The organism is Flavobacterium covae, from assembly GCF_001534645.1.
In the GTDB taxonomy this organism is placed as follows: Bacteria; Bacteroidota; Bacteroidia; order Flavobacteriales; family Flavobacteriaceae; genus Flavobacterium; species Flavobacterium covae.
Genome location: NZ_CP013992.1, coordinates 288,358 through 346,028 on the forward strand (window position 1 = coordinate 288,358; position 57,671 = coordinate 346,028).

Here is a 57,671-nt window from a genome sequence, read left to right on the forward strand (position 1 = left end):
ACAGATACATCTTTTCAGTAGTTACCTTTCCAATACCGTAAAATTTTTTAATATCTAAACTCTCCAAAAAATGAATTACATCATCAGGATGAATCGTTTTTTGACCATTTGGTTTATTATAATCAGATGCTATTTTGGCTACAAATTTATTGATAGAAATTCCCGCTGAAGCAGTCAAACCAACTTCTTCAAATATACGTTGTCTGATTTCAGAAGCTATAAGAGTTGCGCTAGGATTGTTTTTTTTGTTTTGGGTTACATCTAAATAGGCCTCGTCTAAAGATAGAGGTTCTACTAGATCAGTATACTCATAAAATATTTTTCTAATTTTCAGAGAAATCTCTCTATATCGTTCAAAACGAGGTTTTACAAAAAATAACTCAGGACATAAACGTTTAGCCTGTATACCAGTCATAGCACTTCGTACACCAAATTTTCTAGCTTCATAACTAGCAGCAGATATAACACCTCTAATTTCACTGCCTCCCACAGCTATAGGAAGACCTATTAGTTCAGGATGATCCTTTTGTTCAACGGACGCATAAAAGGCATCCATATCTATATGAATTATTTTACGAATAAGGCTTTCCATATTGCAAAATTACTAATGTTTCTGCAAAAGTTAATAGCTTTAAAAAACTTAGAGTATCTTCGCTTGGTTATTTAAAAAAGATCGTATGATTGAGATAGAACGTAAATTTTTAGTTACAAATAATCAATTTTTGGAAGAAAGCAAGTCTAATAATAGAATTGTACAAGGTTATTTGAGTTCGGTTGCTGAACGAACAGTTAGAGTACGAATAAAAGATGAAAAAGGATATATTACTGTAAAAGGAGCTAGTAGCACTACTGGAGCTTCTAGACTAGAATGGGAAAAAGAGATTTATTTGAACGAAGCTGAACTGCTTTTGCCTCTTTGTGAAAAGGGAATTATAGAAAAAATACGTTATGAAGTTCCTTTTGGAAAACACCTCTTTGAAGTAGATGTTTTTTTAGGCTTAAATCAAGGTCTTGTTTTAGCAGAAATAGAGCTGCAGACAGAAAATGAGTTTTTTGATAGACCTTCATGGCTAGGTTTAGAAGTTACCTCAGATATGCGTTTTTACAATGCCTATTTAAGTAGACATCCTTATAGCGAATGGGATATAAAAATTTAATTTTTTTCTTTTTTTAGAGCTATTTCAATTTTTACAGGCATTTCTCCTCCTCCTTTTCCTTTAGCCAAATGATGAAAGGCTTTGTGAGATAAGTCTATTTCACGATTGCGAATATGAGGACCACGGTCATTTATCTTTACGATTATTTTGCGACCATTTTTTAAATTGGTTACCCTAACTCTTGTTCCAAATGGTAGTTTTCGGTGGGCAGCAGTTAATTTATGATTATAAAAACGCTCGCCACTAGCTGTTCTCCTCCCGTTAAAACGATTGGCATAATAAGAGGCGTGTCCTTTGCTTTTGTAAAGTTTGAAGTTGTAAAGACCTTCCTCTACGGATAAACTGTCTAAAATAAGGGGTAAAGAATCTTTTTTGATCGTGTCAGGGACGATTTTAATAGGCTCAAAACTGGTTGAATCAAATTTTTTAAATGAAAATTTTGATGTTAGAAGTATAGCTAGTAGTGTAGAAACACCCATTAAAATACGGTTGATCATAGTTTTTTCTTTTAATCATTTTGTATAATAGGATAAAAAATAAGCCCATTAAAAGGGCTTACTGTTTTTTATGATAACCAAGATGACCATGGTATACGAGATAGAATTAGGATAAGTCCAATACTGTATAAAATAGCTATTTTTTTGAATTTATCATGACTTGTTTCCATTTTTTTATGTTTTGACCATCCAATGGTTACACATACTATAGCAATTAGATTTATTAAAGGATGCTCCATAGAAGTAAGTCTTAAAGCGGCTTCTTTCATATTAAAACCTGATAAGCCCATTGGAGAAACAAAGTATAAAATAATTCCTACTAAAAATTGAATATGGGTACCAATTAAACCAAATAAAGCAATTTTTCTGTCTTTAGCTGTAAATTCTCTATTAGAGGAATTACCTAAAAAACTATTAATAATAGCAAAAACTAATAAAGCTAAGGCTACATAAGCCCATCCTGAGTGAAATTTTTGTATGAAATTGTGCATTTTAAATGTTTTGGTTTAAACAAATATAAATAAAAAATGATAAATAGAAAAATATAGTGAATGTTTGTGTTTGTATGAAAAGAACTACAATCTTATTTAGATTGTAGTTCTTCATTCAATTTTCTTTCTAATTCTGCTTGAAATTCTTCCATTACTGGTTTTACAGTACTTTCTGGTAAATCAGCAATTCGGATGTACATGAGTCCATCAATGGCATTGTTGAACAAAGGATCTACATTAAAGGCAACTACTCGAGCATTTTGTTTGATGTATTTTTTGATTAGAACAGGTAAACGTAAATTACCAGGTTCTACTTCGTCTATGATCTTATCAAATTTATTCAAATCAGACTCTGCTTCGTTAAATACAAAATCCTTATCAGCATCTTTTAATTTTACCTTGTATTCTTTTTTAGGATGAATATATTGAGCAATATAAGGATCGTAAAAATTAGATTTCATAAATTCAATCATCAATGATTTTGAAAACTCTGAAAATTGATTACTAATACTTACTCCACCTATTAAAAATTTATGTTCAGGGTGTCTTAGTGTAGTGTGTACAATACCTTTCCATAATAAGAATAAAGGCATTGGTTTTTGCTGATATTCACTACATATAAAGGCACGTCCCATTTCGATGGATTTACTCATCATATCGTACAGTTCGGGTTCAAAACGGAAAAGATTTTGTAAGTAGAAACCGTTTATTCCGTATTTAGCAAATATTCTAGATCCTAAACCCATACGGTAAGCGCCTGCAATTTGTTTGGTATCATCATCCCATAAAAACATGTGGTGGTAGTAGTTGTCAAACTCGTCTAAGTCAATAGATTCATTAGTACCTTCACCAACGGCTCTAAAGGTAATTTCTCGTAAACGACCTATTTCATGTAAGATATTAGGAATTTCACTAGCTTCTGTTAAGAATACTTCATAATTTTTACTTTGGAGCAATCGAGCCTCTTTTTTTCTAAGTTTGGCTACTTCTTCAATCATTTTTTCTTGATTAGCTCCTGTTACAATTGCTTTTGCGGGTTTTGAAGTAGGTTTTAGAATAGGTGCTTCAAAAAGTTTTTTTTCTTCGGCAAAAGCATTTGCTAACATATATGTTTTTTTGCGTAAAAAATCTGTATAATCTTCTAAGGTTGTATACTCATTTTGTTCCGCTACTGAAATTGGTTTTCCTATACGAACTTTTATTACACGATCTTTTTGAGTAAGTAATTCAGAAGGAAGTTTTGCAGTTCGCAAAGTACTACTTAGTTTTGATAAGAAGTAAAATAATTTACTGTTTTTGGCATGAAAATAAATAGGTACCACAGGAACTTGTGCTTTTCTAATAACTTTAATAGCTCCTTCTTCCCATTCTTTGTCCACTATGAGTTTTCCGTCTTTGTAAGTAGAAACTTCACCAGCTGGAAACATACCTAAAGGTTTTCCATCGCTTAAATGGCGAAAAGTTTCTTTTAAACCAATTACACTCGACTTAGCATCCTTATGGTTTTCAAAAGGATTTACGGGCATGATATATGGCTTTAATGGCTCTATACGATGTAATAAGAAATTAGCGATAATCTTAAAATTAGGCTCGCGTTCAAGCATTAATTTTAAAAGTAATATTCCATCTATGCCTCCTAGCGGGTGGTTAGAAATGGTAATATAAGGACCTTCTTTAGGTAATCTTTTTAGATCTTCTTCGGGAATCTCAAATTTAATTTGGAATTCGTCCAAAATTGCATTCAAGAACTCAACATCTGATAGATGTTTATTCCTGTCATAAATTTTATTTAATGTTGATATTTGAAGTGCTTTCATTAACAACCAACCCGAAAAGGTCCCAATAGGGCCATAATTATCAGTTTTAATTGCTTTGGCTACTTCTTTGGCAGTGACTAAACCCATTTATATTTACGATTAATGCAAGTTGCAAATATAGCAAAAGTCGTATAATATGTAATGGTTTAACAATGAATCATTTATTTTTTTATTAAATATATTCTGATTTGTTTGATATTCAAATGTTTGTTAATTGTTTAAAAAAAATAGTCGAGACTCTTAAAATATTCTATACTTTTGAAAAAATCAATTATACCATCAGTAATACAATAATGGTATTCATAATTAGTGATTTAGTTTTAATTTTTAATTTGGTTTGATGAAAATTATATCATATAACGTAAATGGTATTCGTGCTGCCATTACAAAAGGTTTTTTAGAATGGTTACAAGCAGCAAATCCCGATGTAATATGTTTACAAGAGATCAAAGCTACTCAAGATCAAATTCCTGTAATGGATATTGAATTAGCGGGTTATCCTTACCAGTATTATTTTCCTGCAGAAAAAAAAGGATATAGCGGAGTAGCTATTCTCTCCAAAATAGAACCTAAAAAAGTTGTGTACGGAACGGGTATAGAACACATGGATAAGGAAGGACGAAATCTAAGATTAGATTTTGATGATTGTTCTGTTATGAGTTTATATTTGCCTTCTGGTACGAATATAGATAGATTAGAACACAAGTTTATGTATATGGATGATTTTTATAATTACATAAATCAACTAAAAAAAGAAGTACCTAATCTTGTAATTTGTGGTGATTATAATATTTGTCATGAAGCCATTGACATACATGATCCCATAAAAAATGCAAAGGTTTCTGGTTTTTTACCAGAAGAACGAGCATGGTTGGATAAATTTATAAAATCAGGATTTATAGATAGTTTCCGTTTTTTTAATACGGATCCGCATCATTACAGCTGGTGGAGTTATCGTGCTAATGCACGTGCTAATAATAAGGGTTGGAGAATTGATTATTGCTTGGTGCATGAACCTTTGCAAAATAAAATGAAAAGAGCCTATATTTTGCCAGAAGCAAAACATTCTGATCATTGTCCAGTGTGTGTAGAATTTTAATAATCCCAAATGTTTTGAATTATGATAAAAAGAACTTCTATAGGCTTACTTTTACTCGCCTTAAGTACTTCCTCTTGTGTTTCCAAGAAAATATATACTGATTTAGAAAATAAGTTTGCTGAACTAAAAAAAGAACGCAATGCTTTAGCTGATGAAAATGAGTTACTTAAATCTGGTAAAAGCCAGGCCAATCTAGATTTAGCAAAAGTAAAATCTGAATTAGAAAAAATAAAAGCAGAACGTGATAAGTTAGCAGCCGATTATAGTGCTACTTCTAATAATCTGACTACGTTACAAAATTCGTATAATGCTTTAGAAAAAAATAGCGACGATGCTTTAAAAGCAAATATGGACAAAAACAGAGAATTATTAGCACAATTAGAAGCAAAAGAAAAAGCTCTGGCTGCTGAAAAAGCTCGTTTGGATAAATTAAGTAAAGAATTTAAGGATCGTTCAGATCGTGTAACAGAACTTGAAAATTTAGTAGAAGCTAAAGAAGCTTCTATGAAAAAATTAAGAGAAACATTAGCTAAATCTTTAAAAGCTTTTGAAGGAAAAGGACTTGTGATCCACCAGAAAGATGGGAAAGTTTATGTTTCTATGGAAAATAAATTACTATTTGAATCAGGAAGCTGGACAGTAGGAACAGAAGGAAAAAAAGCAGTTGATTTAGTCTCAAAAGTTTTAGCTGATAATCCAGATATTTCAATCTTAATAGAAGGACATACTGATAATGATAAAATAACAGGAACATTAGGAGGAGGAGTTGAAAACAACTGGGATTTATCTACCAAACGCGCCACAGCCATCGTAAATTTGTTGTCAGCTAATCCGAAGATTAAAAAAGAAAACTTAACAGCTGCTGGACGTAGCGAATATAGCCCATTGGTATCAAATGAATCGACAGACGGTAAAGCTAAAAATCGCCGTATTGAAATCATTTTGACACCTAAGCTAGATGAGTTGACAAAAGCATTAAATGAGTTGTAACTAAAATTTTGAATAAAGAGACTGTCCAAAAAGTTCGCAATTTTGTTCATTTCGACCAAAGGAGAAATTATATAATATTGATTATGAGACTCCTCCTTATGTAGTGACAAACTGGATGTTGATTTATTACTTTTTGGACAGCCTTTTTTAAATTTTATAACACACCTTTTAGGTTAAATAAATTAAAAATTTCATAGATGAAATATATCAAATTGCCTCACACTGAATTAGAAGTAAGTGATATTTGTTTAGGAACGATGACTTTTGGTAATCAAAATTCAGAATCAGAGGCACATATTCAAATGGATTATGCTTTTGAAAGAGGAATTAATTTTTTTGATACTGCCGAAATGTACCCAATAGGAGGAAATGCACAGCTATTTGGTAATACAGAACGTTATATTGGGAGTTGGTTCAAAAAAAAAGGGAAGCGCGATCAAGTTATTTTAGCAACCAAAATTGCAGGACCTAACAGAGGGTTAGATTATATTCGTCAACCATTAGATTTTTCAAAAAAAAGTTTGCATGAAGCAGTTGATTTAAGCTTGAAAAATTTGCAAACAGATTATATAGACCTTTACCAAATGCACTGGCCAGAAAGAGTTATGAATATGTTTGGTAAAAGAGGTATGACCGAAATTGATAACCAATGGAAAGACTCTATTTTTGAAATATTAACCATTTTTGATGGCTTGATAAAAGAAGGAAAAATTAGAAACATAGGTGTTTCTAATGAAAATCCTTGGGGCGTTATGCGTTATCTTATAGAAGCAGAAAAACATAATTTGCCTAGAATAGCCAGTATACAAAATCCTTATTCCTTATTAAATAGACTTTTTGAAGTAGGACTTTCAGAAATTTGTATGCGTGAAAATTTAGCTTTACTAGCTTATTCACCATTAGCCTTTGGATTCCTTACTGGTAAGTATTTACAAGGGACTCCTGTTGATTCGCGAATGGGAAAATTTCCTAACTTTATTCGTTATACTAACGAAAACTGTTATAAGGTAACTCCTAAATACCAAGAATTGGCGCATAGTTTAGGACTTACTTTAACAGAGTTATCTATAGCCTTTGTGCATCATCAACCTTTTGTAACTTCTACCATAATAGGAGCAACTTCATTAGATCAATTAGAAGAAAACATCAATGCTTTTGAGGTTCGACTTACTGATGAGGTAATAAAAGAGGTTAATAAAATACAAGAATTACATCCTAATCCAGCACCATAAAAAGGGTGTGTAAATCATTAAGGCTATCCCAAAAAAGTATTTAAAGTATCAATTAAAAAAGATTTATTCTAATTTTTTTTGACTCAATAAAAGTGTTATAGTATTTGGGATAGCCTTTTTACAAAATTACAAATTACTGATTATTTTATCTTTAGGATATTTAACAATATAACGTATTCGTATTTTTTGAATTTCGTTAGGTTTTAATTGAAGATCCCATGTTAAAATCCCCGTTTCTGGGTTTACTTTTGCTCCATTTCTTTCTGTAAGTTCAATTTCTATTTCTTTGTCAGTTGAAAGAGGGTATTGATCTTTTAGAAGCATATAAATAGTCTCTTTTTTATTGTTTTTAATGACGATGTCATAGGTAAATGTTTGTTCTTTTTTAGAAGATAAAAAACGTATACCTGATTGCTCCATTACTTTTTCTCTTTTAATAGATACCTTTTTGTCTCGTCCCATACTTAGGTTAAGTGTATCTGATGTTTGATTCGGATTAATAAAAGTTTTTCCGACATATAAACCTTCAAAAATAATATTTGCCTCGCCTGCTAACAGGTTGTATTTTGTATAATCTTTTATTTCGGCCATTAAAAAAGCTTCTTTTTCTATTTTTGGTGCAGCATAGTATTTAAACGAAGCAGGTATTTTAAAATCTTTTAGCGAAACACTATGAGCTTTACCATTAGATAAAATGTCATATGGAATGTCTATTTCAAAAGAAGTTTGTAATTGATTTTCTACAATATTTGTGTAATTGCTTATAGAAGAAGGAGCGGCTTGAGCTGATTCCGCGTCTATTGTATTTATTTGTACATCTGCTATTCTACTTTGTAATTGATTCATGACTCCTTTTTTTTGTTGGGATCCATAATTAGGATATCCATAGGTAAGAAACCAGCTATTTAAGATTGGTGCCTGATTATTTTGATTGGGATTTCCAGAAGATAATGTAAGTTTTATTTTTTTCCAATCAAGTCCAGTATTTTGATAAACTTGTGCTTTGTAAATCAAGTTAATATTATCTTTTATGTTTTCTGTACGAAGATCATAAAAAGGAATCCAACTAGCATTGGGTGTTATATATGAAATTTCTAGAGGAATATTTCCGGCAGAAGTATTCATAAGTTGTAAAACCAATTTACCTGTTGTGGTTTTTTCGTTTTTTAAATTGTTGGTTTCAAGTTTAGTATTCAAATGATTTAATCGTTCGAGTAACTTTTTTTCTCTTTCTTCAAGAACATTGATGGTGTTACTAGTTTCGGTTCGTTTTAATTTGTAATACTCAACCATTTTGGAAAGTTCTAGAACACTTAAACCTGAATTTTGACCAAAAACTTGTTGGTTTTTATCTAAAAGCTCAATTGTTTTTTGTTCTGAAATTCGAATGTTTGTTACTTTATTTAGTTCTTTTTTTAGTAAAGAGATACTATCTTTTACTCTTTTTATTTCAGGAGAATTTTCATTTGTATCGTACTCGGAAATATAATCATTAGTAAATTGTATAGATAGAATAGTAACGTGAGATGGGGTGCTTATTTGAATTGAATTTTCATTTAAATAATTCGCTACGTTTTTAACCACGACCTCATGAGTACCATTGGTTAAAGGAATATTAGCTTGTTGTATTATTTCAGCTGAATTAAAATAAACTGTTGCTTCTTTTATTTTTGCTTGGGTAAAAATAGGATTTTGTGCCCAAGCAAAAGCAGAAGTCAATAAAATGAATTTTATAAGAATCTTTTGCATAATATGAAAGTTTATACTTTATAAGAGTACAATTTAGTGCAAAAGCTTTGAAATTAAATAAAAAACTATTGAAAAATCTTTTTTTCAATAATTGTCAAACTATCTAAACGAGTTGTGTCTTTTGGTGTTTTAATACGTAACAAATTTCTTGCTTTTCCTGATATATATATAGGAACGGATTGACCAATGGTATCTTCAGAGGTTATTAAACCTCTTTTTAACATTAGATTTTTTATGAATTTTTGATGCCTTTCAGCACCTGATTTTTGTTTTCCAATTTCGTTAAATTGATACATAAACTTTTTAGGTTTAGGAACTATAGAAGCTAGAAATAAACACTCATTTAAGCTCATTTGTTGCGGTTTTTTCTGAAAATAAAATTCAGCAGCTTCACTTATACCATAAATATTAGGTCCCCATTCTATGATATTAAAATAGACTTCTAGCATTCTTTGTTTAGAAGTAATCTGGTTATTCTCTAAAATATAAACTAATAATATTTCTTCTAATTTTCGAGATAATGTTTTTTCGCGAGTTAAAAAAACATTTTTCACTAATTGCATACTTATCGTACTGGCACCTCTTGCAAAACGTTTAGTACGTATATTTTTCGTGATAGATTGTTTAAAAGCTTCAGTAATAAATCCTCGATGTCTAAAAAAAGAGGGATCTTCACTTGTTAAGACAGCATTTTTTAGATAAGAAGGAATAGAGTCAAAAGGAGTGTAGTGAGGATTCGTATTCCCTATCCAAATAGGACGTTGAGGAACTCCATTTTCAATAGCTCTGTATTCAAATTCAGAATTTAACTTTTCTAAATTAGCCTGTCCATACTTTAAAATTTGCAGGTTGTTTTTATTTAATTTACTATCAAAAATTAATTGATGTGGTTTGTTACTATTTATTTGAAAGTTTAAATGATAATCAAAGTCACCATTTGCTTGCATTCCTTCAAAATGGCTAAATAGACCAGTAGGTAGTGAGGTGATAAAATCTTGCGCTTTAATTTTTTCTAAATCTAATTTGATTTTATAAAGTGTATCTTGGGCTGTATTATATTCTAAATAAGGTTTTACCTTTATTTTATTAAGTCTGGCTAATGAGTTCTGACTGAGCGAAATAAAATTACTTCCTAATACAAATTGATAATCAAACTCAGCTTCTTTAACAACTACATCTTTAGAGGCTATTTTAGGATGATTAATGGTAAGATTGTTTATAGAGGCTAATCCATTAATGGTTAATTCTCCAAAATTCATATCAATTTGATCTACTTTTAATCGAATTTTGTCAAAACCTGTTTTGAGTCCCCATTTTTCCTGTAAATAAGGAAGTGTTATTTGAGTTGTATCGGCTGATTGAATTAATAAATCCGTTTGTTTTTTGCGAGCATTAGCATATCCTTGTAGATTCCATTTTTGAGAAAAATGATCTGTTGTAATTTGTATTTGAGTGTTTAATTTTTCACCTTCTAAAGAAAGATTCTGCATTTGAAAAGTTAGTTTTTTATCCATATCTTGTATGCGAAGGGCTAAATTTTGTAAACGCATTTGAGTAGGTATAAGATTGAGTATTTTGGTTAAAATACGATTAACAAGTTGTGCATAATTTCGCTTTCCAGTATTTATTTCTTCCGATTTGTCTTTTTTTAGAAAGGCACTAAAATTGGTTCCTTTTTCGTTTTTTACTAGCTGAATAAAACCTTTTTCAATTTTTAAATTTTGAAGTTGTAAATCTCCTGTGATGATTTTTAAAAGACTGATTTCCGTTTCAATCTTTTTAACAGATACTAAAGTGTCTTTATTCAAAGGAAGTATTTGAATATCTTCTAAGACAATACTAGAAGTACCTGTAAAAGAAGCTTTACCTATTTGAAAAGTTGTTTCATAATCCGTTTCAAATTTATTTTGAGTTTTTAAAATAGCTTGTTCTAATAAGGTATCACGGAAAAAATATACAATTCCTATGAATAAGATTAGTAGAATAGGTAATATTTTAATAAATAAAAATAGCCATTGCTTTTTTGTTTTCATAAATCAGGTTATTGGGGTAATGAAGCTATAAAATTTTCTATTTCTTTTTTTGTGCTGCATATTTTTTTTGAAGAGGGCCTTCCTGTTCCATGCGGTTATAGTATTCTATTGCTTTGTTGTCAAAAAAAAGTTGTTGATTATGGGCAGGATTAGGTATTTGAGGATAGGTTTTATGAAAAATCATTTCATGTGTTATAAGATTGAAGATGAGTTTGAACCCAAAAGTATTATCAGGAATCCGTATTTTTTGAGGTTTTCCAAATACACCTTCTGTAGTCATTAGTATAGATTTAGGGACTGCTTTCTCTCTGAGTTCAAATCCTTCAAAATTAGGGTGTATAATGTCAAATGTTTTACTAACGTATTTGGCAGCAGCTATAGTTTTGCCTAATTCATGATAAGTTTGTACAGTTTGGAGGATTTCATTCAATGATTTCATAGGTTTTTTGTTTATCCAAATAATTCACTGATTACATCTTCAATTTTGGCAACTAGCTTTATTGCTATTTGATGATTTTTCAATGATATTTTACTATATTTAGATACAAATATGGTTGAAAAACCAAGTTTTTCCGCTTCTTGTATTCGTTGATCAATTCTATTAACGGGGCGTATTTCTCCTGACAAGCCTACTTCTCCTGCAAAACACATATCTTTTCCTACTGAAATATCTTCGTTGGAAGAAAGTATAGCAGCCACAACAGCTAGATCAATGGCTGGATCATCTACTGTAATTCCGCCTGTAATATTTAAAAAAACGTCTTTAGACCCTAATCGGAAGCCTGCTCTTTTTTCTAAAACAGCAAGTATCATATTGAGTCTTTTGGCATTATAACCCGTAGTACTTCTTTGGGGTGTACCATATACGGCTGTAGAAACGAGTGCTTGTATTTCAATCATTAGAGGGCGCATACCTTCCATGGTTGTGGCTATAGCGGTGCCTGATAATTCTTCATTTTTATGAGATATTAATATTTCAGAAGGATTACTGACTTCTCTAAGCCCTGATCCAAGCATTTCATAAATGCCTAGTTCTGATGTAGAGCCAAAACGGTTTTTGAGTGATCGTAAAATGCGATAAATATGATTTCGATCTCCTTCAAATTGTAATACGGTGTCTACCATGTGCTCTAAGATCTTAGGTCCTGCAATGGTGCCGTCTTTTGTTATATGACCAATTAGAATAACAGGTGTATTGGTTTCTTTAGCAAATTTAATAAGCTCTGCGGTACATTCTTTAATTTGAGAAATACTGCCTGCTGAAGATTCTATATAATCCGTTTGTAAAGTTTGTATGGAGTCTATTATAACCACATCGGGTTCAATCGTTTCAATTTGCCTAAAAATGTTTTGAGTTTTGGTTTCTGTTAATATATAACAATTATCATTTTCGGTGGTAATTCGTTCTGCTCGCATTTTTATCTGTTTCTGGCTTTCTTCACCTGAAACATATAGCGTTTTATAAGGTAATTTAAGAGATATTTGAAGTAATAAAGTACTCTTACCAATACCAGGTTCACCTCCTAATAAGGTTAGCGAACCTGGAACTAATCCACCACCTAAAACGCGGTTTAATTCCCCATCAGTTGTATTCATTCTAATTTCTTCCGTAGAATCAATTTCATGAACTAAAAGAGGCTTTGGTACTCTTTTATGAGTAGGAGACTCGGTTTTCCAAGTAATTTTTTCTTCTTTTTGAACAATTTCTTCAACTAAAGTATTCCATTCTTTACAAGATGTACATTGTCCTTGCCATTTAGCAAATTGACTGCCGCAACTTTGACAAAAAAAAGAGGTTTTTATTTTGGCCATTGGGTATTAATTCTCTTTTTTACTTTCTTCTTTTAGTGGTTCGGTTGATGTTTCAGAAGGTGTTTCTAAAATATTTTCTTCTGTTTTTTGATCTTTTGCTTTACCACCTTTCATTTTATTCTTTTTAGGAAGTTTGGTTTTAAGTTCTTCCGCTTTATTCATCATGAAATCCTTCGTAATGTCTCCAATTTCTGTTTTATTAAAAGAATCTTGATAAAATTTTAAGGCTTTTTTTATTTCACCTCTTTTTTCCCAATACATTCCCATGTGATACTCATACAACATTGTTTTTTCATATTGTTGACCTGAAATCTGAGCTAAAAGTTCATATTCATACCAAGCTTCATTTTTTTTAATAGCTGTTTCAATGGCTTTCATATCACTAAAACGGATCTTGGTTTTTAATCCTAATGATTTTTCTATTGCGTCATATTTTTTGTTAAGATAATCTACATAGCCTTCTTTTAAAGGACTAATGTTATCTTGATATTCCATAGCGGTAATAGGTTGATATATTTCAAAAAACTGATAAAGAGCACTAGGGATAGCGTTGGGGGCTATTCCGTAATGAGCTAATCTTTTGAAGTCATCAAACTTGTAATTTAGAAAATCATTTTTGATGGTTTGTATGTTTTTATCTAATGTTTTAATGTTTTTTTGAAATTTTTTTAAGTCACCATCAGAGGTTGCTTGGTAGTAAAAAATAGGTTTTTTTGTTTCTGAAAGTCTTTGTGCTACCATTCCCTCCATTCCATTTGCTAGTTCTGGACTAATAGAGATGTAACCATCAAACAAAGGGTTTTCTTTGTATAAAAAAGCATTTAAAAAACCAGCTGTTACATCCATACCCGCTATTATACGAAAAGGAGCTAATCGGTATTTTTTTTCTAGATGAGGTAAAAGTTCAGCACCTATAAATTCAAAAAAATCAGCACCTTTCTTTGTTGGTAAACCTTCTGCTGGATCAAATTGTGAATCATCATAACGTTCGTTGTTTTTATTTTGATTAATACCAACTAATATTACTTCTGGTAGATCATCCCAATAATTACCATAACGTAAAGTACTTTCAAATGATGGGAATAAAAATTCTCCATCAAGTACCAATATCATAGGATAACTACGTTCTGGATTAGTGCTATAAGAGGTAGGTAACTTAACTGTAATATCTCTTTTTGTATTAAGTTTTGCAGAGAAAAAGTGGTCTACTGTTGTCTGAGAAAATAGATTCAATGAACAAAAGAAGGCAAACGCCCATATAAAATTTTTCATATCTGTGTATTTTATTTATAATGTCTTCATATTATAAAATTGCCTTTAATTGTGTAAATAGTTTGTTATAGGCTAAAATTTATAAAAAAATCATCTGTTTAGTTGGTGAAGCAAGTTACTAAATTATTTTTTTTTAGTAACAATTGGTAAAACGGAAAATGAAAAGATGCCTAGAAGAATTGTAATTAAAAGTTGAGATGTCCAAACAATCCATCCAAAAGCATTTCCTGCTTCTATAGGGATTTTATATAAGACTAAAATTTTTGCTATCAAAACAGGGAAAAAGCCAAATCCACCGTTAGTAAATGACATGGTTAGTCCTCCTATTACGAAAGCGACAAGTATTGTTCCAAAATTAATTGTGCTGGTAGCTTCTAATGCAAATACGGTAATATAGAACATTAGTACATAGGAAAACCAGATTAGAAAAGTAAAAAATAAAAAACGCCATTTATTAGGCATGTATAATAAACTAAAAATACCTTCTTTTAAACCTGCAATTTTTGACTTAAAAAGGAGGATGTACTTCCAATTAGAATAGCTGTACAATAATAAAAAACTAACGCCTAATATAAATCCTATGATTAAAAGTATAATTAGTTTTTCGATAGGGATATAGGTAAGTAAAAAACTTTTTAACGTATTTATTTCTAATATTAAGGCGCTGAATACAAATAATAAGAGAAAAATTAGATCAACAATTCGCTCAGCTATGATCGTTCCAAAAGCTTTATCAAAAGGGACATCTTGGTATTTTTTTAGGAGTAATGCTCTAGAAAATTCACCTGATCTAGGAATTGTTAAATTTACGAAATAGCCTATACAAACTGCCAAGAAATTAAGTTTGAAATTGGGTTTTACCCCTATTTCTTGTAGTGCATATTTCCAACGATAAGCTCTAAAAATACAACCCAAAATAGCTATAAATAAAGAAATTGTAACGAAACTATAATTAGCCGTTGTAAAGTACAATTTCATTTGAGCAATTTGCTTTTCGGTAAATGAATTATATGTATAGTAAGTCAATCCAGCACCTAATAGTAATGGAATGATCAAACTAGCATAAGAGCGTATTTTGCTACTCACGTTATTCTAATGAATTGTTTTCTTCATTAGGAAATACAATAGAAGGTTTGAAGTTTTTGGCTTCACTAATCTCTATGCTTCCGTACGAAATAATAATAATAATATCTCCTTGATGTACTTTACGCGCAGCAGGTCCATTTAACGTAATTTCACCACTGTTTTTAGGTCCCTTGATAGCATAGGTTTCTAAGCGTTCTCCATTGTTGACATTAACAATAGATACCTTTTCGCCTTCAAAAATATTGGCGGCTTCCATTAAAACTTCGTCAATAGTTATACTTCCGATATAATTTAAATCGGCACCTGTTACTTTAACTCGGTGAATTTTTGATTTTACAACTTCAATTCGCATGGCACAAAGTTATATTATTTTAGTGAAATGTTGTCAATTAAACGTATATTGTTTACAAAAACAGCTATAAAAGCACGGTAAACTTTGTTTGGTAATTTCTCCCTACAAGTTTTTAAAGTTTCTTCTTCTGCTATTTCAAAATATTCTAAATCAAATAAAGATTGTTTTGAAAATTCTGTCTGTACCCATCTTGTTAAACTTTCAGGGGATTGATTGTAAAAATTGTTTTTGACAGCAGTTAGTGTTTCAAAAATAAAAGAGGCTTCTGCTTTTTCTTGTAGAGATAAACGTTGATTTCTTGAACTCATGGCAAGACCATTTGCTTCTCGATAAATAGCACAACCTACAATGTTTACAGGGATGTTATAGTTTTTGACTAATTTTTTAACAATTTGTAATTGTTGAAAATCTTTTTCTCCAAAATAAGCATTTGTAGGATTAATAATTTCAAATAATTTTTTAACAATAGTTCCTACACCATCAAAATGACCAGGTCTGTGTTTGCCTTCCATTTCAAATTCTAAACCGTCATATTCAAAATGAGTAGATACAGTATTGCCTTCATATATGTCCTCAATAGTAGGGGCATAAACAATGATGTTAGGGTTGAAGGTGTTAATCTTGCTTAAGTCCTCTTCTAAAGTTCGAGGATATTTATCAAGATCTTCTTGGTTGTTAAATTGAGTTGGGTTTACGAAAATACTTACAACTGCAAGATCGTTATAATTTAAAGCTTCTTCTACCAATGACAAGTGTCCTTGGTGCAAAGCTCCCATAGTAGGAACAAAACCAATTGTCTTTTTTGGATTTAAAAAAGTATCTAAATGTCTTTTTAATTCGCTTTTTTGAGTAAATAAAGGCATATAAAATTCTTAAAATAAGTGCAAAATTACTATTTTAGTCGTTATCTCCGTAAAAATTTGTAATTTTGCGTGGATTTGTGTCCAATAAACAAAACAGTAAAGTAAAGATGGAGGATAAAAGGATATTGTATGTATCATCCGAATTAGTGCCCTATTTGCCTGAAAATGAGGTCTCTTTGATGTCGTTTGATTTACCAAAAATGATTAACGATCAAGGCGGGCAAATTAGAATTTTTATGCCACGTTATGGAAATGTAAATGAAAGAAGGCATCAATTACATGAAGTAATTAGGCTTTCAGGAATGAATTTAGTGGTAAATGATGTTGATATGCCTCTGATTATTAAAGTTGCTTCAATACCTAAGGAACGTATTCAGGTGTACTTTATAGACAATGATGAGTATTTTAAACGCAAGTCTACTTTTACGGATGAAGAAGGCGTGTTGTTTGAAGATAACGATGAGCGTGCCATTTTCTTTGCAAAAGGAGTTGTAGAAACTGTAAAGAAATTAAATTGGGTTCCAGATATTATTCATGTTCAAGGATGGATGGCTTCGTTATTGCCTATTTATATGAGACATTATTATAAAGACGATGCTTTGTTTTCCGAAACTAAAATAGTCACATCTATCTTTAAGGATGGTTATGAAGGAATATTAGATGCACAAATTTCTAAAAAGGTTCAATTTGATGGTGTGCCACAAGAAGCAATTCAAGAATTAGATAACCCAACCTATGAAAATTTGATGATGGTTGCTATTAACCATTCTGACGGGGTTGTGATGGGGTCTGAAGAAATATCGCCAAATTTAACAAAATTTATAGAATCTTCTAAAAAACCTTTTTTACCTTTCGCCTCAAAAGATGTATTCGCAGAAGCTTATACAGAATTTTATAAAACTCAAATATTAGGTTAATAAAATGAATTTCAATACTTTTGCAAAAAAATCAGTAGTTTTGCTATTCGGTTTTTTATTGTCTTGCGATCAAGATTATAATACATTAGGGGCTGATTTAGTTGGAGATGAAACTTTTACTTTTTTGGCAGGTGAGGATAAATCAAGTAGTATAACTATTAATGATCTAGATTTAGGCGCAGTTCAGTCTAATAATCTTTCTGTAAATCATTTAGGATTGTTAAAGAATGATTATTTTGGAGAGACAACTGCTTCTTTTGTTACGCAATTACAATTAGCAACAGCAGCACCAGTATTTGGAACAGGAATTGAAGTAGATAGTGTGGTGCTTTCAGTGCCTTATTTTAGTACTAAATTAAGTACTGATGTTAATGGAAAAGGAACTTATAGACTAGATTCTATTTATACTAATACAAAAGATTATTACACAGATTTTAAAACAGATAAGTTGCCTGCTTTCAATTTAGAGGTCTTTCGTAATAATTTTGCTCTAAATGATTATGATATAAATGATATTACCAAAAATGGAAAATATTATTCAGATCAAGAAAGTGTATTAGATGTAGTAGTAGGAGAAAAATTAAATAATGCTGCTAATCCAAATGAAAACACTAATTTTAAACCCAATCAAGCTGAGTTTGAAAAGCCAAAAGTAGATGATCTAACACAAAAGTTATTACCTATAAAAGATAATCCAGGGAATGTAGGAGAACGTTTTTCTCCTCGTATACGTTTACACCTAGATAAATCTCATTTTGAAAATAATATCATAAAAGCTGATTCAAGATATTTAACAAACAATAATGCTTTTGTAAATTATTATAAAGGTTTGACATTTAGAGTATCTAGAAACGAAGGCACAATGATGGGGCTAGATTTTAAGAAAGGAGATGTAACAATTTATTACAAACAAGATAGAACGGATAATAAAGGAAAAGAAATGAAAACCTTCGTTCTTAAAATGACGGGAAATAATTTAAATATTTTAAAACATAATAAGTCGGCTATTTATGCAAGTGCTCTTTCATCCAATACACCAACGGATAATTTATTCTTAAAAGGTGGTCAAGGATCAATAGCAGAAATCAAAATAGACCAAGCTTTAATTGATGATTTAAAAAATAAAGGAGCACTCGTTAATGATGCTAGTTTGTATTTTACTGTTGATCCAAATTTTGTAAACTCGCTAAGCAGTAGTAATAAGTCTTTTTATTACCTTAATCCAATGCGTTTATACTTGTTTAATGCAGAAAAAACAAGATCATTGTTAGATTATACAAATGATATTACCAAGCTAACTAATGTTCCTAAAAAGGATAAATATGTTCACGGAGGTATATTACAAAAAGTAAATGATAAATATATGTATCGTATTCGATTAACGGATCATATTAATCAGATTATAAATGATAAAACAGGCACTTATACCAATGTAAAGTTAGGTCTTGCTATTGCCGAAAGTATTTATATAACGCCTGAAGCACAGGGATTATCGGCTATAAGTGCATTAAAAAACACAACAAATATTTTAAAAAGTATTCCTTCAACTGCAGTAATAAGCCCTTTAGGTGTTGTTTTAGGAGGAATGCAAGGAGATAATAAAGTTCAATTTAAAATAAGCTATACTAAACGAAATTAATATGTGTGGAATTGTAGGATATATAGGATATAGAGAAGCTTATCCTATTGTAGTAAAAGGGTTAAAAAGATTAGAATATAGAGGTTATGATAGTGCTGGTTTGGTACTGTATGATGGAGAAGACATAAAATTATCTAAAACCAAAGGAAAAGTTTCTGATCTAGAAGAAAAATCTAAAACAGAAATAACATTAAGTGGAACCATAGGTATTGGTCATACACGTTGGGCTACACACGGAGTTCCAAATGATGTAAATTCGCATCCTCATACTTCTAATTCTGGAGATCTGGTTATTGTTCATAATGGAATTATTGAAAATTATGAACCCTTAAAAAAAGAATTAATTAACAGAGGTTATGTTTTTCATTCAGATACAGATACAGAAGTATTAGTTAATCTGATAGAAGAAGTTCAAAAACAAGAAAATATAAAATTAGGGAAAGCAGTACAAATTGCTTTGAATCAAGTAGTAGGAGCCTATGCAATTTGTGTTTTTGACAAGAAAAAACCCAATGAGATAGTAGTAGCTAGACTAGGTAGTCCTTTAGCTATTGGAGTAGCTGAAAACGAATTTTTTATAGCTTCAGATGCTTCTCCTTTTATTGAGTACACTTCAAACGCAATCTATTTAGAAGACGAAGAAATGGCTATTATTCGTTTGAAAAAAGGATTAAAAGTAAGAAAAATTAAAGATGATTCATTAGTACATCCTTATGTTCAAGAACTAAAAATGAACTTAGAACAGATTGAAAAAGGAGGGTATGATCATTTCATGTTAAAAGAAATTTATGAACAACCTAACGTAATAAAAGATACTTATAGAGGACGTTTGTACTCTAATGAAGGAATCATTAAAATGGCTGGTGTTGAAGATAATTTAGAGAAATTTACAAATGCCAATAGAATCCTAATAGTTGCTTGTGGTACTTCATGGCATGCAGGTCTAGTAGCAGAATATATTTTTGAAGAGTTTGCTCGCATTCCAGTAGAAGTAGAATATGCCTCTGAGTTCCGTTATAGAAATCCTATCATTAGCGATAAAGATGTTGTAATTGCAATCTCTCAATCAGGAGAAACAGCAGATACTTTAGCAGCCATCAAATTAGCAAAAGAAAAAGGAGCGTTTGTATTTGGAGTTTGCAACGTAGTTGGATCTTCTATCTCTAGAGAGTCTCACGCTGGAGCTTATACACATGCAGGACCAGAAATTGGGGTAGCTTCCACAAAAGCATTTACTACACAAATTACGGTTTTAACCATGATTGCTTTACGTTTGGCTAAAGCAAAAGGAAGCTTGTCAAAATCAGATTACCATCGTTATTTATCTGAATTAGAGGCAATGCCAGAAAAAGTAGAAGAAACATTGTTAACAAATGAAGTTTCAAAAGAAATAGCGGAGGTTTATAAAGAAGCTACCAATTGTTTGTACTTAGGTAGAGGGTACAATTTTCCAGTGGCTTTAGAAGGTGCTTTAAAACTAAAAGAAATTTCTTATATACATGCTGAAGGCTATCCAGCAGCGGAAATGAAGCATGGTCCTATTGCATTGATAGATGAGCACATGCCTGTAATTGTTATTGCACCTAAACAAGGACACTATGATAAAGTGGTAAGTAATATCCAAGAAATTAAATCCCGTAGTGGTAAAATAATTGCCGTAGTAACTAAAGGAGATGAACAAGTGCGCTCTTTAGCAGATCACGTTATTGAAATTCCAGAATGTTCAGACGCTTTATCACCATTATTAACAACTATTCCTTTGCAGTTATTGTCATACCATATAGCAGTACTAAGAGGTTGTAATGTAGATCAGCCAAGAAACTTAGCTAAATCAGTTACAGTAGAATAATTATACGTATATAATAAAAAAGCGGTAGTCTTGTTTTAGAGACTACCGCTTTTATTTTTATAGTGTTTCTTTAAGCCATTTAAAAAATTCGCGTTGCCATACCAATGCGTTTTGTGGTTTTAAAACCCAGTGGTTTTCTTCTGGAAAATGTAAAAAACGACTTTTTATTCCTTTTAATTGAGCTGCTTGAAAAGCTTCTTGACCTTGTCCTAACGGAACTCTATAGTCTTTTCCTCCTTGTATAATAAGAATAGAAGTAGTCCAGTTATTAATTAAATGAATTGGGTTAAAATCGTTGTACGTTTTTTGTGCAACAATGTTATTCTTTTCCCAATAAGCCCCTCCTGAATCCCAGTTTGTAAAGAACACTTCTTCTGTAGTTCCATACATACTTTGGGTGTTAAAGATACCACAATGTGAAATAAATGTTTTAAAACGATTGTTGTGAATTCCCGCTAAGTAAAATACTGAGTACCCACCATAGCTTGCACCTACAGCACCTAATCGGGTTTTGTCTACATAAGATTCTTTTGTTATATCGTCAATAGCTGATAAATAATCATCCATTACTTGACCACCCCAATCTTTGCTAATTTGTTCATTCCATTTTACACCATGACCAGGCATTCCTCTACGGTTTGGAGCAACTACTATATAGCCTTGTGATGCAATTGTTTGAAAATTCCAACGAAAAGAATAATATTGAGTTAAGGCACTTTGTGGTCCTCCTTGGCAGTATAATAGAGTAGGGTATTTTTTTGTAGCATCAAAATTTGGTGGAAGTATAATCCAAACCAACATTTTTTTACCATCTGTAGTGGTTACGTAACGTCTCTCTGTTTTACATAAATTTAAATTTTTATAAATTTCTGTATTAACATGAGTTATCTGATTCCAAGATTTGTTTTTTAAATGATAAGAATAAATTTCAGAAGCATGATTGATGTCATTTCTCATCAAAAGAATTTGATCAGGTGTAAAATCTATAATCTGCGTTATGTCAAAATCACCATTGGTAATTTGTTTAACTCCAATAGCTATTTTGGTCAATCCTGGAAAGTTTACTTCAAATAATTGCTTTGTGCCATCTATAGGAGCAATAAAATAGATTTTTTTTCCATCTTTACTCCATTTAAAACTCTCTACAGTTCCATCCCAGTTAGCAGTTAGGTTTATTTCAATTCCTTTATGTTTTACAATAATATCATTTTTATCAGCTTCGTAACCATCTTGTTTCATCTGTAGCCAAGTAAGATCACCGTTTGGTGAAAAATCAGGATGTGTGTCATAACCCGGATTATTAGGTGTAAGATTTACAGTTTGTTTAGTTTCAATATTATATTGGTATAAATCAGTGTTAGTACTGGTTGCATAAGCCGTTCCAGTCTTTTTTTTACAGACATAGATGATGTTTTTACTATCAGGAGACCAAATATAATCTTCATCACCACCAAATGGTTTTTGTGGAGCATCATAAGGTTCTCCTTCCATAATGTCTATAGCTGGAGCCAAACGTACATTAGGTGCAGGTACTCCGCCAAAGAAGACATGATTGTATGTGCCATCTCGCCAAGTATCCCAATGACGATAATCAAGACCGTCATAAACTTGAGCATCTGACAGAGATAATTCTGGGTAAAAATCTTTTCCTAATACAGGAGTTATTTTAACTTCTTTGTCAGAAAGTAAGTACATTCCATCAGGAGAAATGTTCTTGTTTTTTATCAATTCTGTGTACTCTTTAATTTCACTGGCATTACCACCTGTAATAGAAATGCTATAAAATTTACTAGTAGATTTGTTTTCCTCAATAGATGGGGTAGCTACTTTATAAATAATATTTTTTCCATCTTTTGATACTCCAAGAGGTGTTACACGACCTAATTTCCATAATAAATCAGGAGTCATGATGTTTTGTGCGATTCCAGAATTAATACTCATAAGCGTTACGCTTAATAGCGCTAGTTTTTTCATTTTTGATCTTTTTTGCTAAAATAATGATTTTATTAAAAAAAAAGCTATCTCTTAGAGATAGCTTTTTGGTTGGGGGTTGGGTTAATTATCAAAGTTATTCTTTGATAAAGCGTTTAGTAACAGTTGAATGCAAATCAGAAACTTCTAATATATAGTTTCCAGCTTTACAATTGGTTACATTGATTTGTTCATTGTTTATTTTTCCTTCTAAAACTATTTGTCCAACTAGGTTATATACTTTATACGTTGCCATTTCAGAAATACCTTTAATAGTAAGTATTTCGGAAGTTGGAATAGGGAATACAGTAATTTCAAAACCTGAGGCAATATTTTTTTGATTTTCTTTAGCACTCGAAGTAATGTTAATAGTGTAATCTTCTACTTGTCCATAAGAAAAAGTTTCACATGAAGTAGGAATTCCATTGTACTTCATAGATATTCTCATTCTAGTTGCTCCTAAAATTGCTGTTGCTGGAATTGTAAATGTACCAGAAACGGGTGTTGTAGTAGAAGGGGCTTTAGTCCAAACAGTTTCACCTGCATCTGTAAAATCACCATCTTGATTATAATCAATAAAAAGGGCATAGCCTTCAGGATAAGTTGTTGAGTTCCATGATGGAGTAATTGTTATCGTTTGAGTTGAGCTTCTTACTGCTGAAGTAGATAGAGTTGTAAAGTTTTCGTAACCAACAGTGCTAGTAGAAGTATTATTAATTGTTCCAATTACAACTTTTCCTATTTTTTCATCAGCAGTACTATTGCCTTTTGAAGTGCAATAAGTAAGTGTGTTAGATAGTGTAGTTACGCTAACAATATTACTTGCAATAGAAATATTACCCGCGGCATCTTTTGCTTTCACTGTAAAAGAATAGGTTGTAGAAGGGGTTAAGCCTGTTACGTTATAAGTTTTAGATGTAATGGAACCCAATAAAGTAGTTCCTTGATATATTTCATATCCTGTAACGCCTACATTGTCAGTATCACCATTCCAAGATAAGTTAGTAGAAGAAGTTGTTGTACCAGATGCACTTAATATTGGAGCAGTTGGAGCAGTTGTGTCAATTACATTAGCTAAAGTTGTTACGCTAACAACATTGCTTGCAATAGAAATATTACCCGCGGCATCTTTTGCTTTCACTGTAAAAGAATAGGTTGTAGAAGGGGTTAAGCCTGTTACGTTATAAGTTTTAGATGTAATGGAACCCAATAAAGTAGTTCCTTGATACACATCATATCCTATAACACCTACATTATCAGTGTCACCATTCCAAGATAAGTTAGTAGAAGAAGTTGTTGTGCCAGATGCGCTTAAGACAGGAGCTGTTGGTGGTATAGTATCAGATGTACTTAGGTTTACAGTAATATTTGCATTGTTAACATCAAAAAAGATATGATTTGATCCTTTAACCATAATTCGGCCTGTAGTAGTAGCAGTATTAGGTATTGTTATATTTTCGGATCCATCATTAGGTGTTCCTGCTAATAAAGTTGTCCAAGTTGCACCATTATTTGTTGACCATAAAATATCTACATTAGAGCAGTTAACACCATTTGCAGTGGTACCTGCTACGTTCCAAGTTATTAATTGAGAAGTGCCTCCTGTATAAGAAGTTTCGCTTCCTTGAGAAGTAATAGCAAAAGGACCAGCAGTTCCATTAACTGTTACGATCATATCATCAGAGTTGTTAGCACCACCACCAGCTCTGTTATCACGAACGGTAAAACGGAAATTCATAGTTCTAGCAATAGAAGGTAAAGCTTCTACTAAAATTTCAGAACCTTGTGTAGTAGTTGCTCCTGTTAGAATAGAAGCCATTTGAGGAAAATATCTCGAAGGAATTGTTGTAGGGGTATAAGATCTAAAAATAGGACCAGACACCTTGGTTGTACTAGCAGCAGAACTTGTTCCAGTTTGGGTTGAAGTAGCACTGTCAAATTGTTCCCAAATATAAGTTAAGACATCTCCATTAGCATCAGTTCCTGTACCAGTAAGAACAAACGGAGTGCTTTTTGGAATAGTAAAATCTAATCCAGCATTTGCAGTTGGAATAGCATTACCTGTTGGAGTGTTTACAGCGCACGCTTTTGTTTTTATATTGTTAGTAACTTGTTGAATGCTATAAGTGTGAAAATAAGCGTCAGAATGAGCTTGAACATCTTGTGGTGTAATGCCAGCATATCCCATAATTGTAGACCCAGAACCTGGCTCCATATTAGCTCCAGTTCTTTCTTTACTATGAGAGTGTGTATGATTAGCACCAAATTGATGCCCCATTTCATGCGCAACATAGTCAATATCAAAATTGTCTCCTTGTGGTATTCCATCACCAGGAGATGTATATCCAGAACCTTTGTTTTGATCGGTCGTGCTAGAAGTGTCATCTACACAAATACAGCCAATACAACCCGCGTTACCACCACCTCCAGAAGCACCAAATAAGTGTCCTATGTCATAAGCTCCATTGCCAATGGTATTGGTTAGGTTATTTTGTAACTCAGTATTCCATGCGCCTCCTGAACCTGTAGAAGCAACGGAATAAGGATCCGTAGAAGCATTTGTATAAATAAGTACATCATTATTTGCAATCAGGTTCATTCTGGTATTAAAATCTTTTTCAAAAACACCATTTACTCGAGTCATTGTGGCATTTATTGCAGCCAATGCTTGTGCTACGGTACCACCAAAATAAGTCGTGTATTCACCTGTTACGGATAATGCTAAACGAAAAGTTCTTAAAGTGCCATCATCTGCATTAGGGCGTAAATTAGTTCCAGAAACTTTAAAACTTGGTTCTATTTTATCAATTACTTTACATTCAAATGGTGATAAGTTTTCTTTTTTATCAGCTTTTTTATAAACAGAATAAGTCTTTAAATCTTTAGAATAAGGTTCAATGAATGAAGCTGATTTTCCAGCATTTAATGTCATAGACTTAAATCCTAAAGGAGACATACTAAAATAAGCAGTAGAAGTAGGATTGTCAATGCCAATTCCTATGTACGATCGGATTTGAGGATATTTAGCTTGTAAAGCAGCATCCATATTAGAGTTTTCGTAAACTTTAAATTTTTCTAACTTTCCTTCAGCATTTGGAAGTGAAATAACGGTTGCAGAACTAGAACGACCAAATCGGTTAGGAGATTTAGATAATTGTTTTCTGATCAAATCAATATTCAAGTCAAAAAGGTTCTTCTCAGGAAGTTGTGTTTTGTATTCTATTAGGGTTCTATGATTGGTATTGGTACGTTTCCATAAGCCATCTTGACCCAATACAACTCCTGTTGCCAATAAGGCAATTAAAAGTAATTTCTTTTTCATTTGGTTGGTTGGTGTTAATAATGGCTGCGAATATATTTATATTTTTTTAATAAAATGAAATAAATTATAATAAAATACGTTAAAAAAAATAGTTTAAAATAGGTAAAGTGCAATTTATTAGTGAAATACTTGTAAATATTTGTTTTTTTAAACAAAAAAAGCAGCTCGTTTAAAGCTGCTTTTTTGTGTTAAAATATATGTTTATTCAATTTTTATAACAAAATAATTCTTCTTGCCTCTTTGAAGTAAGACAAATTTATTATTAATAAGATCCTTTGTTTTAAGTATAAATTCCTCAGTTACTTTTTCTTTGTTGACAGAAATTGAATTTTCAGTCAATGCTCTACGTGCTTCACCGTTTGATTTTAAAAAACCTGTTTTAGTATTAAGTACATCTACAATATTGATTCCTTCCTCGATAGCTTCTCTTGAAATGGTTGCTTGAGGCACTCCTTCAAAAGCTTCTAAGAAAGTTTCTGAGTCTAATTTTTTTAAATCTTCAGAAGTAGAATTTCCAAATAACATATTAGAAGCAGCAATAGCTTTATCTAAAGCATCTTTATCATGTACAAAAATAGTTATTTCCTCTGCTAATTTGCGTTGTAAAACTCTTAAATGTGGAGCTTGACGATGTTCTTCAATTAAAGTTTCAATTGTGTCTTTATCTAAGAAAGTAAATATTTTAATGTACTTTTCTGCATCTGCATCTGTTGTATTAAGCCAAAATTGATAAAATTTGTAAACAGAGGTTTTGTCTGCTGTTAACCATATATTCCCTCCTTCTGTTTTTCCAAATTTTGATCCGTCTGCCTTGGTTATTAGAGGACAAGTTAAGGCATAGGCTTTAGCTCCTTCTTCTTCCGTATCTACATTCATTCTACGGATTAATTCAGTACCTGTAGTGATATTGCCCCATTGATCACTACCTCCCATTTGTAATTTACATCCGTATGTTTTGTATAAATGATAAAAATCATATCCTTGAATTAACTGATATGTAAATTCTGTAAAAGACATACCGTCACCTGTTTCTCCTGAAAGACGTTTTTTAACAGAATCTTTGGCCATCATATAGTTAACCGTAATTCGTTTTCCTACATTTCGAGCAAAATCTATGAAAGAAAAAGTTTTCATCCAATCATAATTATTTACTAATACAGGCGCGTTGTCATCGGTAGCATTAAAGTCAAGAAATTTAGATAAAACACCTTTAATCCCTTCTACATTTCTAGAAAGACTTTCCTCATCTAATAAATTGCGTTCGTTGCTTTTTCCTGAAGGATCACCAATCATTCCTGTAGCTCCTCCTACTAAAGCAAAAGGTTTATGACCAAAGTTTCGAAGATGAACTAATAAAATAATAGGAACTAAACTACCTATGTGTAGAGAATCTGATGTTGGGTCAAATCCTATATATGTTGCCGTGCTTTCTTTCAACAATTGTTCTTCTGTTCCTGGCATCATATCGTGTACCAGTCCACGCCATTGTAATTCAGCAATTATGTTTTTCATTATTTAAAAAATTTTTGCAAAGATAAGTTTTTAGTTTTTAGATTGTAAATCTCCTATACGACATTTTTAATAAGTCCAACAAGCCTTAAAATAAAGTAAATCAAAGAATTTGTAGTTCGTATAAATGGTAAATCCCACGGAGTACGCGGGATTTTAGACTTTCGTCTACGGCATATAGCCTTATTGTGATAAGATTAAAGATTAGAATAATTTTATCTGTTGCTAAGATAAAAAAAAAATCTAAAATAATTTTATTTTTTTAAACAAATGTTTTTTTATAAGTTTAGGCGTAAGCTAAACAACATAAAAAACTATTATGACAAAAATTTTAGGTCTCGATTTAGGGACTAATTCTATTGGATGGGCGATTAGAGAAGATGAAAACGAAGGAGTAAATCAAATTATAGATAAAGGAGTCAGAATTTTCTCTGAAGGAGTAAAATCTGAAAATGGAAAAGAAATATCCAGAGCTGCCGAAAGAACAGCCTACAGAAGTGCTCGTAAAATAAAATATCGTCGAAAATTAAGAAAATACGAAACTTTAAAAGTGCTCTCTGTTAATGGGATGTGTCCTCTATCTGTTGAAGAAGTGGAACAATGGAAAAAATCTGGTTTCAAAGAATATCCTCTAAATCCTGAATTTCTTAATTGGTTACGGACTAATGAAGATAAGAATATAAATCCTTATTTTTTTAGAGACAAAGCCAGTAAGCAAAAAGTTACTTTATTTGAGTTAGGAAGAGCCTTATACCATATAGCACAACGAAGAGGTTTTTTGAGTAATCGCTTAGATCAATCAGCCGAAGGTGTTTTTGAAGAACATAACCCGCAAATTCAAAATTTAATTGAAGATTTAGATAGTTCAAATACGATCTTAAACGAATTAAAAGAGTATTATATTAATCTTGGAATTATAGATGAGTCAGAGAAAAGTGGTTTTAAAAAGGATTTAGACGAAGGAGAAAAAAATCTAAAGAAATTATACACTTCATTAGTATCCATTACAAAAAAGAATGCTAATGATATTGAAACATGTAAACAAGAGCTTATTGCGCGTCTCAATAAAAAAGAAGATTTAGGCAAAGTAAAAGGAGAAATTAAAGATATTTCACAAGCAATGCTTGATGGAAATTTTAAAACCTTAGGTCAATATTTTTTTAGTTTATACAACAAAACAAGAATAAGAAACCAATACACTTCTCGTGAAGAACATTATTTAGAAGAGTTTATTATAATTTGTCAAACACAAGGAATTGAAGAGATCAATACAAATGAAAAATTACCCGAAAAAAAGTTTACGGGTTTAGCTAAAGATTTATACCGAGCTATTTTTTTTCAAAGACCTCTAAAATCGCAAAAGGGATTAATAGGAAAATGTTCCTTTGAAAAAAACAAATCTCGATGTGCTGTTTCGCATCCTGATTATGAAGAATTTAGAATGTGGTCGTATTTGAATACCATAAAAATAGGTACACAAAGCGAAAAGACATTACGTTTCTTAACCCTGGAAGAAAAATTAAAATTAGTTCCGAAATTTTACAGAAAAAATGACTTTAATTTTGAGGTTTTAGCCAAAGAACTGGTTGAAAAAGGAGCTAGTTTTGGCTATTACAAATCTTCTAAGAAAAATGAGTTTTTTTATTGGTTTAATTACAAACCTACAGATAGTGTTTCTGCTTGTGTAGTTTCTGCTTCACTGGAAAACGCAATAGGAAAAGACTGGAAAACTAAAACGTTCGAGTATCAAACTAGTAATACTAAAAAAGAAGAAGTCACAAAATCTGTAAATTACAAAGATCTTTGGCACTTACTTTCAGTAGCTACCTCAGATACGTATTTGTATGATTTTGCCATCGAAAAACTAAAACTAGAACCTAAAAACGCAAAAGCATTTAGCAAAACAAAACTTAAAAAAGACTTTGCAAGTCTTAGTTTGGCAGCTATTGCAAAAATATTACCTTATTTAAAACAAGGATTACTGTACTCGCATGCTGTGTTTATAGCAAATATTGAGAATATTGTAGATGCTGACATTTGGAAAGATAAGGAACAACAAAAATTTATTCAATCAAAAATAGTTGATTTAATAGATAATTATTTAGTAGAAAAAAGCAAGCTAGAAATTATTAACTGTTTATTGAAAATATATAATACAGAAGACATAGAGGGGCGAAAAGTGTATTATTCTAAAGAAGCTGAATCGCTTTTTGAGGCTGATTTGAGAAAAAAGCTTGTTCCATTTTATAAAGCAAACACTATTAGTGAGCAACAGGAACAAGAAATAATATTTAAAGATTTATTCCCTGTTTTAATCGAACAATTAAAAAAACAGGAATTCATTAAAATAGTTAGGTTAGATAAAAAAATTGAAGCTTTTCTTAAAGGCGAAAATGAAGAGGGACAAATATTTTGTAACTATCCTGAAAAATTTAAAAAACTCTATCATCCATCTGATATTGAAGTATTCAAAAAGAAAATTATCAAAGACGAATGGGGCAATGAAAAAGTAGTTTTAGGTAGTCCGCTTACCACTTCTATAAAAAACCCAATGGCAATGCGTGCTTTGCATCAATTACGTAAAGTTCTTAATACTTTAATACTAGATGGACAAATAGACGAGAAAACTCGTATCCATATAGAAATGGCAAGAGAATTAAATGATGCGAACAAGCGAAAAGGAATTCAGGATTTTCAAAAAGAAAGAGAAGAGTTATATAAAATTTATGAAGCTAAAATTAAAGAACTTTATCAAGTAAAAACAGGAAAAGAACTACTCCACGTTACCGATGAAGATTTACAAAAATTCGAATGGGCATTAGAACAAACTAAAGATGGAAGAATTATAACTAAAGAAGAACTAATAAAATACAAAATATGGGAAGAGCAAAATCATATTTGTATTTATACAGGCAAAACTATTAGTATCGATAGTTTTTTAGGGGGAAATCCAAAATTTGATATTGAGCATACTATTCCAAGAAGTATTTCCCAAGATAATTCTCTTATGAATAAAACACTATGTGATAAAGATTTTAACAGAAGTGTGAAAGGCAAAAAAATGCCTGTAGAATTATCAAACTACAATGAAATTTTACCGAGAATTGCGCATTGGAAAAAACAAGCAGAGGAACTAACTCGACAAATTGAAACCATTTCAAGATCCATAAAATCAGCAGCTACAAAAGTCGCAAAAGATAAAAACATAAGAAAAAGACATTACCTCACTTTAAAACGCGACTATATTCAGGGTAAATATGACCGATTTACATGGGGTGAACCTAAAGTAGGTTTTAAAAACAGTCAAATACCTGATACAGGTATTATAACTAAATATGCGCAAGCCTATTTAAAATCTTATTTTAAAAGAGTAGAAAGTGTAAAAGGTGGCGCAGTAGCCGAATTTAGAAAACTATGGGGTATACAAGAAAGTTTTATCGATGAAAACGGATTCAAACACTTCAAAGAAAAAGACAGAAGTAAACACACCCATCATACCATTGATGCGATTACCATTGCTTGCATGCCTAAAGATAAATACGACTTGTTAGCACACGCGTGGCGTTTAGAAGACGAACAAAATAAAAAAGCAGCAAAAGCTTTAATAGAACAAGCCAAGCCTTGGAAAACCTTTAAAGAAGATATAGAAAAAATAGAAGCCGAAATTTTAGTATCACATTTTACGCCAGATAACGTAAAAAAACAAGCTAAAAAGATTCTTCGTGTAAGAGGTAAAAAACAATACGTAGCCGAAATAGAAAGAAATGCAAATGGAAAAGCTATTCCTAAAAAGGATGCTAGTGGTAAAATAATTTATAAGCTTAACGAAAGAGGTAATAAAATACCCATACTACAACAGGGCGATACAATAAGAGGATCTTTACATCAAGACAGTATTTATGGTGCCATTAAAAACCCACTAAACACTAATGAAATTCGTTATGTAATTCGCAAAGATTTAGAAAGTTTAAAAGCAAATGATATAGAAAACATAGTCGATGAAAATGTAAAAGCAAAAGTAAAAGAAGCAGTAGCTAATAAAATTTTACTTATTTCATCTAACCCCCAACAAAAAAACAAATTTGCCGAAGGTAAAAATGTTTGGATGAACGAAGAGAAAAAAATACCAATTAACAAAGTTAGAATCTATGCTAATTCTGTTAAAAACCCTATAGAAATTAAAAAACATAGTACTTTATCAAAATCAAAACACGAACACAAACAAACTGTGTACGGACAAAACGATGAAAATTATGCTATGGCTTTATATGAACTTGATGGAAAGCGAGAATTTGAATTAATCAATAATTTTAATTTAGCAAAACTTCTCAAACAAGGTCAAGGTTACTATCCGTTACATAAAGAAAAAGAAATAAAAGGTAAAAAAGTTTTAATACCCATTGAGAAAAGAAACAATAGAGATGTAGTTTTAAAAAGAGGTCAACAGGTAGTCTTTTACGATAAAACAGTTGAAAATTCTAAAGATATTTCAGAAATAGTAGATTTTAGAGGAAGAGTATATTTAATTGAAGGATTGACAATACAAAGACAAAAAGACAAAAAAACTGGTAAGGTCAATGAATATGGCATCATTCAACTTAGATATTTTAAAGAAGCTAGAAAATCAGAAGAAATTAGCAAAGACAGCTTCAAACCTGATGGAGAGTTCAAAATCAATGAAAACAAACCAACTAGAAAAATGAATCACAATCAATTTACAGCATTTGTGGAAGGAATTGATTTTAAAGTTTTACCCTCGGGAAAATTTCAAAAAATATAAAAAAACAATCACAGAAGTAATCCTCTAGGAATCAACTTCGAATTAAAAGTTCTTTGACATAAAAAAGTAAAAATCTTAACAAAATTAGAATTGTAATTCCTCAAACCATATAGACTTTCACTCTTTGTTGGTGATTTTAAAAGTTTGAGAATAATTTCATTTAAAAACACAAGTTTATATTTGTCATTGGTGTGTTTGTGATTATAATTGATTAAAGATTAGAAAACACGATATTTATAAAAGTTTAGTGTTTGTTTAGTGCAAGTTGTGGTTTGATTAAAGATTAGAAAACACGATATTCTATCCTACCTATTGGACGGCGGTACTCATGTTGTGGTTTGATTAAAGATTAGAAAACACGATATTCCGTTTCAAAACATTAGTCATCGTAAGTTGGTTTACAAACACCAAGTTAATATTTATTATAGGTGTGTTTGTGAATCTCCCTCTGGTCGATTTGATTAAAGATTAGAAAACACGATATTCCTTCGAACAAAAAGGAAAGTCAGGTAAGTGTTGTGGTTTGATTAAAGATTAGAAAACACGATATTGCTTTGAATTTGGTTTAAAGGGTATGCCTGGTTGTGGTTTGATTAAAGATTAGAAAACACGATATTATTGAAAGCTGAACTGGATGGTGAATTTATGTTGTGGTTTGATTAAAGATTAGAAAACACGATATTACTAAAACCTTGTACCACATTGCTCATAATGTTGTGGTTTGATTAAAGATTAGAAAACACGATATTCGAGAAAAGGGATGCTTACCTGTTGTGGTTGTTGTGGTTTGATTAAAGATTAGAAAACACGATATTGATTGAGCTATGAGTAGTTGCGATATATTAGTTGTGGTTTGATTAAAGATTAGAAAACACGATATTCTGTTTAAATCAAACGGTTCCTGTTTATAAGTTGTGGTTTGATTAAAGATTAGAAAACACGATATTAGTCAAGTTGGTGTTAAGTTTGACATTGAAGTTGTGGTTTGATTAAAGATTAGAAAACACGATATTAAACACTTGGTTATAATGGTGGGGTTAGAGTTGTGGTTTGATTAAAGATTAGAAAACACGATATTTTTGTTTGTCCAAACATTTGGCTTAATGCAGTTGTGGTTTGATTAAAGATTAGAAAACACGATATTCGACTTTCTTCTTTCGCTCCATCTTCTTCGTTGTGGTTTGATTAAAGATTAGAAAACACGATATTAATGTAAAGATTATCTAAAAAAACTTATACGTTGTGGTTTGATTAAAGATTAGAAAACACGATATTAAGTATGTGAATTCACCGCAAACGGCTTTGGTTGTGGTTTGATTAAAGATTAGAAAACACGATATTTTTTGAGCCAATATTAATAACAGAAGAATGGTTGTGGTTTGATTAAAGATTAGAAAACACGATATTGACGACCTTGTTTATTATGTTAGCAAACATGTTGTGGTTTGATTAAAGATTAGAAAACACGATATTCACAGCCAGCACATTATAAACAGGACTTTTGTTGTGGTTTGATTAAAGATTAGAAAACACGATATTATGGTTATAAACATGATGTTGAAGAGGCGGTTGTGGTTTGATTAAAGATTAGAAAACACGATATTATTCATCGTTTCCACAATTTGGGCATGTTAGTTGTGGTTTGATTAAAGATTAGAAAACACGATATTAAAAATAATTTCACAATCTCAGGGAATGGGTTGTGGTTTGATTAAAGATTAGAAAACACGATATTGATAAAGGAGGAATTATAATACCACCACATGTTGTGGTTTGATTAAAGATTAGAAAACACGATATTCATTAGAAAGTATGATAGTTAAGGATTATGGTTGTGGTTTGATTAAAGATTAGAAAACACGATATTCTAATATTAGTAATGATACTAAAATGGATCGTTGTGGTTTGATTAAAGATTAGAAAACACGATATTTGGTTCGAGTGATTGGATAAAAACAAGTAAGTTGTGGTTTGATTAAAGATTAGAAAACACGATATTATTTTGTTTTGAAGTTGTTGTTTAGTTCGGTTGTGGTTTGATTAAAGATTAGAAAACACGATATTCCCAATACCTCACAAACTAATACTACGTTAGTTGTGGTTTGATTAAAGATTAGAAAACACGATATTACCAGGTTTGTTATTCAATAGCGAAATTGAGTTGTGGTTTGATTAAAGATTAGAAAACACGATATTAACTGTAATCACGAACCATTACGCCATTATGTTGTGGTTTGATTAAAGATTAGAAAACACGATATTTTCTATCCATGCGTCTTTTGTTGCATCCGTGTTGTGGTTTGATTAAAGATTAGAAAACACGATATTTAACGGGCGTTTCGAAGTTCAAAACGATAAGTTGTGGTTTGATTAAAGATTAGAAAACACGATATTTATGCAGAGGTGTTCATTAGACAAAAGTGGGTTGTGGTTTGATTAAAGATTAGAAAACACGATATTAATTGATAAGTTTGCGAGTAGCAATCAAAGGTTGTGGTTTGATTAAAGATTAGAAAACACGATATTAGTTGATGTTTTATCTTCTAATTATCAAATGGTTAAGTTTTGATATCGTTAAAAAAAATGCTTCTTTTTTGGGGTGCTATGCCAAAATTGAAGCATTTTTTTATTCCTAAAATAATTCAAGTTGAGTGGGTTGAGGTCCCGAAGGAATTTCTACTTTTCCCCAGAAATTTTGTATATTCCCAAATTGCTTGTCTGTAATTCGTAATATACTTACTTTTCCTGAAGGAGGTAGGAGTTTTTGTACACGTTTTTCATGTACATCAGCACTTTCGCTACTCGCGCAATGTCGTATATACACCGAGTATTGCATCATACTGAATCCATCTTTCAAAAGTTGGTTCCGAAAGCCAGAAGCATTTTTTCGGTCTTTTTTAGTATCAGTAGGCAAATCAAAAAATACAAACAACCACATGATTCGATACCCGTTTAAATCCATAATTTTGGGTATTTTATCTTTTTGCGCTCCCCAGCAAAACATTGCTGCAACGAACTAGCCGTTTTTTGTAAACCTACCATCAAAGGACTTTTCTCATCCTTAAAATAAACCGTTCGGGTGAGTAATTGCAGGAGTTCGGCTTTGATAGCCGTGTTTAGTTCTTGCTCCTCGTAAGTTTGTACCAATTCATATACTTTTTCGTCTACTATAGGTCTAAAAGGTTCCATAATATCATCGGCTAAAGCAAACGCATTGTATTTACTCTTATGATGAATACCCAGTGTGTTGAGTAAACCACTCCCCGATAATGCACGAGCAGTAGCTGCCCTTAATATAGCATAACCATAATTTAAAAAAGGGTTAGGATAATTCCCGTATCGTTCCCTTTTAAAATCCATCTCAAAAAAATCTTTCCAATACTGACCAGCCGCCACTCCCTCCATATTACTGCTGTCTCCGCTTAATACTTTTGAAGCTAAAAAAGGAAAGACGTTTTTATTCCCTTTTATTTTTTCTAATAAAAGCCCTTGATTTGTAATTTTTTCAATAATAGTTTGTTGCCATAACTGTTTTTTTAAAGGAATACTAGCATCTATTTGAAATCTGAAAATTTCTTGTTGAATATGGTGGCTCTCTAAATTTAAAAACATTCCGTTTGGAAGATGATTTTTATTGCAAATAATTACTGCTGAATTATGTTCTATTAACAAATTCATAGCAGGAATACTTATGTATATTTCGGGATTATCAAGGATAATAAAACCTATATCTTCTACAGGTATAGCGTTTTCTCTTTCTTCTGTCTTAATATGTAACTGATTGTTTTTTGTAACAATAGAACATTTGTTTTCTATAAGTACGGTTTTTTTTAGCATAGTTAATGTTTGTTATTTATAACAATTTACTAACTAAAAAAAAATAAAAAAGATGAAATCGTTTAACGACTCTTATTAAACGATAATATGTATAAAAGCGTTTTAAGATAATGAAAATAGGTAATATAATTCTAATCTTTTTTATATTTGAGCCATGATTTTAGTTACAGGAGCAACAGGATTGGTAGGTTCACACTTAATCTTGAAATTAATCAATTCAGGAGAAAAAGTAAAAGCGTTATTTCGTACAGAAAAAAACAAAGAAAAAGTAAAAAAAGTATTTGAACATTATAAAAAAGAAGATCAGTTTGATAAAATAAATTGGGTCTTAGGAGATATACTAGATGTACCCTCTTTAGAATTTGCATTTCAAGATATTGTACAGGTTTACCATTGTGCAGCTTTAGTATCCTTCGAACCCAAAGAAGAAGAAAAATTAAGAAGAGTAAATATTGAAGGAACAGCTAATGTAGTTAATTTGTCTGTTGATTTTGGAGTTCAAAAATTATGCTATGTAAGTTCTATTGCTGCCTTAGGAGATCTAAAGGAATACGAACATAAAATAACAGAAGAAACAGAGTGGAATCCTGAGTTACCTCACAGTGATTACGCTATCTCTAAATATGGAGCAGAAATGGAAGTTTGGCGAGCTTACCAAGAAGGATTGCCTGTAGTAATTGTTAATCCAGGAGTTGTTTTAGGCCCCTTGTTCTGGAGAGAAGGAAGCGGTGATATTTATAATAAAGTAGCTTCTCAAATTCCTTTTTATACAAAAGGAGGAACCGGCTTTGTATCAGTAGATGATTTAGTTTGTATCATGAAAAAACTAATGAAAAGCCCCATCGTCGGGCAACGTTTTATTGTAGTATCACAAACCATATCATACCAAGAAGTAACAAATCTTATAGCAAAAAAATTAAATGTTAAGAAACCAACCATTTTAATACGGTCTTATGCACTAAGATTGGCATATACTTTTGATTGGTTTTTAGGATTATTTGGTAAAACCAGAGTTTTATCCAAAGATATGATTCGTACTTTACAAACGATGGATAATTATGATCATTCTAAAATAAAAGAAACCCTTAAATTTGAATTTAAAACAATACAAGATTACTTAAACCAAGATTGTGTATTGTAAAGTTCAGTATAGATAAAAGAATTTTAAATCTAAAAAGAAATTTGTCTTCTGTGCTCTCAATCTAAAGAGATAAAATTTTGCTTACAAAAAAAATCAGGTTCTTGTCATCCCGACATTAGGAGAGATCACAAACATAACCTTTTTAAATTCTCATGATGCTATTCCTCTTTTATCAAGTGGTTTTGGTTTTGATTATGTGATACCTCCTTACGTAGTGACAAACAAGAGACTAAAAATAGAACCAAAAAGAGTCTTCGTTGAATCAAAAAGGGTATTATTTTAATCTAAAAGAGTTTTCGTTGAACCTAATACCATTTAAACTTTGAAATTTCCTCATAATACTGATTATGAGACTCCTCCTTGTGTTGGAGTGATAAAAAGCATGTTGATTTAGGTATTATTTTACAAAAACAATAAAAATCATCATTGGTTCTCGATGTGCTTCACGCTCGAACTAACGATGATTTCAATTATATACTTAACCGTCCGTTTGAGTTGTTTTTAAAATGAAAAAAACATATCAAGAACTTTATTTTCTAATCCAGTATATTTTAAGTTTAAATGGTATTATTCGTGATATTTTTGAAATAATAAAATTATTTAGGCACATTCAGAAGTAACCTCACTTTTGTAAAAAAATAAAACAATGACCCATTTTGATTTACAAATTTGGGTCATTTTTGTTTTTTAAAGGATTCAAATGTTTAAAAATAGGTTTTTGGGTCGCAACACGACGCACGTTCCCCTATGATGCTGGTCTTACATTTTTTTTATGCTACTAAAGTTTGCTGTTGTAGATAAATCCGTCTCCCTATTTCTAATGCATTGGCTGTGTGAATGCCAAAGAAAATCCAAAGGATCTCACTTTTTTGGGTTTTGGCTTTGATTTTCTTGAGATGGTAATGTTCCTTCTCCTTGCCAAAACTTCCTTCTAGTCGAGTAGCTCGTTCTTTCTTGATGTGTTGCGCTAAAATTTTGCGTTGTTCTTCATTTTTTCCAGCTTTTCCTTTACGTACAAAATCGGTTTGGATAGTATTGGTAGACGTGAAGGTTCGATTTTTATTGGTAGCATAAATGGCATCGGCTCCAAGTATTTTTACTTTTGTTTTAGTTAAATTCTGAGCGCAAAAAACACTGCTTTGCAGACGAGTTCCTTCGTTGAAAGCTCGATATTGAATGTGTTCGATGAAGTTAATGCCATCGATTTGAATTTTGTTTACTTTGGCTCCAAATTCAACTTGCTTTACTTCTTTCCCGCGAACAATTGGGCGGATATAACTTTTGCTAATACTTACAATCCTGTCTGGAACACTTTTACCAGTTTTAAATATCTGAATTTGTTGTTTGTATACTTGTTTGATAATCAGGCGCTGTTTGCTATATTTTGTAGTGGCTTCAAACGGATTTTGTGCTTCAATACGGCTAAGTTCGCCATTGAGTTTGTATAATAATTTAAGTAAACCTCGGGTAACTTTTGTGCGATGTTTTGATTGTTTTTTTCTCTTTTTTGAATATTGATTGTATCGCTTACACCAATCTAAATATTTAGTTCTTGGTAGTTTTATTTTAAACAAATGACACAAAGCTTCCATTTGCTTATAATTCCACTGTACACACTCCCAAAGCAATTTCTGGTTCGTAGGAAAGCGCACTTCACTCTCGTAACAAGTAGCATCCGTAAGCATTTTATCTAAATCTCCCATATAAGGAATCCAGTTCTTAGCTAGTACTTCTTGAGCTTTGCCAATGGTTAAAGTCTTGGATAGCTCCATTCTGATTTGACTCACGATTTTAAAGTTTTTCAAAGGTTTATCAATCGGAATCAGAATATCACAAAAAAATTGCATAAAGATATTTCCATTGAGAAGTTCAATCAACTTTTTATCCGAACAACCGTAGTAGTTTTTAAGCATCATCAGAGCAATTTTGCCTTTAGGACTAAAATAACAATGAGTCCCTTTTTGAGAATCTTTCAGTTTGAAGGCTTGAGCAAGCTCTGAAAAAGGCATCGAAAGATAAATTTTACCCAAATCTGTTTTTAAAAATTGGGCGTAAAAACCATCAAAATCTTTATTGATAGTAAAAAATGGAATTTGGTATTGAAATTCGCTTAAACGTATTATTTTTGGCATAGCATTTAAAGAAAAACCCCGTTTTTGACTCTTTTTGAGCAATTTCGGGGTTTGTTTCTTCTAAAATAACACTTATTTTGTTGATATGCAAGTGTTTGGGTAATTATGAATGTGCCTATTTATTGAAATTTTCATTATAAAAAGACCTGATAAACTTCAATCATTTTATCTATAATTATTCTGCTTTTTTTAGTTTTTCTTTTTTCAATTCAGCTTGTCGTAGTTTTTCAGTTTTGATTTTTTCAGTTTTGATTTTTTCGATAACACGATCATATATTTTTTTATAGTTTGCAATATCATAAGAGTAGTATTTATTACTATTTACAAGTTGTAAACTGTCTATATGATATTTTTTATAAACGTATTTTTTGGGATCAATCTGATTCGTTGGAAGTAATTTGGCATCATGCCCCTTAATTGCTTGAATCAATGCCAAATCATATAATATTTTTTCCATAGTTGCTTCATCTATCAGATTATCAGGTTTTTCAGGAGTGTTGAATTTCTGACAAGACAGAGAAAATAAAATTAAAAAAAAGCAAGCTATTTTGTTCATATTATAAGAGTCTTTTATTTACCGGTTAAATTCTAGTCGCATTCCTTCTTGAAGATCTTTGACTTGGTTGTTTTCATATACTAAATTACCATTTACAAAAGTATGTGTAATTTTTGATTTAAAAGTATAATTTTCAAAAGGTGACCAACCGCATTGGTACAGAATGTTGTCTTTAGAAACCGTCCAAGGAGAATTTGTATTAATAATGGCTAAATCAGCATAATACCCTTTTTTAATAAAACCACGACGATCTATCTGAAATAATTTAGCTGGATTATGAGCCATTTTTTCAACAATTCGTTCAATAGAAATTTTACCTTGATGAAAAGCTTCAAATAATGCTACTACAGCATGTTGTACAAGAGGACCGCCAGAAGGAGCACTTGTGTAAGGTTTTTGTTTTTCTTCCTGTGTATGAGGTGCGTGATCTGTGGCAATTACATCAATTCGGTTATCTAATAAAGCTTCCCACAAAGCGTTTTTGTCTGTTTCTGTTTTTACGGCAGGATTCCATTTAATTAGGGTGCCTTTATCCGCATAATCTTTATCAGTAAACCATAAGTGATGTACGCAAACTTCGGCGGTTATTTTTTTGTTTTCTAACGGAATTGAATTGTCTAGTAAACTCATTTCTTTGGCCGTAGAAAGATGAAAAATATGCAAACGAGCACCAGTTTTTTTAGCCAATTCTATAGCTTTAGATGAAGAAATATAACAAGCTTCTTCACTTCTTATTAAATGATGACAATCTATAGGAATATTATCACCGTATTTTTCTTTATAATCAGCTAAATTATTCTGAATAGTTGTTTCGTCTTCACAATGCACACAAATAATCATATTCGTATGGCTAAAGATTTTTTCGAGTACTTCTTCACGATCTACTAACATATTACCAGTGGAAGAGCCTAAGAAAATTTTAATAGCTGCTACATTACGTGGATTGGTTTTGAGAACTTCTTCTAAATTATCATTAGTAGCTCCCATCATAAAGGAGTAGTTGGCATAAGAAGTTTTAGAGGCTATTTCGTATTTTTGTTCTAACAATTCCTGTGTTACCGCGTTAGGTACGGTATTAGGTTGTTCCATAAAACTAGTTATGCCTCCTGCTATAGCGGCTCTAGATTCAGATGCTATAGTACCTTTGTGGGTTAGACCAGGCTCACGAAAATGTACTTGATCATCTATAGCCCCAGGAATTAAATAGTTATTTTGAGCATCAATGATCTCAAAATCTTTTAAGGGCGTAATGTGTTCAGCGATGTCTATGATAAACTTGTTTTCAATTAAAACATCTCCTTTAAAAATATGACCTTCGTTTACTATCTGAGCGTTTTTAATTAAAATAGTTTTCATAATGTGTTGTGTTTTTATAATAAATTAAACATCTTGCGAACTCGCAACATAATTACGCCAAAAATAGCTTCTCGTATGATAGCGCCACTCATCTTAGATTCGCCTTTTGTACGATCTGTAAAGATAATAGGTACTTCAATAATTTTAAAATGATTAGCAAAAGTTCTGTATTTCATTTCTATCTGAAAAGCATATCCCGTAAACTTTAATTGGTTTAGATTTATTTTTTCTAATACTTGACGTTGATAGCATATAAAACCAGCAGTGGCATCCTGAATTTGCATGCCCGTAATCAATCGAACGTAGACAGAAGCAAAATAAGATAGTAAAACACGATTTAAAGGCCAATTAACTACGTTTACGCCCGTAATATAACGAGAGCCAATAGACATCCCCGCATTTTGTGTTTTGCAAGCCTCGTAAAGCTTTGTAAGATCATTAGGATTATGCGAAAAATCAGCGTCCATTTCAAAAATATAATCATAATGATGTTGTATAGCCCACTTAAAACCATGCACATAAGCTGTTCCTAATCCCGCTTTTCCTTGTCTTTTTTCAAGATGTAATGCTTTTGGGTATTCTTTTTGTAATTCAATTACCCGATCTGCAGTGCCATCAGGAGAGTTATCATCGACAATTAAAACATCAAATTTTTTAGGTAGAGCAAAAACAGCTCTAATAATAGCATCAATATTTTCTATTTCGTTGTAAGTAGGTATGATAACGATAGAGTCCTGCATAAATTTACTGAATTGTGCTGCAAAAATAATCTTTTTAAATTATGAGACTCCTAAATTATCTATAATTCGATGAAGGGAATGAAAAATTTGTAATTTTGTACTATGAATAACTATGAGTTAATTCCTCGAATTGTAGAGAATAAAAATTGGATTACTATAGTTTTTATTGTAGCTATAGGAGTGGTAACGATTACTAAGGCCGTTTTTGAAAAACGCTTTACTGATTTTGTTAGATTATTGTTTAATAATAAGTATATAAAAGTTTATAAGGATCCGAGTAACTTAATGACTTGGTTTACAATCTTATTGTTTTTTGTGCAATTAATTTCATTTTCCTTTTTTATTCAGTTAGTTTTGTCTTATTACGGTTATACAACAAAGACTAATTGGGTAAGCTTTATACAAATTATAACTTTTTTAACATTTTTTGTTCTGTCAAAATATTTGATAGAAAAAATTATAGCAACTTCATTTGATACAGAGTCGTTTATAGAGCAGTTTAATCTCTTTAAAGTGAGTTATAGAACTTATTTAGGTATTTTGCTGTTACCTGTTGATATGGTATTATATTATACTAATTCAATAAATCAATATGTTATTCTTGGAGTTTTAGTTATAATTTTAATAATAAATGCAGTAACATATCTTGTGTCATTGCGAAATTATCAAAATTTACTTTTAAGGAAGTTGTTTTATTTTATTTTGTATATTTGCGCCCTGGAAATTGCACCTTATTTTTTTATGTATTACTACATTACAAATAGGTAAAGCATAATTGTACAAAACAACATTTTTTGACTATGAAAGTGAAAACGATTTTAGTATCGCAACCTGAGCCAAAAGTTGAGAACTCGCCTTATTTTGATTTACAAAATAAGCATAAAATAAAAGTTGATTTTAGACCCTTTATTCATGTAGAAGGAGTGCCTGCTAAGGAGGTTCGCGCTCAAAAAATTGATTTGAATAATTATACAGCGATTATCTTAACTAGTAAGAATTCTGTAGATCATTTTTTTAGAGTGGCAGAGGAAATGCGTTATAAGATTCCTGAAGATTTGCGTTATTTTTGTCAGTCAGAGGCAGTAGCTTACTATTTACAAAAATATGTGGTTTACAGAAAAAGGAAAATTTATGTAGGACAAAAGGAATTTGCAGATATGTCTTCTTTCTTTAAAAAGTATAAAGATGAAAAGTTTTTGCTCCCTGCGTCTGACAAATTAAATGCAGATGTGCCTCAAACCTTAAATAATTTAAAATTAGATTGGACTCCAGGTACTTTTTACAGAACAGTAATGAGTGATTTATCAGATCTAAAAGATGTGTATTACGATGTATTAGCCTTTTTTAGTCCAACAGGTATTCAGTCATTGTTTAAAAATTTTCCTGATTTTAAACAAAATGAGACACGTATAGCGGTATTTGGAAGTACAACCCAAAAAGAGGCTATTGATCATGGCTTACGTATAGACATCATGGCACCAGCTCCAGGAGTACCTTCTATGACGATGGCACTTGAGAAATATGTAGCTGAAGTAAATAAAGGTAAATAATTTTTGTATCTATATTCTTAAATCCCGATTTTATCGGGATTTTTTTTTAAACAAAATTGAGCGCGTTTGAAAAGTCAAAAATAGATGTTTAGCCTGCCTCTTCAATGATAGGAGAAACATGATTAAGGTTATGCAATTTTTTCGTCTATTTACTTCGTTTGAGCTTCCTTATGGTTGAAATCAATCAATCACGACCTTTTCGGACAGTTTCTTTTGTAACAAAATTAGAAGTAAAATTACTAATGAAAGAGGATTTTGTTAGTACCTTGTTAATAAATAAAAAAAACTATTTGATTTATAATAAAAAATTAAAATATGAAAGGATTCATTAATACCATTATAAAAGATAAAATTGCAAGAATTACTTTTTCACATCCTGCCAGTAATTCATTTCCAAGCGAACAATTAAAATTATTAACAGAAGAAATTTTTGCAATTAGTAAAAACAAAGAAGTTGGGGTGGTTGTTTTACAAAGTGAAGGAAGAGGGGCTTTTTGTGCAGGAGCTTCTTTTGATGAGTTACTAGAAGTAAATGATTTAGAAACAGGAAAAGCTTTTTTTAGTGGTTTTGCAAATGTTATTAACGCTATGAGAAAATGCGAAAAAATAATCATAGGGAGAGTTCAAGGTAAAACAGTTGGAGGAGGAGTAGGTCTTGTGTCTGCTTGCGATTATACTTTTGCCACCCATGCTGCAGCTATAAAATTATCTGAAATAGCCATAGGTATAGGTCCTTTTGTAATAGAACCAGCTGTTTCAAGAAAAATTGGTAAATCAGCTATGACAGAAATGACGCTTTCACCTACAGAGTGGAAAAGTGCAGAGTGGGGATTTCAACATAAATTGTATTCTAAATTGTTTGAAGATGTAGAAACTATGGATCAAACATTGAATGAATTTACTCAACAATTAGCAAGCTATAATCCAGAGGCTTTATTAGAATTTAAAAAAGTCTTATGGGAAGGAACAAGTCATTGGGATGAATTGTTGTATGATCGTGCGGCTGTCTCTGGAAAACTAGTTTTGTCTGATTTTACAAAAAATGCGTTGAATGCTTTTAAGAAATAAAGTAAACGAAATCATGTTGCTAATACATATAATATTGTTATTATGGTAATAAAGGATTGTGTTTTATAAAAGGATTATTTTAAGAAGATTGTTTAAATTTTGGATTACGTATTAGAATTTTGTTACAGATAAAAAGGATCATAAATCTATAAAATAGGTTTTATTTTGTTCTCAATATAACAAAGTTATAACTACAAAAAATACAGGGACTTTTCTTCTTTATGATAAAGTATAATCTGGGGTAAAACTTCTGATTCTATAAAAGATCCGAAGATTATAAGAATGCAAAGTCTTCTTTAAGATTAGAGTTTATTATAAAATTTAAATGATGATTAGGATTATAGGACAAAAAAGAGGCTGCCCAAAAAGTAATAAATCAACATGCAGTTTGTTACTCAGTAAGGAGGAGTTTCATAATCAAGATTATGTAATTTCTCCCTTTGGTTGAAATGACAAGATTGCGAACTTTTTGGGCAGTATCTGTATTATATTTTTTTAGAATTATAAAATTTCAGGTTGATGGACAGATTTTAAAAGATCATTAATCGTTTTTACAGGAGTAAAAGTATCAAGAGGAACTTCTATAAAAAGGGTAATCCAATTGGCCATACTACCATTCCATAACCCAGGTAATTCGTATGATTTATATTGAATTCCATCTTTATTTTTTTTAACAACAAAGCCTGTGTTGGGATCTGTAAAATCTAATAAATTAAACTTATTGCCTTGATAATCTTTTATGGAACAAACAAGATCCACGGGATTAAAATGAGTGGAAGATTTAAAAATTGATTTTTGTTTATCATTTTCTAAATCAATTTGTGCGGATTCAACGATTTGTAGTGTTGAGTTTCCTTTTTTATCTTTTACCCAAAAAGGACCACCGCCTGGTTCATTCTCGTTTTTAACCATTCCACATACACGTATAGGTCTGTTTAAGAAATGTTTTAAAATTTTGATTTGACTTTCTTCTTTGTACTCATCAAAATCAGGATTAATAATAATAGAAAGTTTGTTTTGAATAAAGTTTTTAACTTCTTGTATTAAAATATTATGGTATTTGTTTTTGTTAAGTTCTTTTAGGTAGTTGTGGCTTTTGTTGCTGATTTCTAGTAGAATACCAGCTAACGCTTTTTTGTGTTTTGTTACAATTTCTGAATGATTTCTAGATACATTATCAATATTTTTAATGAAAAGGATGTCTGCTTCTCTTTGATTTAAATTGTAGAGTAGAGCACCATGTCCTCCCGGGCGAAATATAAAATTTCCTTTTTCGTTTTTTAATATTTTGTGATTTTTTGTTAACGCAATGGAATCAGTAGAAGGATCTTGATAAGAAAAACTTATATGTAAGTTTTCTTTTAATTCATTAGGTAATTGTTTAATTAATTCAGAAAATAGTATTTCATGTTCAATTGAGATGGTAAAGTGGATGTTACCGTTGCTACAGGAAGCGTATTGGTTTGATTCTTTGAAATGTTCTTCAATAGGTGTGGTAATTTTCTCTTCGTATTTATGAAAAGGTAATACTGCTTTTGGTTTGTTAAGAAAATTAAAATCAGGATCCTCTAGTATTGTTTTAATAAATAAATATTTTTTTTTAGAAGCGGATAACTTTTTGTATTGATTATTTTGTAGAACTAGTTTGGAGACAACTTGGTGATAAAAAGGGAATTTTTCAATACCAGCAATAAATGTTTCTAAAGCAGTATTGTTTGTTCTGTTAATATAGCCATTTATGGTTTCCTCTTCGGAGTTAAAATCGAGTATAAAATCGTTTAAAAACTTAAACATTCTAGTTGCAGCACCTGAAGCTGGAATGAATTTTTCCAACGTTTTCCCAGTTTTATTGGAGTCAAAATAATTGATATAATAATCTAGCTCTTGTGCGTCTAGTTTTATAATCCCATTTCCAATTGTAGCAGGAGCTTCTAGTGCTGTTTTGACAATTCCATTTTTTAAGAAATAAATTTGTTTGATGATTAGATTAATGTTTTTGTTTTGGTTGTAGAGTTCTATAAATTCATGGCTTGTAAATCCTGCATTTAGAGCTTTTTCTAAATCAGTTACAATTTGGATTGCCTTTTTTAAGCGTTCTTCTCTGTTGCCGCTGATTAAAATAAAAGGTTTTTTATATTGAATTAAATTTTTTTTAAATATTTCAAAGGAAGAGTCTCTGTATTCAGCACTATCTCTTAAGCCATCAGATTCCCATGGTATATCTTTGTCTGTTAAAAAATAAAGGTCGTAGTGATGTAAATTAGCTGCTTCTTCTAATTCAGGAGAACATTTATTGTAATAAATATCCGAATAGACCTTAGTAACGAGTGCATTAGTATCGCAGAATAAAAATCTATGAGCTGTTTTTAGAGCTTCATTTTCAATAGCAATTTGACCAATAGCAATAGGTAGTAAATCTTTTTCTTCACAAGTACGCCCTTCTTTATCAAGAATTTCTAAAAGAAAATCCCTTGCATATTCTACTATCCAAGTGGTGTTAAAATGTTTAGCTAAATCACGTGCTAATGTGGTTTTTCCTGTGCTTTCTGGTCCGTAAGTGGTTATTCTGAGGATGTTACTTTTTCTTTGTTTAAGATTTTCTTCCATTCTAAATAGGCCAATATGGCTAAAATTGTGAAAATAATATATTGGAGGGCAAAGATATAAAGTTCTCGCGACCAAAGGATGGGGATGATAAGAAAATCTCCAAGAATCCATAAACTCCAACTTTCAATTTTTTTTAACGCCATAAACCACATAGCTGTAAAAAAAATGCAAGTAGTAAAAATATCAATCCAATTATTTATATATATTTTGATTTCAAAAATACTGTAAATACCAATACAAATAATAGCTGTTAATAGGAACATTACAAATCCAATTAGCTTTTCTTTATTGTTAGTTCTTGTAATTTTTGAGGTACTGTTTTCATTCATGTTGGGCTGAACCCATTTGTGCCAACCGTAAATACTCATAAAGGTGTAATAAATATTAATACTCATATCTGCCATATATTTGGCTTTATACATGATATAAACAGTTATAGTAGTTGCAATAATTCCAGTAGGATAAACCAAATAATTTTCCTTTTTAGCAAACCATACACTTAAAATTCCAAAGATAAAAGCAATAGTTTCTAGTGTAATTTGCCAGGTTGGAATATTTTGGTATTGAGTAAGTATTTCATTAATCATATTTTATACAGGCTTTTTTATTTTATAAAAAAAATAATTTAAAGAATATAGATTAGAGTTAATTAATCAGTAAAATATAAATTGTTCTCTAGCAAAACTAATGAAAAATGAATTAGGAAAAGGAAAGAACATTGTGTTGTATTTTTGAAAAATACTGTTTTTTTAAGAAATAGAATAATTGAATAAAAACGATTATTATTTCTTTTTCTATATTGCTAGAAAAAAGGGGGTATAATACAGGTGTAAATTTTATTATGAACAAAAAATCAAAATAAAAATTAAGACTGAAGGTGCTAAAAGTTGGGAAATTGTAAAAATATAGTAGATATTCTAAAAAAAAGAGACTGTCCAAAAAGTTCGCAATTTTGCCATTTCGACCAAAGGGAGAAATCACATAATGTTTATTTATTACTTTTTGGATAGCCTCTTTATACTTATACAGTTTATCTTATATTTTTTAACAAGTTAATAAAATAGACTTCAGAATATAAGTTGATAAAACTTTATGAATTATTAGTAGCGATAGTATTCAGGTTTAAAAGGACCTTTGACTTCAACTCCAATATAAGCAGCTTGTTCTTCAGATAAAGTTTCTAATTCAACTCCTAATTTCGTTAAATGTAAAGCAGCCACTTTTTCATCTAAATGTTTTGGTAACATATATACCTCGTTTTTATATGCTGTACTGTTAGTCCATAACTCAATTTGCGCTAACGTTTGGTTAGAGAAAGAGTTACTCATTACAAATGATGGGTGACCTGTAGCACAACCTAAGTTTACTAAGCGACCTTCAGCTAAGATGATAATTTCTTTGCCGTTTACGTTGTAAATATCTACTTGAGGTTTTACTTCTTGTTTTGTAGCACCGTGGTTAGTGTTTAACCATGCCATGTCTATTTCATTGTCAAAGTGACCAATGTTACAAACGATAGTTTTGTCTTTCATAGCTTCAAAATGACGACTTACTACAATGTCTTTATTACCAGTTGTAGTAATCACAATATCTGCATTACCTATAACAGTGTCTAACTTTTTAACTTCATAACCATCCATAGCTGCTTGTAAAGCACAAATAGGGTCAATTTCGGTAACGGTAACGATAGAACCAGCGCCGCGGAAAGAAGCTGCTGTACCTTTACCTACGTCACCGTAACCACAAACCACAACTCTTTTACCTGCTAACATTACGTCAGTAGCACGACGCACAGCGTCTACTGCACTTTCTTTACAACCGTATTTGTTATCAAATTTCGATTTTGTAACTGAGTCATTTACGTTGATAGCAGGCATGTATAACGTGCCGTTTTTCATTCTTTCGTATAAACGATGAACACCTGTTGTTGTTTCTTCTGATAAACCTTTGATTCCTTTAACTAATTCAGTGTATTTATCAAATACCATGTTTGTCAAGTCACCACCATCATCAAGAATCATATTTAATGGTTGTCTTTCTTCACCAAAGAATAAAGTTTGTTCAATACACCAGTCAAATTCTTCTGCATTCATACCTTTCCAAGCATATACTGGAATACCTGCTGCTGCAATTGCTGCTGCTGCATGATCTTGTGTAGAGAAAATGTTACAAGAAGACCAAGTTACTTCAGCACCTAAAGCTACTAAAGTTTCAATTAATACAGCTGTTTGAATAGTCATGTGTAGGCAACCTGCAATACGAGCACCTTTTAAGGGTTGGCTCGGACCATATTCAGCACGGATAGCCATTAGACCAGGCATTTCAGCTTCTGCTAATTGAATCTCTTTTCTTCCCCATTCTGCTAAAGAAATATCTTTAACCTTATAAGGTACATACGGAATTGTTGTAGTACTCATCTATTTAGTATATTTGTTTTTAAATATTAAATTTTATAAATCGGATGCAAAACTACGGATTAGTTTTTGATTTGCCAATAGATTTGTACAAATTAATATTTGTTTTTTTGTTGTAACTATTTAATTATCAATGTATTTTATATTTTAAAATCCATTTCCCCTTGTCTGTGGTATTATTAAAAGTAAAATTTGAAGTTGTATTATCTATTTTCAAATGAATTAAACAAACTTTAGAAATTAATAAGATTCAAAATGCCTTTTTATAAAGAAATATATTTTTCAGAAGACACCACTATATATCTTTGGAAAACTACAGAAACTTACAATCAATTATTTGAAAACGTATTGTTAAAAAATCAGTCTCTTGCTCGACTTGAAAAAATGGGTTCTGAAGATCATCGAAAAAATTTTTTAGGGGTTCGAATGCTATTACAATATTGTGGTTATACAGATCATGATTTATGTTATGATGTTAGTGGTAAACCTATACTTAAATCAGAAAAGAATAAACCAGTGGTAGAAGTAAGTATTTCTCATTCTGGTGAATTTTCAGCATTGGGATTAAGTAATAAGCCTATAGGTATAGATTTAGAGAAGATAAAAGAAAAAGTTCTTCGCATAGCTCCTCGTTATATGGATATGAAGCATATTGAAAATCTTTCAGTAAAGGAACAAATACAAAAAGCGATTGTTATTTGGGGAATAAAAGAATCTATATTTAAAATAAAAAATGAAGTAGGTATTAGTTTTCCTGATCATATTTTTGAAGATATGTTTAACTTACATGATAATCATTGTAAAGCGCAATTGCGTTTTAAAAATTTAATTGAAGATTTTGATATTGATTTTTGTTCCATAGAGGATTATATGTTAGTTTGTGCTTATAGATCCTGAGAATGAAATTAATGAAAAATATTGCTTGTTTTTTGTGGCTTCTTCTATAGAATTTAATAGTAATATTCGTTTTAATAAAAAAGATTAAATTTACAGAGTTAAATTAATTAATGATGTCAATTACGGTTTATGAGTCTATTTTTAATGCAAAAAAGAGAAAACACAGGTTATTAGCTATTTTAATAGATCCAGATAAAATAGAACTATATAATATTAATAGACTAGTAAGAAAAATTAATGAATCTCCAGCTACTCATATTTTTATAGGAGGAAGTATTGTTAAAAATTGGATTATAGATGAATTAATCATAGGATTAAAAAAAGAATGTAACTTACCTATATTGATTTTTCCAGGACACCCTTCGCAAATTTCACATGAAGCAGATGGTGTATTGTTTTTAAGTTTGCTTTCAGGACGTAATCCCGAGTATTTAATAGAACATCATGTTAATGCCATAGATTTGCTCGAAAATTCAAGATTAGAAATTATTCCTACAGGTTACATCTTAATAAATGGAGGGAAAGAAACAGCTGTTGAACGAGTAAGTAAAACAAAACCTATAGAGAGAAACGATATTAATTTAGCTTATAAAACAGCCAAAGCAGGTGAATATCTAGGTAATAAGCTTATGTATTTAGAAGCGGGAAGTGGAGCGTTAGAAAAAGTACCATTAGAAATGATTCGTAAAATCTCAAAAAATCTTAGAATACCAATCATTGTTGGAGGAGGAATTCGATCAAAAGAAGCAGTTGAAGAAGTGTATCAAGCGGGTGCTGATATGGTTGTAATAGGTACTGCATTTGAAAATGATTTGAACTTTTTTGATTGATTCTAGTTGTTATATATAGACTGTTTTTGACTCTTCAGAATTAGTTGATAAGTTGTTTTTAGAATTAATGATTCATAGCTTTAAAAAAATACGATATAATTTTGATGATAATATTTTGTCCTGATATTTTAGATTAATGTAAATTCTGAAAATACTTAACAAGATTCTTTTAGTATGTTATTCTTTATGACTTATCATATAAAAGAATATTTTTTTGGTTTTACTATTGACCAAATGTTATAAAGTAAGGAAAATTTAAAAAAAAATTAGTTGCCTTTATTCTTTATAAATTTAAAATGACTGTATATCGATTGTATAGACTTTAGATAAAATAGTGCTACAAATTATAATTTAAGTAAGAGTTATATTAAAAAGTAGGCTGTTCAAAAAGTAATAAATCAACATGTAGTTTGTCACTCCAGTAAGGAGGAGTCTCATAATCAGCATTATGTGATTTCTCTCCCTTTGGTCTGCGAACCTTTTGGACAGTCTCCTGTATTATAGTTATATTCTATAAATTCTATTATCCCTTTTTTGTTTAAACACTTTTAATAAAATTAAAAGTTATCTACAGTAATATATAAATATAATAACATTATATGTGTTTGTTTTTGTGTTCTTTTAGGTGTGTTTTTGACTATAAAAGAAGAAAATGTAGTTTAAAGAATAGTTGTTAACTATTTGTTTTTTAGTGCCTTTTGTGTTTAAATTTTTTAAACATTGTGTTTTTTATAAATACACGATAAGTGTTTTTTAAATTTTCAACTCTTTAAATGATTGTTTTTAATTATTTAATAATTTGTTTTTTATATCGTATATGTTTAAATAATGTAATTACGAGTTGTAATATTGCAATTATATAACGAAAGGGTTTTATTTATAACTAATAGTTTTTATTATGTTTTTTATTTATAAATAACATTTTATATTTTTTAAACTATTTGTTATTATCAAAAGAAAACAAGTGTTAAAAAAAGCTTAATTGTGTTATAAAAACATGTTTTATATCAAAAAATGTTATCTTTGTGTAAAAATAAAACGTTACAAAAATAAGGTAGAATAATTACAAATAAATAAATATATGAATTTTTTAAAACTAAATGCCAAGTGGACATTGCTCGCATTAATGCAATTGTCGGTTTTAAGTTGTAATAAAGAAGATGTTGCAGCTAATGAATCAGATAAGGATGGAAAAAATATTAAACAAGAAAGCATTAATGATGGTCCTAAATCAGAATTACAGATTAGTAGAAGAGTTCTTTCGTCACCACCAGATCAAGTAGGATCTGCAAGCTGTAAAACGATTGAGGAAACTTATGATAAAACATTTGATAATTTTTCAAAATTAGGAGCAGGGACTCATTTATTGTGGCCAGGAAATATTGTGCAAGGAGGAACTATTGTTTCAGGAAACTTGGCATCTATTCCTATTGATCCAAAAGGAAGAAATACTATTGAGGTAAAGGTAGATGCTTTTTCATCTAATGAATCAAAATCATCAAGTAAAGAGGTAGAAAATCCAACAGCAGGTAAAGTACAAGATGCTTTAGAAAAAATATTAAACTCATATTATACATCAGGAACTAAGTTTCCTGCTAATTATGCTGTTGAAATTCAAAGAACGTATGACAGTAAACAATTACAAGTAGCTTTAGGTGTTGGTTATACAGGACCTTCTGTAGGTTTGTCAGCTAGTTTGGGGCTAAGCTTTAAAAAGAACAAGACTTATTATGCCGTTACGCTTAAACAAAAATTCTTTAACGTATCAGTATCTGCAAAACCAGGACTTCAAGGAGATTTTGGTTGGATAAAAAAAGATTATCCGAGATCTGAATTTGATAAATATATAGGACAGAAAAATCCAGCTGCCTATATCTCGTCTGTAACGTATGGTAGATTATATACTTTAGTTTATGAATCTGACGAAAGTTCTTTTGATATGGAGCAAGCTTTAAATTTTGCTTATAAAAATCCAGCTGCATCTATAACAGTTGATCAAAAATTAAAATATTCTACTACATTACAAAATACAAAAGTATATGCAAAACAGTTAGGAGGTAATGCTTCTGGTGGATTAGATGCAGCATTTGGAGCATTTGCAGGAAATTTTGAAAAAGTAAGAGATTTTGTGGTGAATGGAGCAGATGTTTCTAAAGAAAATCCAGGGTACCCAATAGAATATACAGCTGTTAATATTGAATCAAACCTTGATGCTACTATTAACGTTAGTGGAATATCAAACTATTCAGAGTGTGAAGAAACTATATATACAGCAAAAACGCTTGATGAAGCTCAAAAAAGAGTTGAAGACTTAAAAACGGAATATGGTTATAATAGTTGTGCTAAGATTATTATATTTAATAACACAGATAGAGAAATCGTATTAAAAAATTATACTCCTTGGTCTGGTAGTACTTTTTCAAACTTACCACCTACCTCTATTCCAGCAGGAAAATATGGATATTTATTAGCTGTTAATCAGTATGGTACTTCAAAAGGTACATATAACCAAATTTCATATTTATTTGACAATAAAACAATAAGTTTCGGTACCTATGCGCCTGTTGAAGCAGCTAGAACGAATAATGTTTTAGTTAATTTTAAAGAAATAACAGAATCAGAGTTAAATTATAATAGTACGAGACCTTCTATAGAAAAAATACAAGACAATATTAGAATTAGAGGAACTATTGGAGGAAAAGCGGCACCGTATGTTAATTTTACGATTACTGGTAAAGGAAATAGTGTTATAAACTAATATAAAGAATTTTAAATAGTTAATTTTTTTAAAATCTGTATATAATATTTTTGTACTGATTTTACTCCAAAATGAGGTGTTTGCCAATTTAAAATGAAAACACTTTAATAGGTAAGATTTTACTTAGGAGAATAATTGATTTATTTAGATTATAGTTAATTGTTTTTTTTTCTTATTCTAAATAAAAATTTAGAATAATACAACAAGGTTACCCTATAAAAGGGTAACCTTGTTCGTTTTTATTGAATGTATACAGAAATAGAATGTATGAAAATAAAAAGGGCTATAAATTCTTAAAATCTAGATCATGATAGAATTTTTTTAATACTCAAAATCTATAGAATTTGTTTGTTGTTTTAGTTAAATATAATATTTAAAAGATGGGAATGAGGAATATTTTCCTTTAATAATTAAATTATAAGTTTTCTTCTTACCTTATTATAGCGTTTATAGTTTGCGAAGATGCCTAAAACTTTTGCGTTAGTAAAACAATCCCTTGTATTAAGTCTTTTTTGGTTTTTGGATTATTTAATACTTTTAAAGTTTTTCCTGGTAAGTGGTACAAAGATTAATTTAAAAATACTTTGTTTTAGGGATTTGCTACAAATGGTAATACAATTTTAGTAAACCAATTAAAATATTGAAAATTAATTAGCAGAGAGAAATAGTTTTTTGTATCGGGTCTTAAAACCGAGTCTGCAACTTGTTTGTCAATTCCCTTTAAAAATTCAAGAATAGCTTGCCCAAAACTTTTATAATTCTTTCCTGTTTCTTCTAAATAGGGAGACCATCCATTGACTAGTTTTTTATTTATTTCGAGTACTATTTTTTTAGCATGACGTAAGCGTTCGTTTTTGTTTTTTAAAATAGGTACTCTTACTCTTTGACGTTCAAGTTTCTTATTAGTGGGATTTTTAGAGTAATAAACAATAATCCATTCTTTGTTTGCTTTTAGTTCGGCAGGTTTGTAGTCTATAAAAGCCGTAACCTTTACTTGATTTATTGAGTTTTCAAATTTTTCCATTTTTTTTTACAGCACTAAAAATAATTTTTTAACACCGTAAAACTGTTGACTCAAATTTGACACAAGGCTTTATTGTTTTCTCTTCTAAAGCCTAGTAAAATAAGGGATTTTTGCATGTTTAGTAGAGAGAAAGGGATTCGAACCCTCGATGCAGTTACCCGCATACAAACTTTCCAGGCTTGCTCCTTCAACCACTCGGACACCTCTCTAGTTTTACTATTCCATTTCACCTCGAATAGAGGTCTCAAAGATAGTCTTAAAAATGGAAAATCCAATATTTTGACCTAATAAAAACATTAATTTTGTTATGGCAGCTTCTGTAGTTATATCTTTTCCAGAAATTACGCCTATTTGTTTTAATTGTGAACTTACTTCATAATGTCCCATACTAACACTACCACCCGAACATTGGGTTACATTAACAATATGAATTCCTTTTTGTATAGCTTGATCCAATAAGTTAATAAACCAATCCAAAGTAGGAGCATTGCCTGAACCGTAGGTTTCTAATACAATACCTTTGAGGTGAGGGATTGACAAAATAGCATTAATAACGGATTCTGATATACCAGGAAACATCTTTACGATGGCAACATGAGTATCAAATTGAGTGTTAACGTGTAGTTTGTTGCTTGTGTTTTTTTTTAGAAGGTATTCTTCATTAACTTTTAAGTGAACTCCAGATTCAGCCAAAAAAGGAAAGTTTGGTGAAATAAAGGCATTAAAGTGTTCTGCGCTTATTTTTGTAGTACGATTGCCTCTGTAGAGTTTGTATTCAAAATACAAGCAAACCTCAGATATAACAGGTCTTCCTTTTTCTTGTAAAGAGGCAATTTGAATGGCGGTTATTAAATTTTCCTTTGCATCGGTTCTTAAATCACCTATAGGTAATTGTGAGCCTGTAAAAATTACAGGTTTCTCTAAGTTTTCTAGCATAAAACTTAAAGCAGATGCAGAATAGGACATAGTATCTGAGCCATGTAAAACTACAAAACCCTCATACTGATTATAATGGGTTTCTATTATTTGAGCTATTTTTACCCATCCTTCTACATTCATATTTGAAGAATCTATTGGCTCTTCAAAAGAAATAGTAGCTATATTACAATCTAATAATTTTAACTCAGGTATATTTTTTAGTAATTTATTGAAGTTAAAGGCTTTTAAAGCACCCGTTTCGGTATCTTTTACCATACCAATAGTGCCTCCAGTGTAGATTAGTAATATGTTAGATTTAGATATTATACCCATACTTTAATTTGTTAACAACAGGATTAGCATACATAGCCAAAAAGCTTTCCATTATTTTTTGATTTTTGCTATCAATTCGCATTTCTAATCTTCTTTCGAAAAGAGATTTTTCCTGCTGGGTATATTTAGATTCAAATTGTTTTGATTTAAAAAGTAAATCATAAGCAATATAATTTGTAGGCCATAAATGATAGGATTGGAGAATAGAGTCATCTATAGCTTTGACTACTTCTTGAATTTGTTTATTACTGTTTGAATTTTCAAATTGAATACGATCTAATTCAGAATCCAGTATTTCACCTATGTGAATATGAATGCGTTTTTTTTGCCCTATGATTCCTCTTAGGATATTATTAAAATCTTCATTAGAACTTTTTTGATATATTTCGTTATTAGCTTCTGCCATTAGTTGTGGCATCTTTAGCGCATCAGTAGGATCATATTCGTAAGAAATAGAAACAGGAACGATCTTAATCTGTTTGAAATAATCTAAAATGTTTCGTTCGCCAGCTGCCATTGCCAGCATTTTTAAAACACCACTATGGGTCGCGTCATGCCCATCTTTAGTTCTTCCTTCTCGTTGAGCTATCCAAACAGATCTATTTTCGCGTAATAGTAATTGTTCTATATATTCAGATAATAACTGTGAGCTTTGTAAAAGTTCTCTAGGAGATAAACCTCTCTGGACAATAAAATTACGATTTAATCGAGATAAAGAACGTAAAAAGTCTTTTTTAACTAAATTATCTCCTATTGCTGAGGCTGTCATAACAAGACCATGATCAAACAAGGAAATATTAAGTAAAGAAGTATCAAGTATGATATCACGATGGTTAGACATGAAAAGATAAGAAGTGTTAGGTTCTAACTTTTCAAATCCAGAAGTACTTAAACCATCGGAGCTTTTTTCGATTACTTTTTGAATGGCTTGGTATAAAAAGTTACATTGAAAATCACGAATAGAATGTGTGCGCAATAATTGTTCTTTCCAAACACTATCTGTGATATTTGGAAAAGCAAAATTCATGATTTCTTTGATTATAGGGTGATTTGCCGCATTTCGTAATGCTTGA

The 57,671-nt window shown here is 30.8% G+C and carries 42 protein-coding genes, 1 tRNA gene and 1 CRISPR repeat array (2 of these 44 only partly in view); of the genes, 15 read left to right on the forward strand and 28 right to left on the reverse strand.

Annotated features, from left to right (window positions below; all coding sequences use genetic code 11):
• Nucleotides 1–592 carry the 5' portion of a DNA polymerase IV gene (gene dinB, locus AWN65_RS01240; protein WP_060381502.1) on the reverse strand. It extends 485 nt beyond the left edge of the window, so 592 of the gene's 1,077 nt are visible here — the first part of the coding sequence; the start codon lies at nt 590–592; its stop codon lies off the left edge, out of view.
• Nucleotides 593–677: 85 nt separating this feature from the next.
• Here dinB and AWN65_RS01245 point away from each other — a divergent pair, with 85 nt between their 5' ends.
• Nucleotides 678–1,157 carry a CYTH domain-containing protein gene (locus tag AWN65_RS01245; RefSeq protein WP_060381503.1) on the forward strand — a complete coding sequence of 160 codons (480 nt, stop codon included), beginning with the start codon at nt 678–680 and terminating at the stop codon, nt 1,155–1,157.
• Here the strand turns inward: AWN65_RS01245 and AWN65_RS01250 are convergent.
• From AWN65_RS01250 to AWN65_RS01260, 3 genes are all read right to left on the reverse strand, one after another.
• Nucleotides 1,154–1,654: a septal ring lytic transglycosylase RlpA family protein gene (locus tag AWN65_RS01250; protein WP_081078369.1), complete on the reverse strand. Its 501-nt coding sequence runs from the start codon at nt 1,652–1,654 to the stop codon at nt 1,154–1,156. The two genes, AWN65_RS01245 and AWN65_RS01250, sit on opposite strands and share 4 nt — an antisense overlap.
• Nucleotides 1,655–1,722: 68 nt before the next feature.
• Entirely contained in the window at nt 1,723–2,145 is a 423-nt protein-coding gene (locus tag AWN65_RS01255) for a hypothetical protein (RefSeq protein WP_060381504.1), read from the reverse strand.
• A 92-nt stretch (nt 2,146–2,237) separates the two neighbouring features.
• Complete coding sequence (locus tag AWN65_RS01260; RefSeq protein WP_060381505.1) at nt 2,238–4,049, reverse strand: GNAT family N-acyltransferase; 1,812 nt, start codon at nt 4,047–4,049, stop codon at nt 2,238–2,240.
• A 253-nt stretch (nt 4,050–4,302) separates the two neighbouring features.
• Between AWN65_RS01260 and AWN65_RS01265 the strand changes: the two genes are divergently transcribed.
• The 3 genes from AWN65_RS01265 to AWN65_RS01275 all read left to right on the forward strand — a co-directional run bounded on the left by AWN65_RS01265 (nt 4,303) and on the right by AWN65_RS01275 (nt 7,283).
• Nucleotides 4,303–5,061 carry an exodeoxyribonuclease III gene (locus tag AWN65_RS01265; RefSeq protein ID WP_060381506.1) on the forward strand — a complete coding sequence of 253 codons (759 nt, stop codon included), beginning with the start codon at nt 4,303–4,305 and terminating at the stop codon, nt 5,059–5,061.
• 21 nt (nt 5,062–5,082) lie between these two features.
• A complete protein-coding gene (locus AWN65_RS01270) occupies nt 5,083–6,051 on the forward strand; it encodes an OmpA family protein (protein ID WP_060381507.1) in 969 nt (322 codons plus the stop codon).
• 197 nt (nt 6,052–6,248) lie between these two features.
• Nucleotides 6,249–7,283, forward strand: a complete 1,035-nt coding sequence (locus tag AWN65_RS01275) for an aldo/keto reductase (protein WP_060381508.1) — start codon at nt 6,249–6,251, stop codon at nt 7,281–7,283.
• 126 nt (nt 7,284–7,409) lie between these two features.
• Here AWN65_RS01275 and AWN65_RS01280 read toward each other — a convergent pair whose 3' ends face one another.
• From AWN65_RS01280 to panC, 8 genes are all read right to left on the reverse strand, one after another.
• The gene (locus tag AWN65_RS01280) at nt 7,410–9,032 is read right to left on the reverse strand and encodes a DUF4139 domain-containing protein (RefSeq protein ID WP_060381509.1); all 1,623 of its coding nucleotides are present in this window, start codon (nt 9,030–9,032) and stop codon (nt 7,410–7,412) included.
• Nucleotides 9,033–9,097: 65 nt separating this feature from the next.
• Entirely contained in the window at nt 9,098–11,065 is a 1,968-nt protein-coding gene (locus AWN65_RS01285; protein ID WP_060381510.1) for a transglycosylase domain-containing protein, read from the reverse strand.
• 37 nt (nt 11,066–11,102) lie between these two features.
• Nucleotides 11,103–11,504 carry a hypothetical protein gene (locus AWN65_RS01290; protein ID WP_060381511.1) on the reverse strand — a complete coding sequence of 134 codons (402 nt, stop codon included), beginning with the start codon at nt 11,502–11,504 and terminating at the stop codon, nt 11,103–11,105.
• A gap of 11 nt (nt 11,505–11,515) precedes the next feature.
• On the reverse strand, nt 11,516–12,877 hold the full coding sequence (radA, locus tag AWN65_RS01295) for a DNA repair protein RadA (RefSeq protein WP_060381512.1): 1,362 nt from the start codon (nt 12,875–12,877) through the stop codon (nt 11,516–11,518).
• 6 nt (nt 12,878–12,883) lie between these two features.
• Complete coding sequence (locus tag AWN65_RS01300) at nt 12,884–14,149, reverse strand: alpha/beta hydrolase (protein WP_060381513.1); 1,266 nt, start codon at nt 14,147–14,149, stop codon at nt 12,884–12,886.
• Between the two features lie 123 nt (nt 14,150–14,272).
• Nucleotides 14,273–15,235 carry a lysylphosphatidylglycerol synthase transmembrane domain-containing protein gene (locus tag AWN65_RS01305; RefSeq protein ID WP_060381514.1) on the reverse strand — a complete coding sequence of 321 codons (963 nt, stop codon included), beginning with the start codon at nt 15,233–15,235 and terminating at the stop codon, nt 14,273–14,275.
• A gap of 1 nt (nt 15,236) precedes the next feature.
• On the reverse strand, nt 15,237–15,587 hold the full coding sequence (panD, locus tag AWN65_RS01310; RefSeq protein ID WP_060381515.1) for an aspartate 1-decarboxylase: 351 nt from the start codon (nt 15,585–15,587) through the stop codon (nt 15,237–15,239).
• Nucleotides 15,588–15,601: 14 nt separating this feature from the next.
• Entirely contained in the window at nt 15,602–16,450 is an 849-nt protein-coding gene (gene panC / locus AWN65_RS01315) for a pantoate--beta-alanine ligase (protein ID WP_060381516.1), read from the reverse strand.
• 107 nt (nt 16,451–16,557) lie between these two features.
• Here panC and AWN65_RS01320 point away from each other — a divergent pair, with 107 nt between their 5' ends.
• The 3 genes from AWN65_RS01320 to glmS are packed head-to-tail and all read left to right on the forward strand — an operon-like array spanning nt 16,558 to nt 20,855.
• Nucleotides 16,558–17,367 carry a glycogen/starch synthase gene (locus AWN65_RS01320; RefSeq protein WP_060381517.1) on the forward strand — a complete coding sequence of 270 codons (810 nt, stop codon included), beginning with the start codon at nt 16,558–16,560 and terminating at the stop codon, nt 17,365–17,367.
• Nucleotides 17,368–17,371: 4 nt separating this feature from the next.
• Nucleotides 17,372–19,006, forward strand: a complete 1,635-nt coding sequence (locus tag AWN65_RS01325) for a DUF4270 domain-containing protein (RefSeq protein WP_060381518.1) — start codon at nt 17,372–17,374, stop codon at nt 19,004–19,006.
• 1 nt (nt 19,007) lies between these two features.
• Nucleotides 19,008–20,855 (forward strand): glutamine--fructose-6-phosphate transaminase (isomerizing), encoded by a 1,848-nt coding sequence (gene glmS, locus AWN65_RS01330; RefSeq protein ID WP_060381519.1) that lies wholly within the window; start codon nt 19,008–19,010, stop codon nt 20,853–20,855.
• A gap of 57 nt (nt 20,856–20,912) precedes the next feature.
• Here the strand turns inward: glmS and AWN65_RS01335 are convergent, their stop codons facing one another.
• From AWN65_RS01335 to tyrS, 3 genes are all read right to left on the reverse strand, one after another.
• Nucleotides 20,913–22,829: a S9 family peptidase gene (locus AWN65_RS01335; RefSeq protein WP_060381520.1), complete on the reverse strand. Its 1,917-nt coding sequence runs from the start codon at nt 22,827–22,829 to the stop codon at nt 20,913–20,915.
• Between the two features lie 94 nt (nt 22,830–22,923).
• Nucleotides 22,924–26,148, reverse strand: a complete 3,225-nt coding sequence (locus tag AWN65_RS01340) for a reprolysin-like metallopeptidase (protein ID WP_060381521.1) — start codon at nt 26,146–26,148, stop codon at nt 22,924–22,926.
• Nucleotides 26,149–26,349: 201 nt separating this feature from the next.
• Complete coding sequence (gene tyrS, locus AWN65_RS01345) at nt 26,350–27,660, reverse strand: tyrosine--tRNA ligase (RefSeq protein WP_060381522.1); 1,311 nt, start codon at nt 27,658–27,660, stop codon at nt 26,350–26,352.
• 316 nt (nt 27,661–27,976) lie between these two features.
• On the opposite strand from tyrS, the gene cas9 reads away from it, so the two are divergent.
• A complete protein-coding gene (gene cas9, locus AWN65_RS01350) occupies nt 27,977–32,437 on the forward strand; it encodes a type II CRISPR RNA-guided endonuclease Cas9 (protein WP_060381523.1) in 4,461 nt (1,486 codons plus the stop codon).
• A 199-nt stretch (nt 32,438–32,636) separates the two neighbouring features.
• Nucleotides 32,637–34,963: direct repeats of the CRISPR family, unit length 36 nt; unit sequence GTTGTGGTTTGATTAAAGATTAGAAAACACGATATT.
• Between the two features lie 106 nt (nt 34,964–35,069).
• Here the strand turns inward: cas9 and cas2 are convergent.
• The gene (cas2, locus tag AWN65_RS01355) at nt 35,070–35,399 is read right to left on the reverse strand and encodes a CRISPR-associated endonuclease Cas2 (RefSeq protein ID WP_060381524.1); all 330 of its coding nucleotides are present in this window, start codon (nt 35,397–35,399) and stop codon (nt 35,070–35,072) included.
• Nucleotides 35,390–36,274, reverse strand: a complete 885-nt coding sequence (gene cas1 / locus AWN65_RS01360) for a type II CRISPR-associated endonuclease Cas1 (protein WP_060381525.1) — start codon at nt 36,272–36,274, stop codon at nt 35,390–35,392. Before cas1 ends, cas2 begins: the two co-directional genes overlap by 10 nt.
• Before the next feature lie 154 nt (nt 36,275–36,428).
• On the opposite strand from cas1, the gene AWN65_RS01365 reads away from it, so the two are divergent.
• The gene (locus AWN65_RS01365) at nt 36,429–37,415 is read left to right on the forward strand and encodes an NAD-dependent epimerase/dehydratase family protein (protein ID WP_060381526.1); all 987 of its coding nucleotides are present in this window, start codon (nt 36,429–36,431) and stop codon (nt 37,413–37,415) included.
• 770 nt (nt 37,416–38,185) lie between these two features.
• On the opposite strand, the gene AWN65_RS15120 is transcribed toward AWN65_RS01365, so the two are convergent.
• The 4 genes from AWN65_RS15120 to AWN65_RS01385 all read right to left on the reverse strand — a co-directional run bounded on the left by AWN65_RS15120 (nt 38,186) and on the right by AWN65_RS01385 (nt 42,199).
• Nucleotides 38,186–39,547, reverse strand: coding sequence for a hypothetical protein (locus AWN65_RS15120; RefSeq protein ID WP_063744209.1), 1,362 nt, complete (start codon nt 39,545–39,547; stop codon nt 38,186–38,188).
• A gap of 175 nt (nt 39,548–39,722) precedes the next feature.
• Nucleotides 39,723–40,103, reverse strand: a complete 381-nt coding sequence (locus AWN65_RS01375) for a DUF4296 domain-containing protein (protein ID WP_060381527.1) — start codon at nt 40,101–40,103, stop codon at nt 39,723–39,725.
• 18 nt (nt 40,104–40,121) lie between these two features.
• The gene (locus AWN65_RS01380) at nt 40,122–41,459 is read right to left on the reverse strand and encodes a dihydroorotase (RefSeq protein ID WP_060381528.1); all 1,338 of its coding nucleotides are present in this window, start codon (nt 41,457–41,459) and stop codon (nt 40,122–40,124) included.
• Nucleotides 41,460–41,473: 14 nt separating this feature from the next.
• Nucleotides 41,474–42,199 carry a polyprenol monophosphomannose synthase gene (locus AWN65_RS01385; protein ID WP_060381529.1) on the reverse strand — a complete coding sequence of 242 codons (726 nt, stop codon included), beginning with the start codon at nt 42,197–42,199 and terminating at the stop codon, nt 41,474–41,476.
• A 102-nt stretch (nt 42,200–42,301) separates the two neighbouring features.
• On the opposite strand from AWN65_RS01385, the gene AWN65_RS01390 reads away from it, so the two are divergent.
• The 3 genes from AWN65_RS01390 to AWN65_RS01400 all read left to right on the forward strand — a co-directional run bounded on the left by AWN65_RS01390 (nt 42,302) and on the right by AWN65_RS01400 (nt 44,817).
• Nucleotides 42,302–42,967 carry a DUF4271 domain-containing protein gene (locus AWN65_RS01390; RefSeq protein WP_060381530.1) on the forward strand — a complete coding sequence of 222 codons (666 nt, stop codon included), beginning with the start codon at nt 42,302–42,304 and terminating at the stop codon, nt 42,965–42,967.
• 32 nt (nt 42,968–42,999) lie between these two features.
• The gene (locus tag AWN65_RS01395) at nt 43,000–43,749 is read left to right on the forward strand and encodes a uroporphyrinogen-III synthase (protein ID WP_060381531.1); all 750 of its coding nucleotides are present in this window, start codon (nt 43,000–43,002) and stop codon (nt 43,747–43,749) included.
• Nucleotides 43,750–44,064: 315 nt separating this feature from the next.
• Nucleotides 44,065–44,817 (forward strand): enoyl-CoA hydratase/isomerase family protein, encoded by a 753-nt coding sequence (locus AWN65_RS01400; RefSeq protein WP_060381532.1) that lies wholly within the window; start codon nt 44,065–44,067, stop codon nt 44,815–44,817.
• Between the two features lie 501 nt (nt 44,818–45,318).
• On the opposite strand, the gene AWN65_RS01405 is transcribed toward AWN65_RS01400, so the two are convergent.
• The 3 genes from AWN65_RS01405 to ahcY form a co-directional block, all read right to left on the reverse strand.
• Nucleotides 45,319–47,424: a DUF4301 family protein gene (locus AWN65_RS01405; RefSeq protein ID WP_060381533.1), complete on the reverse strand. Its 2,106-nt coding sequence runs from the start codon at nt 47,422–47,424 to the stop codon at nt 45,319–45,321.
• Nucleotides 47,379–48,011 (reverse strand): nicotinamide riboside transporter PnuC, encoded by a 633-nt coding sequence (gene pnuC / locus AWN65_RS01410; protein ID WP_060381534.1) that lies wholly within the window; start codon nt 48,009–48,011, stop codon nt 47,379–47,381. The genes AWN65_RS01405 and pnuC overlap by 46 nt, the downstream gene beginning before the upstream one ends.
• 513 nt (nt 48,012–48,524) lie before the next feature.
• A complete protein-coding gene (gene ahcY / locus AWN65_RS01415; protein ID WP_060381535.1) occupies nt 48,525–49,841 on the reverse strand; it encodes an adenosylhomocysteinase in 1,317 nt (438 codons plus the stop codon).
• A gap of 252 nt (nt 49,842–50,093) precedes the next feature.
• On the opposite strand from ahcY, the gene AWN65_RS01420 reads away from it, so the two are divergent.
• The 3 genes from AWN65_RS01420 to AWN65_RS01430 all read left to right on the forward strand — a co-directional run bounded on the left by AWN65_RS01420 (nt 50,094) and on the right by AWN65_RS01430 (nt 54,323).
• Entirely contained in the window at nt 50,094–50,735 is a 642-nt protein-coding gene (locus tag AWN65_RS01420) for a 4'-phosphopantetheinyl transferase family protein (protein WP_060381536.1), read from the forward strand.
• A 113-nt stretch (nt 50,736–50,848) separates the two neighbouring features.
• Nucleotides 50,849–51,565 (forward strand): phosphoglycerol geranylgeranyltransferase, encoded by a 717-nt coding sequence (locus AWN65_RS01425; protein ID WP_060381537.1) that lies wholly within the window; start codon nt 50,849–50,851, stop codon nt 51,563–51,565.
• Between the two features lie 1,081 nt (nt 51,566–52,646).
• Complete coding sequence (locus AWN65_RS01430; protein WP_081078370.1) at nt 52,647–54,323, forward strand: thiol-activated cytolysin family protein; 1,677 nt, start codon at nt 52,647–52,649, stop codon at nt 54,321–54,323.
• Nucleotides 54,324–54,912: 589 nt separating this feature from the next.
• Here the strand turns inward: AWN65_RS01430 and AWN65_RS01435 are convergent.
• The 4 genes from AWN65_RS01435 to AWN65_RS01450 form a co-directional block, all read right to left on the reverse strand.
• A complete protein-coding gene (locus AWN65_RS01435; RefSeq protein WP_060381539.1) occupies nt 54,913–55,347 on the reverse strand; it encodes a hypothetical protein in 435 nt (144 codons plus the stop codon).
• Between the two features lie 122 nt (nt 55,348–55,469).
• Nucleotides 55,470–55,556: transfer RNA gene (locus AWN65_RS01440), tRNA-Ser, on the reverse strand.
• 7 nt (nt 55,557–55,563) lie between these two features.
• Nucleotides 55,564–56,598 (reverse strand): asparaginase, encoded by a 1,035-nt coding sequence (locus AWN65_RS01445; protein ID WP_205729625.1) that lies wholly within the window; start codon nt 56,596–56,598, stop codon nt 55,564–55,566.
• Nucleotides 56,582–57,671 carry the 3' portion of a 1-acyl-sn-glycerol-3-phosphate acyltransferase gene (locus AWN65_RS01450; protein WP_060381540.1) on the reverse strand. It continues 47 nt past the right edge of the window, so 1,090 of the gene's 1,137 nt are visible here — the last part of the coding sequence; its start codon lies off the right edge, out of view; its stop codon occupies nt 56,582–56,584. The genes AWN65_RS01445 and AWN65_RS01450 overlap by 17 nt, the downstream gene beginning before the upstream one ends.

Coding starts and splice junctions, on each gene's coding strand:
- AWN65_RS01290 (WP_060381511.1), bottom strand. CDS start 11,504: ATGAAATCATTGAATGAAATCCTCCAAACTGTACAAACTTATCATGAA.
- AWN65_RS01320 (WP_060381517.1), top strand. CDS start 16,558: ATGGAGGATAAAAGGATATTGTATGTATCATCCGAATTAGTGCCCTAT.
- AWN65_RS01250 (WP_081078369.1), bottom strand. CDS start 1,654: ATGATCAACCGTATTTTAATGGGTGTTTCTACACTACTAGCTATACTT.
- panC (WP_060381516.1), bottom strand. CDS start 16,450: ATGCCTTTATTTACTCAAAAAAGCGAATTAAAAAGACATTTAGATACT.
- AWN65_RS15120 (WP_063744209.1), bottom strand. CDS start 39,547: ATGCCAAAAATAATACGTTTAAGCGAATTTCAATACCAAATTCCATTT.
- AWN65_RS01280 (WP_060381509.1), bottom strand. CDS start 9,032: ATGCAAAAGATTCTTATAAAATTCATTTTATTGACTTCTGCTTTTGCT.
- AWN65_RS01300 (WP_060381513.1), bottom strand. CDS start 14,149: ATGAAAAATTTTATATGGGCGTTTGCCTTCTTTTGTTCATTGAATCTA.
- panD (WP_060381515.1), bottom strand. CDS start 15,587: ATGCGAATTGAAGTTGTAAAATCAAAAATTCACCGAGTTAAAGTAACA.
- AWN65_RS01365 (WP_060381526.1), top strand. CDS start 36,429: ATGATTTTAGTTACAGGAGCAACAGGATTGGTAGGTTCACACTTAATC.
- radA (WP_060381512.1), bottom strand. CDS start 12,877: ATGGCCAAAATAAAAACCTCTTTTTTTTGTCAAAGTTGCGGCAGTCAA.
- ahcY (WP_060381535.1), bottom strand. CDS start 49,841: ATGAGTACTACAACAATTCCGTATGTACCTTATAAGGTTAAAGATATT.
- AWN65_RS01260 (WP_060381505.1), bottom strand. CDS start 4,049: ATGGGTTTAGTCACTGCCAAAGAAGTAGCCAAAGCAATTAAAACTGAT.
- AWN65_RS01255 (WP_060381504.1), bottom strand. CDS start 2,145: ATGCACAATTTCATACAAAAATTTCACTCAGGATGGGCTTATGTAGCC.
- AWN65_RS01420 (WP_060381536.1), top strand. CDS start 50,094: ATGCCTTTTTATAAAGAAATATATTTTTCAGAAGACACCACTATATAT.
- AWN65_RS01395 (WP_060381531.1), top strand. CDS start 43,000: ATGAAAGTGAAAACGATTTTAGTATCGCAACCTGAGCCAAAAGTTGAG.
- AWN65_RS01390 (WP_060381530.1), top strand. CDS start 42,302: ATGAATAACTATGAGTTAATTCCTCGAATTGTAGAGAATAAAAATTGG.
- tyrS (WP_060381522.1), bottom strand. CDS start 27,660: ATGAAAAACATAATTGCTGAATTACAATGGCGTGGACTGGTACACGAT.
- AWN65_RS01340 (WP_060381521.1), bottom strand. CDS start 26,148: ATGAAAAAGAAATTACTTTTAATTGCCTTATTGGCAACAGGAGTTGTA.
- AWN65_RS01270 (WP_060381507.1), top strand. CDS start 5,083: ATGATAAAAAGAACTTCTATAGGCTTACTTTTACTCGCCTTAAGTACT.
- glmS (WP_060381519.1), top strand. CDS start 19,008: ATGTGTGGAATTGTAGGATATATAGGATATAGAGAAGCTTATCCTATT.
- cas9 (WP_060381523.1), top strand. CDS start 27,977: ATGACAAAAATTTTAGGTCTCGATTTAGGGACTAATTCTATTGGATGG.
- AWN65_RS01405 (WP_060381533.1), bottom strand. CDS start 47,424: ATGGAAGAAAATCTTAAACAAAGAAAAAGTAACATCCTCAGAATAACC.
- AWN65_RS01245 (WP_060381503.1), top strand. CDS start 678: ATGATTGAGATAGAACGTAAATTTTTAGTTACAAATAATCAATTTTTG.
- AWN65_RS01285 (WP_060381510.1), bottom strand. CDS start 11,065: ATGAAAACAAAAAAGCAATGGCTATTTTTATTTATTAAAATATTACCT.
- AWN65_RS01400 (WP_060381532.1), top strand. CDS start 44,065: ATGAAAGGATTCATTAATACCATTATAAAAGATAAAATTGCAAGAATT.
- AWN65_RS01445 (WP_205729625.1), bottom strand. CDS start 56,598: ATGGGTATAATATCTAAATCTAACATATTACTAATCTACACTGGAGGC.
- AWN65_RS01275 (WP_060381508.1), top strand. CDS start 6,249: ATGAAATATATCAAATTGCCTCACACTGAATTAGAAGTAAGTGATATT.
- AWN65_RS01265 (WP_060381506.1), top strand. CDS start 4,303: ATGAAAATTATATCATATAACGTAAATGGTATTCGTGCTGCCATTACA.
- AWN65_RS01380 (WP_060381528.1), bottom strand. CDS start 41,459: ATGAAAACTATTTTAATTAAAAACGCTCAGATAGTAAACGAAGGTCAT.
- AWN65_RS01385 (WP_060381529.1), bottom strand. CDS start 42,199: ATGCAGGACTCTATCGTTATCATACCTACTTACAACGAAATAGAAAAT.
- AWN65_RS01435 (WP_060381539.1), bottom strand. CDS start 55,347: ATGGAAAAATTTGAAAACTCAATAAATCAAGTAAAGGTTACGGCTTTT.
- cas1 (WP_060381525.1), bottom strand. CDS start 36,274: ATGCTAAAAAAAACCGTACTTATAGAAAACAAATGTTCTATTGTTACA.
- cas2 (WP_060381524.1), bottom strand. CDS start 35,399: ATGGATTTAAACGGGTATCGAATCATGTGGTTGTTTGTATTTTTTGAT.
- AWN65_RS01335 (WP_060381520.1), bottom strand. CDS start 22,829: ATGAAAAAACTAGCGCTATTAAGCGTAACGCTTATGAGTATTAATTCT.
- AWN65_RS01375 (WP_060381527.1), bottom strand. CDS start 40,103: ATGAACAAAATAGCTTGCTTTTTTTTAATTTTATTTTCTCTGTCTTGT.
- AWN65_RS01325 (WP_060381518.1), top strand. CDS start 17,372: ATGAATTTCAATACTTTTGCAAAAAAATCAGTAGTTTTGCTATTCGGT.
- AWN65_RS01425 (WP_060381537.1), top strand. CDS start 50,849: ATGTCAATTACGGTTTATGAGTCTATTTTTAATGCAAAAAAGAGAAAA.
- AWN65_RS01430 (WP_081078370.1), top strand. CDS start 52,647: ATGAATTTTTTAAAACTAAATGCCAAGTGGACATTGCTCGCATTAATG.
- pnuC (WP_060381534.1), bottom strand. CDS start 48,011: ATGATTAATGAAATACTTACTCAATACCAAAATATTCCAACCTGGCAA.